This is a genomic window from Streptomyces sp. NPDC005302, from assembly GCF_040607345.1.
Taxonomy (GTDB): Bacteria; Actinomycetota; Actinomycetes; order Streptomycetales; family Streptomycetaceae; genus Streptomyces.
Genome location: NZ_JBEXGN010000013.1, coordinates 1 through 56,716 on the forward strand (window position 1 = coordinate 1; position 56,716 = coordinate 56,716).

Annotated in this window: 55 protein-coding genes and 1 pseudogene (1 of these 56 cut by a window edge); 21 read left to right on the forward strand and 35 right to left on the reverse strand. The window is 69.3% G+C overall.

Annotated features, from left to right (window positions below):
- The 3 genes from ABZT74_RS20365 to ABZT74_RS20375 all read left to right on the forward strand — a co-directional run.
- On the forward strand, positions 1–476 hold a 476-nt coding region (locus ABZT74_RS20365), incomplete at its 5' end, for an IS5 family transposase (RefSeq protein WP_356436657.1).
- 332 nt (positions 477–808) lie between these two features.
- The gene (locus ABZT74_RS20370; RefSeq protein ID WP_356436660.1) at positions 809–1,117 is read left to right on the forward strand and encodes a hypothetical protein; all 309 of its coding nucleotides are present in this window, start codon (positions 809–811) and stop codon (positions 1,115–1,117) included.
- Between the two features lie 279 nt (positions 1,118–1,396).
- Complete coding sequence (locus ABZT74_RS20375) at positions 1,397–1,630, forward strand: hypothetical protein (RefSeq protein WP_356436663.1); 234 nt, start codon at positions 1,397–1,399, stop codon at positions 1,628–1,630.
- Between the two features lie 131 nt (positions 1,631–1,761).
- On the opposite strand, the gene ABZT74_RS20380 is transcribed toward ABZT74_RS20375, so the two are convergent.
- Entirely contained in the window at positions 1,762–2,394 is a 633-nt protein-coding gene (locus tag ABZT74_RS20380) for a hypothetical protein (protein WP_356436666.1), read from the reverse strand.
- 226 nt (positions 2,395–2,620) lie between these two features.
- Here ABZT74_RS20380 and ABZT74_RS20385 point away from each other — a divergent pair, with 226 nt between their 5' ends.
- On the forward strand, positions 2,621–3,877 hold the full coding sequence (locus ABZT74_RS20385) for a beta-propeller fold lactonase family protein (RefSeq protein WP_356436669.1): 1,257 nt from the start codon (positions 2,621–2,623) through the stop codon (positions 3,875–3,877).
- Positions 3,878–4,259: 382 nt separating this feature from the next.
- On the opposite strand, the gene ABZT74_RS20390 is transcribed toward ABZT74_RS20385, so the two are convergent.
- The 5 genes from ABZT74_RS20390 to ABZT74_RS20410 all read right to left on the reverse strand — a co-directional run bounded on the left by ABZT74_RS20390 (position 4,260) and on the right by ABZT74_RS20410 (position 11,749).
- Positions 4,260–4,655 carry an Imm50 family immunity protein gene (locus ABZT74_RS20390; RefSeq protein WP_356436672.1) on the reverse strand — a complete coding sequence of 132 codons (396 nt, stop codon included), beginning with the start codon at positions 4,653–4,655 and terminating at the stop codon, positions 4,260–4,262.
- A complete protein-coding gene (locus ABZT74_RS20395; RefSeq protein ID WP_356436675.1) occupies positions 4,648–5,160 on the reverse strand; it encodes an Imm50 family immunity protein in 513 nt (170 codons plus the stop codon). The genes ABZT74_RS20390 and ABZT74_RS20395 overlap by 8 nt, the downstream gene beginning before the upstream one ends.
- Before the next feature lie 150 nt (positions 5,161–5,310).
- Positions 5,311–7,284 (reverse strand): FHA domain-containing protein, encoded by a 1,974-nt coding sequence (locus ABZT74_RS20400; protein WP_356436678.1) that lies wholly within the window; start codon positions 7,282–7,284, stop codon positions 5,311–5,313.
- Positions 7,285–7,532: 248 nt separating this feature from the next.
- Positions 7,533–9,251 (reverse strand): protein kinase, encoded by a 1,719-nt coding sequence (locus ABZT74_RS20405; protein WP_356436681.1) that lies wholly within the window; start codon positions 9,249–9,251, stop codon positions 7,533–7,535.
- 893 nt (positions 9,252–10,144) lie between these two features.
- A complete protein-coding gene (locus ABZT74_RS20410) occupies positions 10,145–11,749 on the reverse strand; it encodes a serine/threonine-protein kinase (protein WP_356436685.1) in 1,605 nt (534 codons plus the stop codon).
- A 387-nt stretch (positions 11,750–12,136) separates the two neighbouring features.
- Here ABZT74_RS20410 and ABZT74_RS20415 point away from each other — a divergent pair, with 387 nt between their 5' ends.
- The 3 genes from ABZT74_RS20415 (at position 12,137) to ABZT74_RS20425 (ending at position 14,217) form a co-directional block, all read left to right on the forward strand.
- Positions 12,137–13,294 (forward strand): agmatine deiminase family protein, encoded by a 1,158-nt coding sequence (locus ABZT74_RS20415; protein ID WP_356436689.1) that lies wholly within the window; start codon positions 12,137–12,139, stop codon positions 13,292–13,294.
- Positions 13,295–13,457: 163 nt separating this feature from the next.
- Positions 13,458–13,979, forward strand: coding sequence for a DUF4436 family protein (locus ABZT74_RS20420; protein ID WP_356436692.1), 522 nt, complete (start codon positions 13,458–13,460; stop codon positions 13,977–13,979).
- A gap of 34 nt (positions 13,980–14,013) precedes the next feature.
- On the forward strand, positions 14,014–14,217 hold the full coding sequence (locus ABZT74_RS20425) for a hypothetical protein (protein WP_356437078.1): 204 nt from the start codon (positions 14,014–14,016) through the stop codon (positions 14,215–14,217).
- Here ABZT74_RS20425 and ABZT74_RS20430 read toward each other — a convergent pair.
- The 14 genes from ABZT74_RS20430 to ABZT74_RS20495 all read right to left on the reverse strand — a co-directional run bounded on the left by ABZT74_RS20430 (position 14,160) and on the right by ABZT74_RS20495 (position 26,737).
- Entirely contained in the window at positions 14,160–14,348 is a 189-nt protein-coding gene (locus ABZT74_RS20430; RefSeq protein WP_356436695.1) for an agmatine deiminase family protein, read from the reverse strand. The two genes, ABZT74_RS20425 and ABZT74_RS20430, sit on opposite strands and share 58 nt — an antisense overlap.
- Before the next feature lie 183 nt (positions 14,349–14,531).
- Positions 14,532–14,672: an agmatine deiminase family protein gene (locus ABZT74_RS20435; RefSeq protein ID WP_356436698.1), complete on the reverse strand. Its 141-nt coding sequence runs from the start codon at positions 14,670–14,672 to the stop codon at positions 14,532–14,534.
- 32 nt (positions 14,673–14,704) lie between these two features.
- Positions 14,705–15,097, reverse strand: coding sequence for a hypothetical protein (locus tag ABZT74_RS20440; protein WP_356436701.1), 393 nt, complete (start codon positions 15,095–15,097; stop codon positions 14,705–14,707).
- 94 nt (positions 15,098–15,191) lie between these two features.
- The gene (locus ABZT74_RS20445; protein WP_356436704.1) at positions 15,192–16,337 is read right to left on the reverse strand and encodes an agmatine deiminase family protein; all 1,146 of its coding nucleotides are present in this window, start codon (positions 16,335–16,337) and stop codon (positions 15,192–15,194) included.
- A 107-nt stretch (positions 16,338–16,444) separates the two neighbouring features.
- Positions 16,445–17,242, reverse strand: a complete 798-nt coding sequence (locus tag ABZT74_RS20450) for an ABC transporter ATP-binding protein (RefSeq protein WP_356436707.1) — start codon at positions 17,240–17,242, stop codon at positions 16,445–16,447.
- Positions 17,235–18,254, reverse strand: coding sequence for an ABC transporter ATP-binding protein (locus ABZT74_RS20455; protein ID WP_356436710.1), 1,020 nt, complete (start codon positions 18,252–18,254; stop codon positions 17,235–17,237). Before ABZT74_RS20455 ends, ABZT74_RS20450 begins: the two co-directional genes overlap by 8 nt.
- Entirely contained in the window at positions 18,251–19,105 is an 855-nt protein-coding gene (locus ABZT74_RS20460; RefSeq protein ID WP_356436713.1) for an ABC transporter permease, read from the reverse strand. Before ABZT74_RS20460 ends, ABZT74_RS20455 begins: the two co-directional genes overlap by 4 nt.
- Positions 19,102–20,061, reverse strand: a complete 960-nt coding sequence (locus tag ABZT74_RS20465) for an ABC transporter permease (protein WP_356436716.1) — start codon at positions 20,059–20,061, stop codon at positions 19,102–19,104. The genes ABZT74_RS20460 and ABZT74_RS20465 overlap by 4 nt, the downstream gene beginning before the upstream one ends.
- Entirely contained in the window at positions 20,058–21,716 is a 1,659-nt protein-coding gene (locus tag ABZT74_RS20470; protein ID WP_356436719.1) for an ABC transporter substrate-binding protein, read from the reverse strand. Before ABZT74_RS20470 ends, ABZT74_RS20465 begins: the two co-directional genes overlap by 4 nt.
- Positions 21,717–21,792: 76 nt before the next feature.
- Entirely contained in the window at positions 21,793–22,806 is a 1,014-nt protein-coding gene (locus tag ABZT74_RS20475) for an agmatine deiminase family protein (protein ID WP_356436722.1), read from the reverse strand.
- A gap of 163 nt (positions 22,807–22,969) precedes the next feature.
- A complete protein-coding gene (locus ABZT74_RS20480; protein ID WP_356436724.1) occupies positions 22,970–24,721 on the reverse strand; it encodes an urease subunit alpha in 1,752 nt (583 codons plus the stop codon).
- Complete coding sequence (gene ureA / locus ABZT74_RS20485) at positions 24,718–25,431, reverse strand: urease subunit gamma (RefSeq protein WP_356436727.1); 714 nt, start codon at positions 25,429–25,431, stop codon at positions 24,718–24,720. The genes ABZT74_RS20480 and ureA overlap by 4 nt, the downstream gene beginning before the upstream one ends.
- Before the next feature lie 275 nt (positions 25,432–25,706).
- Positions 25,707–26,246, reverse strand: a complete 540-nt coding sequence (locus ABZT74_RS20490; protein WP_356437081.1) for a zinc-binding dehydrogenase — start codon at positions 26,244–26,246, stop codon at positions 25,707–25,709.
- The gene (locus ABZT74_RS20495) at positions 26,159–26,737 is read right to left on the reverse strand and encodes a helix-turn-helix domain-containing protein (protein WP_356436730.1); all 579 of its coding nucleotides are present in this window, start codon (positions 26,735–26,737) and stop codon (positions 26,159–26,161) included. Before ABZT74_RS20495 ends, ABZT74_RS20490 begins: the two co-directional genes overlap by 88 nt.
- Positions 26,738–26,960: 223 nt before the next feature.
- On the opposite strand from ABZT74_RS20495, the gene ABZT74_RS20500 reads away from it, so the two are divergent.
- Together ABZT74_RS20500 and ABZT74_RS20505 are read left to right on the forward strand one after the other, a co-directional pair.
- Positions 26,961–27,572 (forward strand): TetR/AcrR family transcriptional regulator, encoded by a 612-nt coding sequence (locus ABZT74_RS20500; protein ID WP_356436732.1) that lies wholly within the window; start codon positions 26,961–26,963, stop codon positions 27,570–27,572.
- Positions 27,573–27,896: 324 nt separating this feature from the next.
- Positions 27,897–28,236: pseudogene (locus ABZT74_RS20505) on the forward strand (DUF488 domain-containing protein); the annotation flags it as partial.
- A 197-nt stretch (positions 28,237–28,433) separates the two neighbouring features.
- Here the strand turns inward: ABZT74_RS20505 and ABZT74_RS20510 are convergent.
- Together ABZT74_RS20510 and ABZT74_RS20515 are read right to left on the reverse strand one after the other, a co-directional pair.
- Positions 28,434–28,922, reverse strand: coding sequence for a hypothetical protein (locus tag ABZT74_RS20510; protein WP_356437101.1), 489 nt, complete (start codon positions 28,920–28,922; stop codon positions 28,434–28,436).
- 278 nt (positions 28,923–29,200) lie between these two features.
- Positions 29,201–29,563, reverse strand: a complete 363-nt coding sequence (locus ABZT74_RS20515; RefSeq protein ID WP_356437084.1) for a chaplin — start codon at positions 29,561–29,563, stop codon at positions 29,201–29,203.
- A 162-nt stretch (positions 29,564–29,725) separates the two neighbouring features.
- Here ABZT74_RS20515 and ABZT74_RS20520 point away from each other — a divergent pair, with 162 nt between their 5' ends.
- The gene (locus ABZT74_RS20520) at positions 29,726–29,905 is read left to right on the forward strand and encodes a hypothetical protein (RefSeq protein ID WP_356436735.1); all 180 of its coding nucleotides are present in this window, start codon (positions 29,726–29,728) and stop codon (positions 29,903–29,905) included.
- Positions 29,906–29,964: 59 nt separating this feature from the next.
- On the opposite strand, the gene ABZT74_RS20525 is transcribed toward ABZT74_RS20520, so the two are convergent.
- Positions 29,965–31,014 (reverse strand): zinc-binding dehydrogenase, encoded by a 1,050-nt coding sequence (locus ABZT74_RS20525; protein ID WP_356437087.1) that lies wholly within the window; start codon positions 31,012–31,014, stop codon positions 29,965–29,967.
- A 74-nt stretch (positions 31,015–31,088) separates the two neighbouring features.
- Between ABZT74_RS20525 and ABZT74_RS20530 the strand changes: the two genes are divergently transcribed.
- The gene (locus ABZT74_RS20530; RefSeq protein WP_356436738.1) at positions 31,089–31,664 is read left to right on the forward strand and encodes a helix-turn-helix domain-containing protein; all 576 of its coding nucleotides are present in this window, start codon (positions 31,089–31,091) and stop codon (positions 31,662–31,664) included.
- A gap of 586 nt (positions 31,665–32,250) precedes the next feature.
- Here ABZT74_RS20530 and ABZT74_RS20535 read toward each other — a convergent pair.
- Both ABZT74_RS20535 and ABZT74_RS20540 read right to left on the reverse strand, forming a co-directional pair.
- Positions 32,251–32,982: a Sua5/YciO/YrdC/YwlC family protein gene (locus ABZT74_RS20535; protein ID WP_356436741.1), complete on the reverse strand. Its 732-nt coding sequence runs from the start codon at positions 32,980–32,982 to the stop codon at positions 32,251–32,253.
- Positions 32,979–34,214 (reverse strand): 2-isopropylmalate synthase, encoded by a 1,236-nt coding sequence (locus tag ABZT74_RS20540; RefSeq protein WP_356436744.1) that lies wholly within the window; start codon positions 34,212–34,214, stop codon positions 32,979–32,981. Before ABZT74_RS20540 ends, ABZT74_RS20535 begins: the two co-directional genes overlap by 4 nt.
- A 991-nt stretch (positions 34,215–35,205) precedes the next feature.
- Here ABZT74_RS20540 and ABZT74_RS20545 point away from each other — a divergent pair.
- Positions 35,206–36,057 (forward strand): class I SAM-dependent methyltransferase, encoded by an 852-nt coding sequence (locus tag ABZT74_RS20545; protein WP_356436747.1) that lies wholly within the window; start codon positions 35,206–35,208, stop codon positions 36,055–36,057.
- A 212-nt stretch (positions 36,058–36,269) separates the two neighbouring features.
- On the opposite strand, the gene ABZT74_RS20550 is transcribed toward ABZT74_RS20545, so the two are convergent.
- The 3 genes from ABZT74_RS20550 to ABZT74_RS20560 form a co-directional block, all read right to left on the reverse strand.
- The gene (locus tag ABZT74_RS20550; RefSeq protein ID WP_356436749.1) at positions 36,270–36,479 is read right to left on the reverse strand and encodes a DUF6243 family protein; all 210 of its coding nucleotides are present in this window, start codon (positions 36,477–36,479) and stop codon (positions 36,270–36,272) included.
- A 377-nt stretch (positions 36,480–36,856) separates the two neighbouring features.
- Positions 36,857–37,609 (reverse strand): flavodoxin family protein, encoded by a 753-nt coding sequence (locus tag ABZT74_RS20555; protein ID WP_356436752.1) that lies wholly within the window; start codon positions 37,607–37,609, stop codon positions 36,857–36,859.
- A gap of 228 nt (positions 37,610–37,837) precedes the next feature.
- A complete protein-coding gene (locus tag ABZT74_RS20560) occupies positions 37,838–38,362 on the reverse strand; it encodes a MarR family transcriptional regulator (protein WP_356436755.1) in 525 nt (174 codons plus the stop codon).
- Between the two features lie 145 nt (positions 38,363–38,507).
- On the opposite strand from ABZT74_RS20560, the gene ABZT74_RS20565 reads away from it, so the two are divergent.
- From ABZT74_RS20565 to ABZT74_RS20590, 6 genes are all read left to right on the forward strand, one after another.
- On the forward strand, positions 38,508–39,029 hold the full coding sequence (locus ABZT74_RS20565) for a YceI family protein (protein ID WP_356436758.1): 522 nt from the start codon (positions 38,508–38,510) through the stop codon (positions 39,027–39,029).
- A gap of 661 nt (positions 39,030–39,690) precedes the next feature.
- Positions 39,691–41,280: a D-alanyl-D-alanine carboxypeptidase/D-alanyl-D-alanine-endopeptidase gene (dacB, locus tag ABZT74_RS20570; RefSeq protein WP_356436761.1), complete on the forward strand. Its 1,590-nt coding sequence runs from the start codon at positions 39,691–39,693 to the stop codon at positions 41,278–41,280.
- Between the two features lie 310 nt (positions 41,281–41,590).
- Entirely contained in the window at positions 41,591–42,691 is a 1,101-nt protein-coding gene (locus ABZT74_RS20575; RefSeq protein ID WP_356436764.1) for a pentapeptide repeat-containing protein, read from the forward strand.
- Between the two features lie 157 nt (positions 42,692–42,848).
- Positions 42,849–43,496 (forward strand): sigma-70 family RNA polymerase sigma factor, encoded by a 648-nt coding sequence (locus ABZT74_RS20580; RefSeq protein WP_356436767.1) that lies wholly within the window; start codon positions 42,849–42,851, stop codon positions 43,494–43,496.
- A gap of 77 nt (positions 43,497–43,573) precedes the next feature.
- Positions 43,574–44,398, forward strand: a complete 825-nt coding sequence (locus tag ABZT74_RS20585) for a hypothetical protein (protein WP_356436770.1) — start codon at positions 43,574–43,576, stop codon at positions 44,396–44,398.
- A 366-nt stretch (positions 44,399–44,764) separates the two neighbouring features.
- On the forward strand, positions 44,765–45,763 hold the full coding sequence (locus ABZT74_RS20590) for a linear amide C-N hydrolase (RefSeq protein ID WP_356436773.1): 999 nt from the start codon (positions 44,765–44,767) through the stop codon (positions 45,761–45,763).
- Positions 45,764–45,936: 173 nt separating this feature from the next.
- Here the strand turns inward: ABZT74_RS20590 and ABZT74_RS20595 are convergent, their stop codons facing one another.
- From ABZT74_RS20595 to ABZT74_RS20615, 5 genes are all read right to left on the reverse strand, one after another.
- Positions 45,937–46,785, reverse strand: coding sequence for an SDR family NAD(P)-dependent oxidoreductase (locus ABZT74_RS20595; RefSeq protein ID WP_356436776.1), 849 nt, complete (start codon positions 46,783–46,785; stop codon positions 45,937–45,939).
- A 249-nt stretch (positions 46,786–47,034) separates the two neighbouring features.
- Positions 47,035–47,781, reverse strand: coding sequence for a phosphotransferase (locus ABZT74_RS20600; RefSeq protein WP_356436779.1), 747 nt, complete (start codon positions 47,779–47,781; stop codon positions 47,035–47,037).
- A 161-nt stretch (positions 47,782–47,942) separates the two neighbouring features.
- Entirely contained in the window at positions 47,943–48,338 is a 396-nt protein-coding gene (locus ABZT74_RS20605) for a VOC family protein (RefSeq protein WP_356436782.1), read from the reverse strand.
- A 513-nt stretch (positions 48,339–48,851) separates the two neighbouring features.
- A complete protein-coding gene (locus ABZT74_RS20610; protein ID WP_356436785.1) occupies positions 48,852–51,260 on the reverse strand; it encodes an FtsX-like permease family protein in 2,409 nt (802 codons plus the stop codon).
- Positions 51,257–51,949, reverse strand: a complete 693-nt coding sequence (locus ABZT74_RS20615) for an ABC transporter ATP-binding protein (RefSeq protein WP_356436788.1) — start codon at positions 51,947–51,949, stop codon at positions 51,257–51,259. Before ABZT74_RS20615 ends, ABZT74_RS20610 begins: the two co-directional genes overlap by 4 nt.
- Positions 51,950–52,170: 221 nt before the next feature.
- On the opposite strand from ABZT74_RS20615, the gene ABZT74_RS20620 reads away from it, so the two are divergent.
- Positions 52,171–53,547 (forward strand): histidine kinase, encoded by a 1,377-nt coding sequence (locus tag ABZT74_RS20620; RefSeq protein WP_356436790.1) that lies wholly within the window; start codon positions 52,171–52,173, stop codon positions 53,545–53,547.
- Positions 53,544–54,230, forward strand: a complete 687-nt coding sequence (locus tag ABZT74_RS20625; protein WP_356436793.1) for a response regulator transcription factor — start codon at positions 53,544–53,546, stop codon at positions 54,228–54,230. Before ABZT74_RS20620 ends, ABZT74_RS20625 begins: the two co-directional genes overlap by 4 nt.
- A 66-nt stretch (positions 54,231–54,296) precedes the next feature.
- Here ABZT74_RS20625 and ABZT74_RS20630 read toward each other — a convergent pair whose 3' ends face one another.
- Together ABZT74_RS20630 and ABZT74_RS20635 are read right to left on the reverse strand one after the other, a co-directional pair.
- The gene (locus ABZT74_RS20630) at positions 54,297–54,848 is read right to left on the reverse strand and encodes a GNAT family protein (protein WP_356436796.1); all 552 of its coding nucleotides are present in this window, start codon (positions 54,846–54,848) and stop codon (positions 54,297–54,299) included.
- Between the two features lie 98 nt (positions 54,849–54,946).
- Entirely contained in the window at positions 54,947–55,531 is a 585-nt protein-coding gene (locus ABZT74_RS20635; RefSeq protein ID WP_356436799.1) for a TetR family transcriptional regulator, read from the reverse strand.
- A gap of 280 nt (positions 55,532–55,811) precedes the next feature.
- On the opposite strand from ABZT74_RS20635, the gene ABZT74_RS20640 reads away from it, so the two are divergent.
- On the forward strand, positions 55,812–56,716 hold the 5' portion of the coding sequence (locus tag ABZT74_RS20640) for an alkane 1-monooxygenase (RefSeq protein WP_356436802.1). Its footprint extends 247 nt past the window's final position; the window shows 905 of its 1,152 coding nt (coding positions 1–905); its start codon is at positions 55,812–55,814; its stop codon lies off the right edge, out of view.

The window sequence follows — 56,716 nt, forward strand, 5'->3', positions numbered from 1 at the left end:
TCGGACGCTCACGCGGCGGACTGACCACCAAGGTCCACCTCGCGGCCGATGGCCGCTGCCGGCCCCTCGCGTTCGCCCTCACGCCGGGCCAGGCCGGCGACGCGCCAGCGTTCGAGCAGGTCATGGCTCGAATCCGGGTGCCCCGGCCGGTGGGCAGACCACGGTCGACACCGGCCGCGGTCCTGGCGGACAAGGCGTACTCATCCCGTGCCATCCGCCGCCACCTGCATCGACGCGGCATCCGCGCAGTGATCCCGCAGCCCGCCGACCAGGCCGCCAACCGCAAGCGGCTCGGCCGACTCGGCGGCCGCCCACCCGCCTTCGACCGCGAGGCCTACAAACAGCGGAACACCGTCGAGCGCTGCATCAACAAGCTCAAGCAGTGGCCCGGCCTGGCCACCCGTTACGACAAGACCGCCACCATCTACCTCGCCGGACTCCACCTCGCCGCCATCTTCATCTGGTCCGCAAGGTGATCCAAAGGAAACGACCTAGCAGCCTCGTCGCCGTCACCGCCCGCACCAACCGGTCCAAGGCCGACCAGGACCCGGCCGACTGGCTCACTTCGCTGCTGTATGCCCGCAGTACGTACGCCGCGGACTGGGTCGCGACGAAACTACGGTGGAAACTGTCCCTGGACCACCGCGAGCGGACGGCGCCCGCCGACATCGCCGCGGGGTGCAGGCAGAAGACCGTCAGCTACGAGGCGGCTCCATAGCTCACGAGGCATCAGATGCCGTATTCCGTCCTCGCTCCGTCCTTCCGATCTTCGTTCTGATGACCCCGGGCCGGTACTACAGTGCGCGCCGTGGAGATACCCGACTACATACCCCACTGGTGGGTCTGGATCATGCTCGGCCTTGCGGCACTGCAGGCCATCGGCCTTGTTCCCATCACTGGCCGGCTGCGTGCCTCGGACGCCGCCGAGCGCTCTGAGGCGCGTTTGGACCTGCTGGATGCCGTGGGCGCACTGCTGTTCTTCGGTGGCTTCGTGCTGGGCCAGGTAGTGGCGGCGTCCTGGTTCTGGCTCAGTGTGGTCGGCTCCGTACTCGCGACGGCCGGATATGCGGCGAAGGGCGTTCGCATGGTGCGGGCCCGGCGTCGTCCCACCGGCTGACGCTAGCCGGTCCGAGTACTCCAGCCGTCGTTCGTGATCTCGATCGTGAGGGGTGCCTCGGAGGCAGCCGGCAGCGTCGATCATCTCGACGAGACCGACCACCCTGTCGCGGGCATCCGTTCCTTCTGCGCCTTACCCGAGTCCACCGAGACCGAGGGGCGTTCCCTATCTCGCCGAGCTTCACGGAGGTGAGCGGGGGGTGCCGCTATGTGTTTGGTCAAGGTCGGAGACCAGTAGGTTCAGGTGGTCGAGGTTGGGGGCCGAGCCGTAGGGGTGTGTATGGGCAATAGTCCGGTCACGATCGAGCTCACGGCTGATGAGGCGCTGGTGCTTTCGCATTGGCTGGAGAGGCTCCAGATGACGGACCTCAGTCACGTTGTCGACGATCAGGCCGTCTGGGCACCGATCCATCGGATTGCCGGGACGCTGGACAAAGCGCTGCCTGAACTGTTCGCGTCTGACCATGACCAGCAGCTTGAGGCGGCTCGTCGGCGGCTGCGGCCGGAGGACTGACGGATCGGTCTGACCTCCTCATCTGGCTGCGGCGGGTTGAGGTTCGTAGAAGGTTCCGTCGCGGAGCATGGCGGGGGACATCTGACGCCGCCGAAGCCGCGTCAATGACGACCAGCGCACAAGCGCCGCGCTCAGCTTCGTTGGCGGCGTGAAGGCGTACCGCCCGTGCCGGTGGGTCCGCTGTCCGCCGTTCCCCAGGTGAGCAGCGCGAAGCCCAGGGCGAAGCCGAGCATCGTCCAGACACCGCGCGGCCAGAAGATGTGGCTGTCCACGAATGACCAGCCGGCGGCGAGGAGCACGACCGTGCCGGGCAGGATCCGGACGCCGTGCTTGGGGAACAGCGCGAGCGCCGTGGCGGCGATGGCGCCGATGAGGGCGTAGGCGCCGACCTGCCCGAGGACCTCTCCGGTGTCGTACAGCGGGCGCTTGACCGGTCCGAGGATCGCTGTCGGGCCGACGTGCTCGACGGCGGTCCCCGCCGCTATGCCGGCGACCGCGTCGAGACCGGTGTAGAAGGCCGCGTAGGCGAAGGCACCCGCCCAGGCCACCACCGTGGCGAAGCCCACCAGGCTGCGTCGGGGCCGATGCCACAGCGGCACCAGGAGTCCGACCGTGAGCAGCGGGAAGACCGGCAGGAGCGCAATGTGCAGCTGGGTCCAGTCCGAGGCCGTCGCGCGGGACAGCCCGTGCGGATGAGAGATCCCCGCCACGGCCAGTACCAGTGGGGCGGCGGTGACGAGAGCGGTGTTTCGTAGGGTCAACACGCCTGTGATGGTAGGCGTGTTGATGGAGTCGAGCACGGCGCGTAAGGGTTCCGTAAGACATCTGCCGTGGCGCTCGCTGTCACGTCGCTCCGCCCAGGGAACGGTCTTACGAGAGTCTGACGAGACCACAGTTCCCTGTCGTCACACGGCTCCCGCCGTCCACTCTGGTGCGGTCCACAGCCCGTGGACCGCACCGCAGCGACACACCACAGGACGGGAAGCGCCCATGCACAGCACCCCCGAGAACCATGGCCGTACGAGCCGACCCGCCGCCGGCCAGGGCGGTCACCGGGCGAAGTCCAGGACACGCCGCATCGTGATCGGCGGCGGGGCTCTGGCCGCCGCGGCGGCTGCCACGGTGGCCGTGACCGCGGCCTCGGCCAGTCAGAACTCCGGGAGCGGGGCCGCCAGGGCCGACCACGCCGTCTTCGTCCAGGGCAACGAGCTGGGCGGCAACACCGTCCATGTGTTCGCTCGTGGCGACGACGGCACGTTGAGCGCCTCGGGGACCTACGCGACCGGAGGCAAGGGCGGTGACCAGGTCGACGCCCCGACCGACTCGCTCGCCTCCCAGGGATCACTCGTCTACGACGACGCCTCGGGGATGCTGCTGGCCGTCAACGCGGGGAGCGGCACGGTGACATCCTTCCGAGTCGAGGGAAGGCAGCTCAAGGACCGTCGCGTCGTGAGCTCCGGCGGCAAGTTCCCTGCCTCCATAGCCGTGCACGGCAGGGTCGCGTACGTCATGAACGCGGGCGGACAGGGGAGCATCCGGGGGTTCGAGATCACCGGCGAGGGGCTGCGGCCGCTGCCAGGGTCCTACCGCTCCCTGGGCCTGCACAACAAGGACATCCCCCTGTTCTCCAGTTCTCCGGGCCAGGTCTCGTTCACTCCGGACGGACGCAACCTGGTCGTCACCACCAAGTCCGCCAACACCGTCGAGGTCTTCCCCATGAAGGGAAACGGCCTGCCGGCCGTCGACGCACCCGTCGTCAACAAGTCGGCCGGCGGCGTCCCGTTCGCGATCACCTTCGACGCGACCGGGAAGCGAATGCTGGTCGCCGAGGCCGCGAAATCCACGGTCACCACCTACAAGGTGCGAGGTGACGGCACCCTGAAGGTCCTCCAGAAGCCCTTGCCCAACGGCCAGGAGGTCCTGTGCTGGCTCGAACGCGCGGGTGACCACTTCTACGGCGGCAACACCGGCAACTCCACCGTCACCGGGTACCGCATGGACCGGCACGGCCGACTCTCCCTGACCAACGACGTGGGCATCGCTACACCGCCCTCGGCCAAGTCGCAGGGAGTGATCGACCTCGCCGTGACCAAGGACGAGCGGTTCGTCTACGTCCAGAACGCCGCCTCCGGAACCGTCGACGGCTTCCGCGTCAAGGCCGACGGCTCACTCACCAAGGTCACGACAGCCACCGAGGGCCTGTCCGCCTTCGGCGAGTCCGGCATGGAAGGCATCGTCGCCGTCTGATCCACAGCGGCTCCCGCATCAAAAGAGGACCGCACCGGACAGAACGCCGAGGCGAACCCGCGTGGCGAAACCTGCACGCCGCCTGGGCGGGACTGGTGGGCAACGGAGAGCTTGGGCCCTCGCGCGGCGCGGCTTGCCATGTAAAGCGGTCGGATCCCTCGTCACAGGGGGGCGATGCGGCTGTGGGGAGCTTGGTGGGCGCGCCGGTCGGGCAGGGGGCCGCCAAGCAGTACGAGGCGGGTCGCGCGGTGGCGCCATTTTGGTCTTGGTGTCGATGACCTCCAGTGTTGTTCCATGCCGGGGCTCTTGCCGAACATTCGTGGCCTTCACCTCGTGCGTGAAGCTCCCGGCGTACCAATCCGCTCTTGACCGGCGAGTGATGTCACTGCGACCGGCTCCTCAGGCGTCCGACCAGGGAGTCAGCGCGGATCTCCGTGGCCTCGAAGGACACGCGCTTCCCCTGGCCGGCGAGCACGACCGTGTTCCCTGCGAGGGTGGCGGTGGTCGTGAGCCAGCCGGACCAGCCGTCCACCTCGAGGTTCTTCACGCCGATGCAGACCAGGACGAACTCGACCGCGTTGTGCCCGCGCGCCTGCCACAAATCCGCGGCGGCGTCCGGGACGGCGAAGGCGGAGAACCTCAAGGTTACCGAAACTGCGCGTTCGTCGATGAGAACGGAGCTCAGATCGTAGGTACTCAGCGGTGGCGGGGGTGAGCCGAGAACGTCGCGGACCGTCTCGGGATTGGTCACCTCGGCAGACCAGTCGTGGTCACTCATAGAACGTCTTCGCGGTCGTGGGAGGCAGTACCTGGTGTAGACGCTGGTCAACGCGGCTCTCGAACCAGCGCTGAGCGGTATCGGGGTCCGCGTCGATGGAGCGATAGGCATTGAGATGGCCAGCCTTGAGCGCGGCCAAGGCGGTGAAGTCCAACGAGAATCCCGCTCCGTGCACCGTGACCCTGATCCGGCGTTCGTGGACCTGGACGAGAGGGCTGAGTCCGACGTCGACCACGGTGCGGTCGGGAACGCCCCGCATCCTCAGGTCCTCGCCCACGGCCAAGAATTCAATCTGGGCCTCGAACCGGTCGCAGGCCGCCTCGGTCCACGTCAGTGGGGCGCGGTCCGGAAAGCGCGCCAGCTCCACCCGCAACTTCACGCCGGGGCCGTAGGGGCTCAGGTGGACCGACCTGAGGACCAAGTGCTCCAAGGGCGGCAGTTCGGCATAGAGCGCGGTCAGCCGCTCGGAGTGGACCAAGAGTTGCGACCATGTGACGGCCGGCATTGATGGGCTCCCCTACTCTGGGCATCTCGCGCCCGGCGAGGCTGACCCGATCATCGTCTGAGGGGCGGCCGGAGAACTGGAGGTACGGGGGTTCGCCGCTCGAGCGGCGGCCCGCCCAGGGGATGGCTGGCGCCCATGACAGTTGCCGGTTCACGAGGATGCGACCGCCGGACCCGCGTTGTGCGGCTTGAGAAACCTGGCCTCCTGAGGCACGTGCGCCAGCGGATCGGTGCGAGGGTCCGTGCGGGGGTCGGCGGGGCGGGGAACGAAGACGGGGACCTCCGACTGGTAGAAGATGTCGATGTCGGCCTCCTCACCGCTGACGATCAGGGTGTCCCATGCCCCGCTCTCCTGGAGCGTGCGCAGCGTCTCCGGGGCGAGCGTGGCGAGGTGAGCGCGCAGCACGTCGTCGGTCGGCATGCCCGGCAGGCGGGAGGCCAGCCGTTCGCGGATGGCGACCATACGGTCGAACAGCGGGTCGAGGTCGGAGCGTTGCGCCTCGGAGCCGTCGTCCGGCTCCATGCTGGCGGCGACGATGTCCTTGATGGCGCGGGTGGCCCCCTCGTCGTCGGTGGCCACCATCGCGTTCCACGCACGAGACTTGTGTCGGTACTGAAGCATCGACATGGCCGCCTCGTGCCGGATGAAGTCGGCGTCGCGCAGCGGTCGGTCCTGCCAGACCCGGCTGAGGGAGCGAGCGAGTGAAGTGGCTGACGCCAGACCGCTGTTGAGGCCGCGGCCGGGCCAGAAGTGGATGGCATTCGCCGCGTCGCCCAACAGGAAGCCGAAGGTTCCGGGGGTCTTCGCGGTGGGCCGGCTGAGTTGAGCGGTGAAGCGCGGGCGCTGCACCATGTCGAGCCGGAACGAGGTGACCGCCGACAGGTCGTCCTCGGGTACGCCGAACATCTTCAGACCCTCAAGGATCCGCTTCCACAGCGGCGAACCTTGGAGCAGGGCGGGCAGGAACAGGGTGCCGTGCGTGGGGCAGACGAACTCGTTGTGCTCGCCCCTGGCCATGACGCAGGGGCGGGCGGCGATGCACTCCTCGAAGACCTTGCGGACCGGATCGATACCGATCACGTCCTCGGCCTCCTCGCGAGTGAGCCGCATGTTCAGGAATCCCTCGCCGCGCAGCGAGTTGAGCAGGAAACGGTTCTGAGACACGGTGAGCAGGACGCTCATGGGGTCCGGCAGCGTAGACTTGACGCGCAGCCCCAGAACGACGTCCCGCAGGTGCTCACCGTCGAGGGAGTAGATCGAGGCGTCGGCCGCCCCGAAGCGGTCGGCGAAGTGTTCGCGAGTGCGGGAACGGCCGCCTTCGGCGATGACGAGGACGTGGTGCTGGGCGAGCCGATGCTGCTGCTCCTCCGCATCGAAGCGTTTGGGGACCAGCTTGATGGCCTCGCGCTTATTGGCCAGTTCCAGCAACTGGTCCTCGATGTAGGCGATGCGGATGTTGCGCGGTGGACGGCCGTCCACCGAGTCCGGTCCGACGGGCCACATCTCCGAGTAGCCGCCTGTATCGTCGAACAGCGCCGAGCGGACCTCCTCGGACAGGGCCAGGTACTGGCGGCTCTGCACCGTCACCACCTGCTGGCGCCGGACGTTGCCGTGCCGCTCGTCCTTCCAGACGACGGTGGAGCCCTCCCTGCGCCACCGCGCCTCGTACACGGTGATCTGCACACGTCCTGAGAGTTGCTCTTCCAGCGCCAAGGCGAAGGCCAGGCCGACCGGTCCCCCACCAGTGACCGTGACGCGCAGGGTGCCGGAGGCAGCGCTCGGCTCAATGTGCGGGGAGTTGAGCAGGGAGAGGTCGATGACCGTCTCCATCGCTTCTTGCGCCTCGTAGAGAAAGGTCTCGTCGCCTATTCGTATGCAGTCGTTGGGGCGTAGCACGTGCCGTGTGACGCGTTCGTCGTTGACGTACGTGCCGTTGCGGCTGTCCCGGTCGTACAGGACGAACCCGGCATCCTCCTTGAGGATCTCGGCGTGCAGGCGCGAGGCGTTGGCGCTCACGAGCACGATGCCGTTGTCGCCCTTGCGGCCGAGGGTCAGGGGTGCGCCGTCCAGAACCACACTCTGCCCGGTGAAGGGACCCGTACGTCCCACGATGATCGACGACACCTGCGAACTCCTTGATGAACGGCATTCGGGAACAACGGCTGTTGCGAGGACGGGCCGCATGTCGCGGCGGGTCAGGTGAAAGGGTGAACCATCCCGGGACATACACGCGGTTGTGCCCTCCCGCGGTTCAACCGGTGCCTGAACGCCTAGCTGGAGCGGTCGAATCCGGCCGCTCTGTCCTTGGTGTCGATTTGGCGCGGGCCCACCGGGACGGCGGAAGTCGCGTGTCCCGGCGTGCGGTTCGCTGTCTACTCGCACGTCACCGAGAAGGGGACCGTGTTCGAGGTGGCCCCCGGTGGGCCCTTGACCTCCACGCCGATCTCGCTGGTGAAGGTACCGGCCCTGGAGTACGCGGTCAGCCGTACAACGTCCTGCCCTGTGCGGTCGCCGCCGCTCGGGAAGGTGAGGGTGCGCCACTCGCGGTCGATGACCGAATCGTCCTTGGACACCCACCGGTAGGTGATTTTGGCCGGTACCTTGTCCACGGCGAATGTCGCCGTGAAGGTGGGCGCCTGGTCGGCCGGCGGTGAGCACGCCCCCCTGTACGTCGTGTTCACGCCCGTCACCGTTGCGCGGACCTGCTGCGAGGTCGCGGTGTCCTGCTCGGCCTGACTCGGCGAGGAACCGGTGCCGGCCGTCGCGCTCGCGCCCGTGGCCTTGTCGTCGCCTCCGTTGTCGTGGCCGTGATGGACCAGTGCGTAGCTCAGTCCGGCGATGAGCACGGCACACGCGACGGCGCCGGCGGTCACGGTCGCGGTGCGTCGCCGGCGGGGCGGGACATCGGAGCGCGGCGGCTCGAATGGGACGGGCGGGCCGAACGTACCCGACGGTGCGGTGACGGCGGGTGCTGGGACTCCCGCAGGTCGGGGTGCCGCCGCCGCAGAGACTGTCGGCAAGGGCGGAGCCGGCTGGTACGACTCAGTGGGCTGAGCAGGCACTGCGCCGGTCGTGGCATGTGCCGCGCCCGCGTCACCCACCGTCGAGCCGTCACCAACGGTGGTGCTGTCAGCTGTTGTTGGGCCATCCAGGTCGTTCGCCGTCGGAGCGTCCAGGTCGGCCCGCGTGGGTGCTTCCGCTACGACCGCCGTACCCGGTGACGGCGCCGGAGTCGCCTGGGGCGTTTCGCCTGCAGCGATCGACCGCAGGTCTCGCTCGGCCTGCTCGGCGGTCATGCGCTCGGTGGGCTCCTTGCGCAGAAGCCCCTCGATGACCGGGGTGAGCGGCCCGGCCCGGTGCGGTGTCGGGAGTTCGTCGTCGACGATCGCGCGCAGAGTGCTGAGCGGCGTGTCCTGACGGAAGGGGGAGAGCCCCTCCACGGCCGCGTAGAGCAGAACGCCGAGCGACCACAGGTCCGACCCGGGGCCCGGAGCGCGACCCAGGGCGCGCTCGGGCGGAAGGTATTCGGGGGAGCCCACGACCTCACCGGTCAGAGTCAGCGAGGACTCGCCCTCGACCATGGCGATGCCGAAGTCGGTGAGCACGACGCTGCCGTCGTCGCCGAGCAACACGTTGGCGGGCTTCACGTCGCGGTGCAGCACACCTTCGCCGTGCGCGGCGCGCAGTGCTGACAGGACCTCCGCCGCGATGTGGGCCGCCCGCTTGGGGGTCAGAGGGCCACCGGCGCGCAGCAGATCTCCCAGCGAGCGTCCCCTCACGAGTTCCATGACGATCCAGGGGCGGCCGTCGTCGGTGGCGACGTCGAACACGGTCACCACGTTGCGGCTGGGGATGCCGGCGGCGGCCCAGGCCTCGCGTTCCAGCCGGGTGTACATCCTCTCGATGCGCGCGGCGGACAGCCCGGCAGGGGCACGCACCTCTTTGACGGCGACGTCCCGGTGCAGCCTCTCGTCGCGCGCACGCCACACCGTCCCCATACCGCCCTCGCCGAGGCGCGACAGCAGCAGATAGCGGCCCGCGATCCTCCGCTCCTGCTCCGGGGACTTCTGTACGGCCTCCACGTCACGCATTTGGATGGCTCTCCCTCTCCTCATGCGGCGGCCGGAATGATCGCCGATGTCAGCCTCGCGGCGCAGTCGCGTCGCGCCGTTCGCCGCGCTCGACAGCGAGCACGCTGCGGCTGGCGGCGTCCCCCTGAGCCGAACCGCGACCACCGACCAGGTGCGGATACATGATGTCGTACTTCCGTGATCCGTCGTCGTGGCCCCCGCCCGTTCACCGTCAACGTGCCGCTCCTCTGGCAGAGTTCCGATTGAGGCGACCTGCTCGGGGTGCGTCCGGACGGCGTCAGTAAACTCTTTGCCCTGGCCGAGGAGTGCGGGAGTCCACCGCGTGATGGGTGACCTGTCGCGAGGGTGGGGACGACGCGAACTGGTCCGGGCCCGAGCCCAAGACCGTGGCCGACCTGGACGACGACGTGCAGCCGCTCCGACTCACGCACCACAACTGGGGCGGCAAGTTCTCGCCCTACAACTGTCGATCATCCGCATGGATGGGGCTCCCAAGAGCCGCGTCCTGTGGTGGTGTTCGCCCTATGGCCGGGACGCAAGTTTCCGCCCCTGGTTGTCATCTGCGCCCCGCCGGTGCGCGGATGGTCCCTGCGCGAAGACGGGCATCATCTACTCCCCGCGCGTGCGGGGATGGGATGGCCCCTACCTCGAACGTCGGGCTAACCGGAGCCAGGAATGCGGCGCTCAGCTCGTCCACCCACCGGATCATTTCCCCCGCACCGGCCACGGTGTGGAGCGCTACCTGCTGCAGTTCTGGCCTGCCTCATCATGAACCGACTGCGGTGGGAGCAGCCCCGGTACCGGGGCTGCTCCCACCGCAGCGCAGATCGGTGGATGCGATCACCGCATCACGCATGCGCCCGACGTAGAGTGACGGCGCCCCGCTACCTGCGTCAGCCCCTCTTGTCGTGGCGGCTGACGACCACGGTGACGGGCCCTTCGTCCGGATCGGCCTCGATCAGCCGCACGATGACGATGCTCTTCTCATCCGGGCTCCGCACACAGAAGGGACGCTCGTCAACCAGGTCATCGAGCGGGAGCGTGGTCACCGGTTCCGTCTCGATGCCTCGTATGCAGTCGGCGGGGCTCAGCACGTATCCGGCAGCGACAAAGGCATCGCTGTCTTTCGGAAAGACGAATTCGCCGTCGGCCACCGCCAGATACCAAGCGGCGGTTTCGGCCGGGGCGACCTTGCCGGCCGTTAGATCGAATTCGTAGTCGGAGTCTGGGGCGGTGAGTTCGGCATCAGAGTAGTCCGGCACGTACATGGGCCGATTCGGAGGCGCTGAGGGGGACGGGCGCGGCGAGGTCGACGGCGGCCGGGACGAGGGGATCTGTGGTCGTCCGGAGGCGTCCAAGGAGTCTCCTGCCGCGGCCTTACGGTGGTCCAGAAAGTAGTAGGCCGTGCCTGCGGAGGCCACGAGCAACGCGGCCGTGAGCGCTGTCAGGACCCGTCGTCGCGGACGTCGGCGGGCACGTCGCGGGGTGGGGTCGGCCTGGTCGCCGCTGTCGACAGCTTGTGGAACACCGGCCGGGACCGTCGGAGTCGGCATGGCGCGCGTCGGCTCGGCGTGGACCTGTTGCGGTGCCTGATACGCCGCGACCTCGCGGCTGACACCGCGAGGAAGCCAGCCGTCGGTGAATTCCAGATGCCCTCCAAGGGCGGGATGGGCACGCACGGCGTGGATCAGTTCATGCGGCGCGGGTCGGCCCCCAGGATGTTTCGCCAGGCAGCACCGCAGCGTCTGAACCAGGTCCGGGGGGACCCGGGACAGGTCGGGCTCCTCGTGGACCACCCGGTACAGCGCGGCGGACTCGGGACCGCCCCCGAAGGGGAGCACCCCACTGGCCACGTACGCGGCCAGTACGCCGAGCGCGAAGACGTCCGTCGCCGGGGTCGCCGGCTGGCCCGTCACCTGTTCCGGTGCCATGTAGGCGGCGGTTCCTATACGCAGTCCCGTGCCGGTCAGGCCGGTGGCGTCGGCCGCGCGGGCGATGCCGAAGTCGATGACGCGCGGGCCGTCCCCGGCGATCAGCACATTGGCCGGCTTGAGGTCCCGGTGCACGACTCCCGCCCCATGGATGGCCTGCAACGCCTCCGCGATGCCTGCCACGAGCAGCAGCGTTGTGCGCACCGGCAGCGGACCGTGGCGCTCCACCACCTGTTGCAGGGAAAGGCCAGGCACGTAGGTGGTGGCCAGCCACGGCGTCGGCGCGTCCGCCCCGGAGTCCACCACTTGCGCGGTGAACAGGCCGTGGATGCTCCCTGCACTGGCGACTTCGTCGGCGAAGCGCCTTCGGAACTCCGGATCTGCCGCGAATTCGTCCCGCACCACCTTCAGGGCGATGGGCCGCCCGCCCGGCGTATGAGCCAAGTACACGACCCCCATTCCGCCGGCGCCGAGCCTGGCGTGAAGGCGGTAGCCGCCGATCTCACGGGGGTCGCCGGCCAGGAGCGGGGCACGGGCGGACTGTACCCCGGGAGGCTGAGTGGACATGCGGGGACTTCTTTCGGCGAGAGGGGGCGCGGAGCCGGACAGGCCGCCTGCCGACGCCATGCGATGTGGCGCGGCGACCGCAGGCCGCCTCGGGGACGATCGTGCCGTCTACTGAAGTTTCAGTCAATGTGCCAGGGAGATCCAGGATCAAACGCAGCGCGGATCGGCGCGAGCGTGACACGACCTGCAGCTCTACCCCCTGGAATACATCGCCCACCGTCATGCGCGCGGGGTGCACCCTGCTACACCCCTCTTTCTCTTTGACTGAATTTTCAGTTTGTGCCACAGTCGAGGAAACGATCGGATCCGTCGTCACCGTCATGCTCGCCATGCGGCCCGCTCTGCCGACGGATAACTTGACCCCCACCACGATCATCGGAGCTCGCTGTGTCTCCTCTGTCTCCCACCCGCCGTACAGCCCTCCGCACGCTCACCGGAATCGGTGCCGTCATCTTCGGCGCCTCGGCCTGCGGCCCCGGCGACGAAGCGGAGGGGGCCGCGAGCAACCTCGGCGACCGGGACACAGCGACGAAGGGGCTTCGTATGGGTGCCGAGTGGGAGAGCCACGCACGTACCTTCATGTCGTGGCCCGCGCTGCAGTCGGTGTGGGGCGAGGACCTCCCCTATGTGCGCGAGGACATCGCCCGCGTCGCCCGTGCCATCGGGCAGTACGAGTACGTCGTGATGATGGCCAGGCCCGACCAGCAGAAGGCCGCCCAGAAGGCGTGCGGGCGCGATGTCGAGGTCATCCCGCTGGAGGTCGACGACCTGTGGGCCCGCGACACCGTGCCGGTCTTCGTGGAGGACGACGGCAAGGTCACCGGCGTCGACCTCAACTTCAGCGGCTGGGGCAACAAACAGGTGCACACCAACGACGCCCGCGTCGGCACCACTCTCCTGGCGAAGTACGGCACCCCGCGCCGGAAGGCCCCCTTCGTCGCCGAGGGCGGCTCATTCGAAACCGACGGCGAGGGCACCCTCCTCATCACCGAGAGCTCGATCGTCAACGACAACCGCAACCCCGGAAAGAGCCGGGACCAGATCGAAGCCGAGATCAAGCACACCCTGGGCATCGAGAAGGTGATCTGGCTGGCCGGCGTGCGCGGCGAGGACATCACGGACGCGCACGTGGACAGCCTCGTACGCTTCACGGCACCCGGCGTCGTCCTCCTCGACGCGGCTCACCCCGACACTCCCCCGGACTCCTGGTCGCGCTCGTCCGACCAGGCGAGGGCCGTGCTCAGTAAGGCCACCGACGCCAAGGGCCGGCCGTTCGAGATCATCGATCTCCCGCAGCCCGACCTGTACGAGATCACAGGCGAGGGCGACGACTTCGTGTCGACGTACGCCAACTTCTACGTCGCCAACGACTCCGTGTTCATGCCCAAGTTCGGGGACCGCAAGGCCGACAAGCGCGCCAAGAGCATCCTGCAGGAGCACTTCCCCAAGCGCGACATCGTTCAGGTCCAGATCGACACCATCGCCTCCGGTGGCGGCGGCATCCACTGCTCCACGCACGACGAACCCGGCAAGCCGGTCGACTGACCCCGGCGCACCCCCAGGGAACGGCTGTGGTCACGCTGCGAGGATTACCACTTTCCCGGGCAGACTTCTGACCGTCGGGCTGGTGCTGCTCGCTCTCGCGGGCGCCGACTCGTCGGGATCTGACTCCAGGTCGGTGAGCGGCAGGCCCTGGACACCCGCTACCGTGCGGGCGCTTCGGCGCCTGACCCACGTGGACATCGCGGCGTCGGTCCAGCGCGTCGACGCCGCGGGCCGGGAACTGGTCCTGCGCGTCCTGGTCACCCCGCGCGGGAACCTGTCGGAGGCGGGCGGTATCTCCCCTACGGAGACCCTCACGCTGCAGACCTCCGCCTCGGTCCGTGGCGATCTCAAGTTCCACGCCCACAGCCGGATCGCGACCGTGGACGTGCCGGTCGCCCTCACAGCGGGGTCCATCACGGGCTACCCCTTCAACGCCTACGACGCGGCACTGGAGTTCGGTCCCGTGGAGGGCGGCGAGGCCGTACCCGTCCGCATGACCCTGACCAACAACGACGCGCTGTTCGCGGCCACCGTCGACGCCTACGAGAACGGCGGTGCCGCGGTGTTCGACGTCGACCTCGACCGTTCCACCAGCGTCCTGACCTTCGCCCTGTTCATGATGGCCGCCATGTGGGCGCTCGCCCTCGCCGTCCTCGCCGTCCTCGCCGTCCTCGTCAGCGCGTGAGTTATTGCTCAGCCGCCGCAAGGGCCTGACCTGGTTGGCTCTCGGCTGGATGGCCGCCACGCTGTTCGCGCTCGCGGCCTTCCGCAACCGTCCGAAACGACCCCGGGATCACCATGAATGCCATGGAGACAGCCAGGACCGCCCGGGTCTCGAAGGCGAGATCCGGGCGGGTTGCGTTGCTCAGGGGTTGGGCTCCTGCATCGTGACGCAGTGGGCGCTACCGCCGCCAGTGCCGTAGAGCTTGTCGAGGTTGAGCTGGACGACGGGTCTGCCGTAGGCGGCTGCGATCGCCGTCTTGGCCGCCGCGCCCTTGGCGGTGTCACCGAACGTGGTGGTGATCACCGCCTGGTTGGTCACCGTCCAGTTCATGCAGGAGCTGAGGAAGTGGCTTCTGCCGGCCCGCGGGGATCCTGGGCAGCGTGTCCGGTCCTTCGATGGTGAGGACGTGCGGTCGACGTCCGCTGGCATCGGTCGCGTTCACCAGTACGTCGTGGATGGCCTGGGCGTTGCGGGTCGAGGCGTCCGGCCGCACGTTGCCGGCCAGTTGCACCATCACGACGCCGGGCTTGATGTAGCGGCGGTTCCGTCGATGTGGCCGTCGGTGACGTCGTCCCCGGTGACGCCGGGCAGCCAGATCATCTTCGAGGCGCCGAACCGGGAGAGCAGCACCGCCTCGATCTGATCGCGGGTCATGCCGGGATTGCGCCTGTCGTTCACCCAGCAGCTCACGTCGCCATCAGGGTGCCGTCGCCGTCGTACCATACGCCGCCGCCTTCGCCGACCACCGTCGCCACCGGGGCGGCCAGCAGGTAGCAAAGCTCGTTGGGGATGCCCGTGAGCGTGTTCATTGCCTGTCCGGACAGCAGGGCCTCGGAGGCGTGTAGGCCCCGTAGTTGACCAGAGCGAACACCCACCCGATTAGCGCGGCGCCCCGGTATCCGAACTGCGTCCACGACTGGTCCAGTTGTGCCGAAGAGCGAGCCGAGGACGGTGGCGGTCACCGTCCAGACGAGCGAGGCCCCCATGGAGAAGGTCACGTCGCCGGTCGCCAGGCCGGTGAGGTTGAGGCTGCCGACGAACCAGATGGCGCCGACGTTCGAGGGTTTGCCGTGTCGCACCTCGGGTGCGCTCACCTTGGGGAACTGACCGAAATTCCAGTCAATGCACAGGCCGTGGGCATTGACTGGAATTTCAGATGGCCTGGTCCGACGGTCAGGCGACCGGCTGCTGCTGGGTGACGCAGTGGATACCGCCGCCTCCGGTGCCGAGGCTGTCGATGTTGAGCTGCTCGATCGTGCGGCCGGGGTAGAGGCGGGCCAGGGTCGCCTTCGCGGCCTGGTCCGCTGCCGTGTCACCGAACTGGCCGGAGATGACGGCGCCGTTGCAGACGTAGTAGTTGGCGTAGGAGGCGAGGAAGTTCTGGTTGGTGGAGCGGATCTTGTTGTAGTCGGGACCCTGGAGCTTTGCCACCGTCATCGCGGTGCCGGCGGCGGTCTTCGACGTGGACAGGACCTGGTACTGCTGGCGTGCGTCCTTCGAGAACGCGTCGGTGTCGGACGCCAGAGGCATCTGGACGAGCGCCTTGCCGGGGGCGAGGAAGCGGGACGTGGCGTCGACGTGGTCGTCGGTGATGTCCTTGCCCCTGACGCCGTCGAACCAGATGACCTTCGTGGCGCCGTACGCGTCGCACAACGCGGTTTCCAGCGTGCTCTGTGAATCCCCGGGGTTGCGGTTGCTGTTGACCAGACTGCTGCGGGTGGCCATCAGGGTCCCTGCGCCGTCCTGTTCGATGGCGCCGCCCTCGCCGACCAGGTCGGCGGAGGTGAACGGCGCGCCCGCGTAGGCGGCGATCCGTCCGGCGACGAGGGCGTCCCTGGCGTGGGTCTGCTTGTTGCCCCAGCCGTTGAAGTTGAGTCCCACGGCGTCCAGGCCGCCGGAGCCATCGGTGCGGAAGACGGGGCCTGTGTCGCGCATCCAGCAGTCGTCGACCGCGATGGAGTCGATCACGGTGACCGTGGAGCCGCACATCGAGCGGGCCTTGGCGGCGCCGGCGGAGTTGGCGCACATCACAACCGGTTCGTATTTCGCGATCGTGCGGGCGATCAGGGCGATGTTGGCCTGGACGCCGCGCAGGTCGCTGCCCCAGATCGCGGTGCGGTCCGGCCAGGCCATCCACGTACGGGTGTGCTCGGCGTCTTCGGCCGGGACCGTGAAGGTGCCCGTGGCCTCGGCGGGGCCGGCCAGTGCCCGGGCGGTCGTGGCGACGGCGGCGCCGACGGCGGTCAGTCCGGCCGCGGCGAGGAATCCGCGCCGGTTCAGGCCCGGGCGCGTGTGGCGGCCGGTGGTGTGGTCGTTCATGGTGGACCTCCTGTTTCAACTGGGTTGCGCAGTGGGTTCGTTGGCGGGCACACGCAGGCAAGCGCCCGCCCCCGGAGGGGAGAGGGTGAGGCCGTCGTCAGGGAGCGTCAGAGTGCCCGGCGGGCGGCGGCGATCGCCTCGGGGTCCCAGCCTGGGCGGGGCACGGAGTCCAAGAGGAGCCGTGTGTAGGGGTGTTGTGGTGCGGAGAGCACCTCGGCTGTGGGCCCTGCCTCGACGACGCGGCCGTGGCGCATGACGATGACCTCGTCGGTGACGCACCGGACCACGCCGAGGTCGTGGGTGATGAACAGGTAGCCGATCCGGGTCTCCTCCCGGATGTCGGCGAGCAGGTTGAGGATCTGCGCCTGGACGGAGACGTCGAGCGCGGCGACCGCCTCGTCGAGGACGAGGACGGCCGGTTCGACGGCGAGGGCGCGGGCGATGGCGACGCGCTGGCGCTGGCCGCCGGAGAGCTGCCGCGGTCGTGCGTCGGCGGCGCGGGTGCCCAGGCCGACATGGTCGAGGAGTTCGCGGATGCGCCGGTCGTGGCCGGTGCCCGGGAAGTGCAGGCGCAGAGTCTCGCGCAGGACGTCTTCGACGCTGGTCCGGGGATCGAGGGAGAGGTACGGGTCCTGGAAGACCATCTGGACCTCGCGGGCCCGTGCCAGACGCTGGACCCGGCCGCGGCTTCGCGTGTCGCGTTCCCTGCCGCGTACGAGGACTTGGCCGGCGTCGGCGCGCTCCAGTCCGACGATGATCCGGGCGGTGGTGGTCTTGCCGGACCCGGATTCCCCGACGATGCCGAGGGAACCGCCCTCGGGGAGGGCGAACGATACGTCGTCGACGGCGCGGACGTCGCCGAAGGCGCGGTGGAGATCGACGGCCTCCAGTACGGGCTCAGGCATCGACGGGGCTCCCTTCGAGCCGATCGGAGTGGTGGCAGGCGGCCTGGTGGTGGGGCCGGCCCGGTGCCTGCAGCGCCTCGGGAGCCTGCTGGTCGCAGATCTCCGTGGCCAGCGAGCACCGGGCGGCGAACGCGCAGCCCTGCAACTCCTGCCTCAGGTCGGGAGGTTGGCCGTCGATAGCGGCAAGCCGTCCTACGGGGGCTTCCAAGCGCGGGGTGGAGGCGAGCAACAATGCGGTGTAGGGGTGTCGGGGCTGCGCGAAGAGGACCTGCGCGGGGCCGCTCTCCGCGATCCGCCCGGCGTACATGACGTAGACGCGGTCGCTGATGGCGGCGGCGAGGTCGAGGTCGTGGGTGACGAAGAGCAGGCCTGTGTCGAAGCGTTCGCGCAGTTCGGCCAGCAGGGAGATGACCTCTGCCTGCGTGGTGACATCGAGCGCCGTGGTCGGCTCGTCGGCGAGCAGGAGCGCCGGGTCACCCATCAGCGCGGCCGCGATCATGACACGTTGCAGCATGCCGCCGGAGACCTGACCGGGGTACTTGCGCAGCGCGGAGGCGTCCAGGCCGACAGCCTGGAGGAGTTCGGTGGCTCGGGCGGTGGCCTCCGTCCGGCTCATGCTCCGAGTCAGGGTCACGCTCTCGATGAGGAAGTCACCGATGCGGCGTAGGGGGTTGAGGGCGGCGCGGGGGTCCTGGAAGATCATGGCCACGGACTTGGTGCGCAGCCCGCGCAGCTGGTCGGCGTTCATGGTGAGGACGTCCTGGCCTCCCACGAGCACGGCGCCCTCGACGGTGGCGCCGGGCGGCAGCAGGTTCAGGGCGCTGCGCGAGGTGAGCGTCTTCCCGGACCCGGACTCGCCTACGAGGGCGACGGTCTCGCCGGCGCCGACGTGCAGGTCGACGCCGTCGAGGACCGGGCGGGCGGTGCCGGGCAGGCTGATCCGCAGCCCTTGGATGTCGAGTGTGTACGTGGACGTGGTCGCGTCCACCGCATTCATGGGGTCCTCGTTCATGGGGTCCTCCTGGCGACGCGGTCGGCCCAGCGTTCGCCCACCACGTTGAAGGCGACGACGGTCAGCACGATGAACACGCAGGGCCAGATCGCCGACAGCGGGTAGCCGTGCTGGATGGCGGTCTGGCCGTCGAAGACCATGCGGCCCCAGTCCGGGGTGAGTGCGGGGATGCCGAGGCCGAGGAAGGACAGGCCGGCGAGGTCCATGAGGGCGTATCCGAAGTTGATGGTGGACTGGGCGAGGACGACGGGGGCGATGTTGGGCAGGATGTGGCGCAGACAGATCTGGAGCGCCGAATGGCCTTGGACCTGGTAGGCGTCCACGTAGGGGCGTTTGCGTTCGGCCAGGACGAGGGAGCGGGTGAGCCGGCTGACGTAGGGCAGGTAGGCGATGGAGAGGGCGACGACGGGAGCCATCAGCCCTTCTCCGTAGACCGCGGTGATCAGGACCGCCAGGAGCAGTCCAGGGAACGCGAAGACCAGCTCGGTGCTGCGCGACAGGACCGAGTCGAGCCAGCCGCCGCGCCAGCCCGCCGACATACCGACCGCGACACCGGCGAGCGTGGAGAAGACCACGACCCCGAGCGGTCCGAGCAGCGAGGTGCGGGCGCCGAGCAGGAGCCGGGAGAGGGTGTCGCGCCCGGCGGCGTCGACGCCGAACCAGTGCTCCGCGCCGGGAGCGGCCATCGCGTTGCCGAGGTCGACCGCATTGGGGTCGTAGGGCGCAATCCATGGGGCGAGGAGCGCGGCGGTGGTGACCAGGGCGACGAAGACGAGGCAGGCCAGATACAGCGGGGACCCGGCAGTGCGGATCCTGGAGAGGCCGGGGCGGCGGGTCAGGACGGCGGTCATACGGAGGTACTCCTCGTTCCGAGGGCGATCCGCGGGTCGACCAGGGGCAGCAGTAGGTCGACGATCAGGTTCACGGCCATGAAGAGAGCGACGACGATCAGGGAGATGGCCTGAACGGTCGGGAAGTCCTTGGTGGTGGTGGACAGCTCCAGGAGCTGGCCGATGCCGCCGATGCTGAAGGCGGTCTCCACGAGGATGGTGCAGATCAGGAGGGTGGAGACGATCAGCCCGCCGGTGGTGAGGATGGTGCCCAGGGAGTTGCGGAAGACGTGGCGGCTGATGACCTGGCGTTCGGGGACACCGCGGCTGCGGGCGACGGTGACATGCTCGCTGCCGAGGGCTTCGAGCATGGTGGAGCGGGTCACCCGGCCCAGCATGCCGATCAGATAGAGCGCGAGAGCGATCGCGGGGAGCGTCAGGTGCCAGAGTTTGTCGGCGAAGCCGTCACCGGCACCGCTGCTGGGGAACCAGCCCAGCTTCACGGCGAACAGGCCCTGCAGCAGCACGGCGGCGACGAAGGACGGCGTCCCGACGGCGAGCGTGGTGCCGATCAGGATGGTGGAATCCGTGCCACCGCCGCGCACGGCGGCGATCCAGCCCAGTGCCAGACCGATCACGACGACCACGACCAGCGCCATCACGACGAGCAGCAGTGTGGTGGGGAGGCGGTCGGCCAACAACCGTGAGACGTCGGTGCGGTAGGTGATGGACCGCCCGAAGTCTCCCTGCACGATGTCCCCGAGCCAGCGGAAGTACCGGACGAAGAACGGGTCGTCCAGGTGGTACTGGGCTCTGACCGCGGCGAGGGCCTGTGGTGAGGCCGAGCGGCCCGAGAGGAGGAAGCTGGCCGGGTCGCCCGGCGCCAGGTACAGGGCACCGAACACCACGAACGAGGCACCGAGCAGGGTGGTCGCCATCTCCGCCAGGCGACGTACGGCGAACCTCAGGAAGTTCACTTCGCGGCCCCCACATCGGCGGCCCACGGGTAGTACATGTACGAGATGGAGGTGGGGGCGCCGGTGATCCTCTTGTTGAGGAAGATCGACGTGGGCCACTCGGCGACCGGTATCCACAGCACCTTGTCGGCGGCCTGCTTCTGCAGTTCGGCCTCGATCCTCATCCGCGGTTCCCGCGGGTAGACGGCGGTGGCCCGGGCGACTAGCTCGTCGTAGCCCTTTTCGCTGTAGCCGGCGAAGTTCAGGTAGGCGCCGGTCCTGAAGTTCGCCAGGAGGTCGAGCGGGTCGCTGATGTTGTAGTACGAGGTGTACGGGAACAGGTCGATGCCCTCGCGTGCCTTGGGATCGGTGAACAGGGCCGTGAAGGCGTTCGGGGCGATGGTCTTGAGTCGGATGTTCAGGCCGATCTGGGTGCCGGCCGCCTGGAGCGCGGTGGCGAGGAGGGAGACGTCCTGGCCGATGGGGCTGGTGGCCACGGTCAGGGTCTTGCCGGTGGCACCGGCCTCCCTGATCAACGCCTTGGCCCTGCCGATGTCCGGCTTCGCGGGCGGCAGCCCACCGAGGGCGGCCTTGCGGGTCGGCTCCGAGGCCGCGTCCCAGACGGCTCGGGGGGTGATCGAACCGGTGCTGGTGCCCGCACCGCCGAGCCCGGCCTTGACGAACCCGGAGCGGTCCAGGGCCAGGGACAGCGCGCGGCGTACGCGGACGTCGCCGAGCGGGCCCTGCATGTTGGTGACGTTGACGTTGACCGTGGTCAGACCCTCACCGAAGTACAGGGAGCCCACGCCGCTGTCACGCAGGTGGCCATAGCTCTCGGTGGGGATCAGGTAGCCGCCGTCGGCCTCCCCGCTGAGCATGGCATTGGTGCGTGCGGAGGGATCGGTCAGGAATCGGAACACGGCCTTCTCGGACTTGGCCTTCCTCCCCCAGTAGCCGTCGAAGCGGTCGAGCTCGATCGACTGCCCCTTGTTCCAGGCGCCGAGCTTGAACGGCCCGGTGCAGGCGAGGCCCCCGGAGGTTCCGTAGTCCTTGCCCGCCTCCTCGACGCCGGCCTTGGAGGCGACCACGCCCGCGGCGGTCGCCATGTACTGCGGGAACTGGGAGTCGGGCCTCTTGAGCTCGACGGTGACCTGGAGCGGTCCGGTCTTCCGTATGGAGGCGACGTTCTGGAAGACCTCGGCCCAGGCCGCCGCGTTCTTGGGGTCCATCTGGCGGCCGAGGCTGTAGACCACGTCGTCGGCCGTCATCTCCTTGCCGTTGTGGAACCGCACCCCGGCGCGCAGATCGTAGACCCAGGTCCTGGGGTCGGGGTTGGACGCCTTCTTCGCCAGGCCGGGCTCCATGGTGAGCCCCGGTGTCCAGCGCATCAGGCTCTCGCACACGTTGGACAGGATGGTGTTCTGCGGGTAGTCGAACGCCGCCGTGTAGTCGAGGGTGGGCGGTTCCGCGTAGACGGCCCAGGTGAACGAGGTGATCTCGCCGCGGGCCTTGGGCGTGGAGGCCGACAGCTTGAACTCGCTGGCGGTGCCGGAGTCCTTGGGCGGTCCCGAGCAGGCCGCGAGGGTGGCGAGGCAGGTGAGGGCGGCCGCCGTCACGGCCATCCGTCCACGTCTGCCGGGCGGACCTGTCCTGCCGAGGAGTTGGGGTGGGGTCATCGTCGCGCTCTCATTCCGGGGGGCGAGGGCCGGCGGACCGCCGAGAGCAGTCCGCCGAGAGCAGTCCGTACTCGATTCAGGCGGTGGTGACCACGGCGGGGACCTGCTGGGTGATGCAGTGGACACCGCCGCCACCGAAAGCGATCACGGGCGCCCGCACCCCGACGACCTTGCGCCCGGGATACGCGTCGGCGATGACCGCGAGGGCAGCGTCGTCCTGGGGGACGCCGGCCACGGGGGCGACGACGCCGCCGTTGGCCACGTAGTAGTTCAGGTAGGACACCTCGATCTCGCCCTCGGCCATGTCGACGAACGCGGTCTGCGGGAGGTCGACGATCTCGAACGACCGGCCCCGGGCGTCGGTGGTTGCCTCCAGTACCGCTCGGTTGGCACGCATCCGCGCGTAGTCGGGGTGGTCCGGGTCGTCGGGCAGCGAGACGACGACCTTGCCGGGAGCCGCGAAGGCGCAGACGCCGTCCACGTGCCCGTCGGTCTCCGTGTCCAGCAGACCGCCGTACGGGAGCCAGACAACCTTGTCGACGCCGAGCTGGGACTTCAGCTCGGTCTCGATCTCGTTCCGCTTGAGCCCCGGGTTCCTGTTGGGGTGCATCAGGCACTGCTCGGTGGTGATCAGCGTGCCCTCGCCGTCGACGGTGATCGCCCCGCCCTCCAAGATCATGTCGGAGGCGATGCGCTCGACGCCGAGGTGGTCGAGCAGCAGGGCGCTCACCCGGTCGTCGGCGTCGTACGGGTGGTGCTTGCGGCCCCAGGCGTTGAAGCGGAAGTCCACTCCGGCGCGGTTGCCGTCACCGTCGAGCACGAAGAGCGGGGCGGAGTCACGGAACCACGAGTCGTCCTGCGCCAGCTCCACGACGGTGACCTCGTCGCCGCACCTGGTCCGGGCGTCGTCTCCGTGGCCGGGCGGCGCGACCATGGTCACCGGCTCGAACTCGGCGATCGCGCGGGCGACGTTCGCGTACTCCTCCTTGACGTCGTCAAGGACGCTGCTCCACAGGTCCTCACGGACGGGCCAGGCCATCAGGCACCCCTCGTGTTCGGACCATTCGGCAGGCATACGGAATGCAGTCATCACGGATCTCTCTTCGTTTCGCCAGAAGTACCGGTCGGCGGGCGCTGACTCAGCCGGGCCGAGGCGCAGGACGGGTACGCGGTGTGAACAGCATCTTGCTCCCGACTGAAATTTCAGTCAAGAAGAGCGGCAGCTTTTGAAAAATTGGTTGGCGCGGGCAGTGTCAGAGGAAGTACAGGCGGCTCAGCGAGACCGCCTGCGCCGGCTCGGAACGCATCGGCTCGCCATCGAGGGTCACGAGGCCGTCGCGAGGGTCGACATCCACCTGCCCAAGACGGGCGTTGTGGACCATGTCGGCCGGGCCGATACCGCGGGTACCCCGGACGGCAACGCGTCTGCGCCGCGTGATCAGCGTGTCGTGCGGCAAGCCCAAGGAGCCCGCCTCCGCGGCGGCACGGCTGACGAAGGCGACGGAGAGGTCGGCCGGAGCGGCTCCATGGGCGCCGAACAGCGGGCCCAGGACCAGCGGCTCGCAGGCGTCGGTGGCAGCGTTCGGATCGCCGGTGACCCCGTAGGCGGGGAAGCCGTTCTTGATGACCATCTGCGGCTTCGCACCGAAGAACGGCGGCCGCCAGAGCACGATGTCGGCCATCTTGCCGACCTCGATGGAGCCGACATCGTGGGCGAGACCATGGGCGATGGCGGGGTTGATGGTGAGCTTGGCGATATAGCGCCGGACGCGGGCGTTGTCGTCGTACGCGCCGTCGCCGTTCAAGGGGCCCAGCTCGGCCTTCATCTTCCCGGCCATCGCGAAAGTGCGCCGGATGGTCTCCCCCGCCCGGCCCATGCCCTGCGCGTCGGAGGACGTGATGCCGATCACGCCGAGGTCGTGCAGGACGTCCTCCGCGCCCATCGTTCCGGCCCGGATCCGATCGCGGGCCATGGCGGCGTCGCCCGGCAGGTCGGTCTTGAGCGCGTGGACGGAGACGATCATCCCGTAGTGCTCGGCGATGGCGTCCCGCCCGAACGGCAGGGTGGGATTGGTCGACGACCCGATGACGTTCGCAACGCCCGCCATCTTCAACACATTTGGTACGTGACCGCCGCCGCAGCCCTCGATGTGGAAGGCGTGGATCGTCCGGCCGTCGAGAACGCTCAGGGTGTCCTCCACCGACAGGCACTCGTTCAACCCGTCACTGTGCAGGGCGACTTGCACGTCGTGCTCCTCGGCGACGCGCAGCGCGGTGTCCAGGGCGCGGGTATGCGCGCCCATGTCCTCGTGCACCTTGAAACCGCAGGCACCGCCTTCGGCGAGCGCCTCGACCAGGGGCGCCTCGTGGGAGGCGGACCCCCGGGCCAGGAAGCCGATGTTGACCGGCCAGGCGTCGAAGGCGTTGAAGCCGAGTCTGAGTGCCCAGGGGGAGTTGACGCCGACGCCCCAGGTCGGCCCGATCTCCTGGCCGATGATCGTGGTGACGCCGGAGGCCAGGGACGCCTCCATGATCCGTGGAGAGAGGAGATGGACATGCGTGTCGATCGCACCGGCGGTGGCGATCAGGCCCTCGCCGGGGATCATCGTGGTGCCGGTGCCCACCACCACGTCGACGCCGTCGAGGGTGTCGGGGTTTCCGGCCCGCCCGATCGCAAGGATCCGGCCCTCGCGGATGCCGATGGAGACCTTGCGGATGCCGAGTACGGCATCGATCACCAGGACATTCGTGATCACGACGTCACAGGTGTCACGGACGGCCGCCGCCTTCAGATGCATTCCGTCCCGAGCGGTCTTGCCGAATCCGGCCAGGAACTCGTCGCCGTACGCCTGCGCGTCCGACTCCACGCGGACGACGAGTCCGGAGTCGCCGAGCCGGACTCGGTCGCCCGCACGTGGCCCGTGCACGGTGGCGTACTCGTGCGGGTCGATGTGCCGGCTGCTGCCGGGCGCGCAGTGGTCGCTGTGCCTGGTTGGCCTGCTCATCGTTCTGTACCTTCCGGTCCTTCCGTCGCAACGGCGCCCAGGTAACCGGATACGGCAGCGCGACGCAGGGCTTCCGCCTTCGCGCCGGGCGCGTCCAGCCGACCGTCGACCAGGCCCGCGAATCCGATCGCGATCCGCTCTCCGCCCATCGGTACGAGCCCGACCTCGACGACGGCGTCGGGGTCGAAGCGGGTGGAGGACCCGGCCGGGGCTGCGAGCCGCATGCCGTACGCGGCCGCACGGTCGAAGTCCAGGCGGGGGTTCACCTCGAAGAAGTGGAAGTGGGAGGTCACGCTCACTGGGACCGCGGCTGCGTTGCGGACCTTCAGGACGACGACCGGTTCCGGCTGAGGAAGGGCGTCCGCGTGAGGCAGGACGGCGCCAGGTGAACCCTCGCGGTGCTCCACATCCCCGAACGGGGCACTGATCACGGCGAGGCGGGTGCCGTCGTCGAACACCGCCTCGACCTGGATCTCCGTCACGATGTCGGTGACGCCGGGGAGTACGTCGTTCGGGCCAAGTACGCTTCGTCCGCGCTGGAGGGCATCAGCCAGACGCAGGCCGTCACGCGCCGCCTCGCACACCGTGTCGGCGATCAGTGCGGTCGCCTCCGGCACATTGAGGCGCAGCCCGCGCCCCAGGCGCGTCCGCGCGAGCTCGGCGGCCGTGAAGAGCAGCAGCCGGTCCCGCTCGGTGGGGGTCAGAGGCATGGCGCCTCCTGGCCAGCGGACCTGGTCACACGCATGGGTCCCGTCCCTTCAGGAGTGTCGAACGTGGGGCACGCGGCCCAACAGTGACACTGACTGAAATTCCAGTCAATACGTTCGGGTCACAGCTACGTCCTTCTCTTCCGGGACGGTCCGGCAATGTGTCGCCAGGGGCGACAGATGCGGAGGGCCAGGCTCTTGCCCATCCTTGAGGTCAAGAGCCCGCCTCTCCGTCAGGCCCAGGGGGCGAGGGCCGCCTTGCAGGCGGTGCGACGGCTTTACATGTCGGCGAGGCTGGCTGACCCCTTGGCCAGGCGTGCATTTCGGAGGTCCTGGGCAGGTAGACGCCCGCCGCGATCAGATCCTTCAGCTCCGCCAGAGTCTTCAGGCAGACGACGGGGGGCTTCGGCGCCCATGGAGCCGGCGTGCAGGCCCTTGGCAGTGACCCGGTGACGGAAGACCAAGTCGCGAACCGTCAGGGCGACGTCTGCGGAGGCGCCGCCGAAGACGATGATGCGGCCGGCACAGGGGCGGGTGACGCCGAGGCCGACGACGAAGGTGTCCTGTCCGACTGATTCCAGGACCAGGTCGACGCCGTCGGTCGACTCACCGGCTTCTCCGGCGAGATCGGTGGCCCGGCCGCCCAGGACGTGCTCGGCGCCGAGGGCTTTGACGGTGTCGTGCCGTGCGGGGAGGCGATGACGCGGGCGCCGGGTACCGATGCACGCGATTAGCGGCCCAGTCGGTCGACCTCGGCTTCGATGGCCTCGCTCATCAGGGTCCGCGCGTGGGCGATCGGGAGCATGCCGCTGAGCCAGCGCATGCTCAGACCCTCCAGGAGAGCGGTGAGCCGCTCGGCGGACGCCGCGAGGGCCGCCGCCGAGGCCATGGGCCTGACCTGGCCCAGCAGGGCCGCGACGTCCTGAACCCATACCAGGGTGGCTCTCGCGAGGTCTTCACGCAGGACTTCATCGAAGACGGCGCTGGCCCGCAGCTCGCCCCAGGCGCTGCTGTTCTCCCTGACCACGGCCGTGTCCTGGAGCTCCAGCAGAAGCGTCTGGTCCAGCTCCTGCCGCGGGCTGAGCGGTTCAGCATCCGGATCAGCGTGGGTCGTGTAGCGCTCAGCCCGGTCGCTGATGAACTCCAGCGTCTTGAGCAGGACTCCGGTGCGGTCCTTGAAGTGGTAGTAGATCAGCGCGGTGGACACGCCAGCCTCTTCGGCCAGCTCCTCCACGCGCAGACCACGGACCCCGCGCCGGGCGATCACCCGGGCTGCGGCTTCAAGGATCTGAGTGCTGCGAGATGCCATGGCCTGAACCTTATCCGGCACCTTCCGCCGGTCGGATCACGCCCTGCACGCCGGGCGCGCTCAGTATCGGTAAGTCGCTGGAGCGCTCATGCGCAGTGGCGAACAGGGCGGGCCGCGATTCCGGCTGGTGCATACCGACGGAGCCGACAGCAGCGGAGCAAACTAACTAAGAATTCAGTCAGTATGCAACACTGCTGTTTCAAACCACTCATGAGGGGATCACGTGGCGACGGACCGCCGTAAGGCCATCCTGGAAGGTGCCGCCCGACTCATAGCCCGACGGGGGGTTCGCGGATTGCGGATGGATGAGCTGGCGGCCGAAGCCGGGGTCTCCACCGCACTGATCTACTACCACTTCAAGGACCGGGCCGGCGCCCTGCGCAAGACGCTGGAGTTCATCAGCGACCGGGCCGAACGGTACACAGCCGATGGGGACTTCACCACTGAACCGCACGACGCCCGCCGCGAACTCGAGCAGTCCCTCCTGCTGGAGTTCCAGGACACCCCTGAAGTCCGCGAGAACAGCACGGCGTGGGGTGAGCTGCGCGCCAGCGCGATCTTCGAGCCCGAATTGCGCGGCGACTTGGCCGGCGCCACCCTCGCCTGGATTCACGAGATCGCGGCCCTCCTGGGCCGCATCCAGCCGACGGCCGCCGCGCCCACTCTCACAACAGCCGCGGAGCGACTCACCGGACTTCTGGAAGGACTCAGCACGCGCTGGTTGAGCGGCGCGCTTCCGCTGTCTCACGCCCGCCGACTGGTGCGGGAGGCGGTGTCCATCGAGATCCAACATCTGAATCTCAAACAGCACCAAGGGCCCGAAGGAGAACCATAGTTCCGCAAGGCTCTCGACAGCTCAGCCGGCCTCCCTCGCCATCCCACGGCACCAAGGCGTGCTCCGGGCGAGCACGGAGGACTGGCTGTGTGATTCCGACGGAAGCTAGGCTGCCGGTCGCCGAACGCCCCTTAACGCCCCCATCGCACTCCCCCGCCCGGACGCTTGCCGCTCGTGTCCGGGCCCTGCGTGAGGAGCGCGCATGGACCCCGGAACGCCTCGCAAAGGAGGCCGGCATCCAGCTCACCTGCTGAAGCGGCTGGAGAGCGGGGCCCGATTCAGCCAGGTTTCTTCACCGTCGGCGCGCTCGCCGACGCACTCGACGTGTCCCTAGACGACCTGTTCCGCCTGGCCCAAACGGCAGTCCAGGGTCCGTCGTCCGCCGGATACAGGGGCCGCGACATCGACTCCTTCGTCGAGTCCCTGCTCTCTGCCCAGGTCAGCCTGGTCGACGACGTTCGCCTGACACCCATCAGCCATAAGCCGGGCTTCAGCAAGACCAGCCTCTCGCACGCTCTCGACGAGACCGGCATCGCTGGGGAACCCGAAGGACAACCGGGCTCCGTTCTGGGAGGGGCGGATCAGCGAGGGCCGTGCGTGTTTCCGCGGCCTGCTACGCACCGACGCAGCCCAGGCCGACCTCGACCAGCTCGCCGAACATGCAGCTCGGGCCCGGGTCGCGGTGCTGTGCATCGAGAAGGACGAGGAGCACTGTCGCGTGGTCTGGAGACAGAGAGCATGCCGGGTCGGTGCGGGTGCCCGCTACCTGGGCCAGAGGTCCCCGCCCCGCGTCGAAGCGGGATATCTCCACCGATCGTGCCAGCCTCGGCGCGGCGAATGGGGTGCCGCAGGTGAACCTCATCAGAGGTCCGAAGCCGCCGCCTGGATTCCCGTGAAGTACAGGCCCGGCACCGATGACGCGAACCCCGCGTCCAGACGCGGATATCCGGCGTTGCGTGCCGGCCTCGCCCGTAGACCGGGAGCCAGGAAGTCGACCGAGTCGAGGCTGACCCGGTAGCCGGTGGCGGCCAGGACGTGACCGGTCCGCAGGACCTCGGTATGCCCGCGGGTGTCCCACGTCGTCAGTTCGATCCGATCCGCGTCCTGCCGGGCCCCGACGATGTGCCGGCCGAGCAGGGTGGGCACCACGCCGTCCAGGCGCCGTTTGAGCCACCACGGACCGAACGGACCGAGCACCCGTCGCACCAGCTTGAGCCGCACGTCCTGCGGCAGATGCCGCAGGACCTGCGGGTAGCGGACCACCCCGTACAGGCCCCACGACCGGCCCAGTGGCGTGCCGGGCTGCCAGTGCGGCAGCGATGTCGGCCCGTTCCTCCCACGCTGACGCATGTACGTGCTGGTCGGTTGTCCGCGGGGCGAGGTTCCGGGCGGTCGCCGCGACTGTGGGACGACCGCCCGGTTCTGCCGGCGCTGACCACAGCGGCAGAGAGTCGCCTTCGCCGGAGCGAGAGGCAGACGTAACCCTGGGATCAACACCCCGCGGCCGAAGCGGGCCGCGCGACCTGCCGAGGCGTGATCGAACCTGGTCTCGGTTCTCACTCGAGGTAATGCACGACCGTGGTTCAACCGAAGCCTTCAGTGCGGCAGGTTCCGACGTCGGTCAGGGCCTACATGCCCCTGTTGTGGTCGCCGTAGCCGTGGTCTGTGCGCTTGTCGTCGCTGTGGCCACGGCCGTATTTGTCCTCGTGTCCGCCCTTGCCATTGTCGTAGCCACCCTTGTGGCCCCGGTGGCCGCCGTTGATGCAGGTGTTCCCGAAGCTCGGGTTCAGGGCACCGAGGAGGTTCAGCGAGTTCCCGCACACGTTGATGGGCACGCTGATCGGGATCTGGACGACGTTGCCGGACAGGACGCCCGGAGACCCGTAGGCGAATCCTTCCGCACCGGCGTCAGCACTGGCCGCGCCCGCGCCGACGCACACCACAGCGCTTGCCGCCGCGATCAAAACTGCAATCCTGCTGAGCTTGGACATGCTGAGAGCTCCCGCCGTCTCGGTGCCGCTGCCCTGATAGGACAGCTGCGCCCAACCGTGCAGGCATTGATCGCCCGGCTCTCTCAACGCGCTCATTGATCACACCATCACCGCCCGTTCGGCCCATCACACTCGCCCGAGCGGCGAGGCAGCACCTTCGTGATGCGCTCTGCTCGCGTTCTCCTCGCCACGGCCACCGCGACGGCGGCTCTCGCCATCGCCTCCCCCGGCGCCCACGCCGGCGACTGGGAGCAGGAGGACTCCTCCTACGGCAGCGAGCACCACTTGGTGGGCGCCATGGCGTGCGCTGGATCGTGGCCATGCGGGCTCCCTCACGCATAGGTCCGGGCCCGTCCTTCGACGGGCTATGACCGAACCTATTAAGAGGTGCCGACCGGATCTCAGGGGTGCATGACGATCTTTCCCACGTGCTCCCTGCGGGAGAGCTCCTCCTGTGCCTCAACGGCCCGGTCCAGCGGGAAGACCGCGGCGACGACGGGCTGTACCTCCGCTCGCCGCGCGAGGTCCATGAGGAGGCCGAAGTGCGCGGGCGTGTGCATCGAGGACCCGATGACCTGGGCGTTGTGCAGATACAGGCGGCGCACGTCGAAGGCCACCTCGTAGCCGCCCAGCGCGCCCGCGATCACCCACCGGCCCCCTTCGCGCAGCAGCGGCAGCCCCTCGCCCACGAGTTCGCCGGCCACGACGTCGAGGACGACGTCGACGCCCTCCGGGGCGGAGGCGCGGACCTGCGCGGGGATGTAACCCGCGCGGTCGACGACGTCGTGCGCGCCCGCCGCACGTACCGCCTCAATCTTGGATCCACTGCTGACGGCGAGCACGCGTGCGCCGCGCGCGCGGGCGATCTGCACCAGCGCGAGGCCGACGCCACCGGACGCTCCCGAGACCAGGGCGGTCTCCCCCGCGCGCAGCCGGCCTCGCTCGATCATGCCCAGCGCCGTGCCGTAGGCGGTCGGCAGCGTCGCGAGCTGGTCGTCCGTGAGCGGGGATTCCGTCACGTCGTGCACCCGCTCCGCCGGCGCCGTCACGTACGCGGCGTATCCGCCGTCGCGTTCGCTCCCCATCAGGCCCACCGGGTGGGCGTCGAGCCCCGCGGTCTCGTAGATTGCGGGATCGACGACCACGCGCCGTCCCACGAGGTCCCCCCTCACGCCGGTCCCGACGGCCGCGACCCGTCCGGCCACGTCGGCGCCCTGGATGCGGGGGAAGTCGATCGGGCCCCGCCAGCCCGACAGCGCGTCGGGGTCGTCGGGACTTCCGTAGGCGCCCTCCCGGGTCCACAGGTCGGTGTTGTTCAGCGCCACCGCGCTGACCTGGACCAGAACCTCGCCTGCCTGAGGAGCGGGGACGGCGACCTCCGCCAGTTCCAGGACCTCCGGTCCTCCGTGCCGGGTGACGCACACCGCTCGCATGACGTCGGGGACTCCCATCGACTGAACCTTCTCGCGGGTATACTGATCGGTGAACATCTCTCACCGTACACCGATCTGTGAAGGGGGTCCTCGTGGAGGAGACGCGGCCGGTGACGCCTGCCGGCCGGCGCATCGTGGCGGCCGCCGAGGAGCTGTTCTACGACCGCGGCATCACGGCGGTCGGTGTGGACCTGATCGCCGAGCACTCGGGCGTGACCAAACGGACCCTGTACAACCAGTTCGGCTCCAAGGACCACCTCGTGGCGGCCTATCTCACGGAACGTGACCAGCGCTGGCGGACCCTCGTTCTCGCCACCGTCGACGCCAGCGCGACTCCGGCCGACGCCGTCACGGCCCCGTTCGAGGCCCTGCGGACCTGGAGCGGGACCACCACGCGCGGATGCGCCTTCATCAACGCGCTAGCGGAACTCCCGGACTCAACGCACCCTGCGCACCGCGTCGCCGCCAACCAGAAGCTCTGGCTGAGGGACCTCTTCGAAGGACTCGCCGTGGCGGCGGGCTGCTCGCACCCGGGCACCCTCGCCACCCGACTGCTTCTGCTGCACGAGGGCGCCCTCGCCACACAGCCCCTCGACCTCGACACCCTTCCGGACTGCGTCGGTCTGGCGCTCGACCTGGTGGGAGCCGCCCTGCCGTCCGACCGGTAGCGCGACTGAGGCGCGGTGCCCAGGCCGGTGGAACCCGATCGGCGTGAGCACGGCGCCTCGGGCAGCCTTCAGCGCCAGCGACACGGGCACAGCCCTGTGGATAGCCGTCACGTCACAGCGAGGGGCTCAGCTCATGTACGGCTCGCCGCGCTGGGTGTCCCCCAGACGACGTTCAGGACTCAACCTCGCAAGCGACGGCGTCTGTTCGCCCGCCGGTCACGACGCCCGATCGGGTAGCCACAAGATGAGCGAGCACAGTTCATGGCTCCTGGAAACGGGTGGCAAGCAGTTCCTTCTCCTGTCAGATAGCAGGCTGATGCGGTCGACCGTGCAGGTAGACGTCGAGGATCATCACGTTCCCTCTCTTGCAACAGTTGGGGCGTCCGAGCTGGCCCGCGCAACTGCCGTGCCTCAGCCCCAGGCCCTCAGCGCTTCGGTGACCTGCTCAGGTCGCAGCGTCCCGGCAGGACGTTGTCGGCGGGGAGCGTGGCTGTAATGCCCAAGATCGCCGAGCGCAAGCCCCCACAGGGCAACTCATTCTGAAACGATCAGTCAGTGGCGGGCCACAAGGGCGGCGAGCGGCATGTCAGGGCCGGTACGTCTGCCCTTTCGAGATATCGGTGGCGCCGGCCGAAGTGCACGCATATTCGGCCCGGAGATGGTGGAGGTAGTCGTCCAAGTGGTCGTAGGGCCGGTCTTGTGCGCCGTGGCGGTGCAGGGTCAGGCGGCGGTCGGGGTGCAGGGTCACCGTGGTCGTCGCTTGCCTTGTCGCCTTGGCGGCCTCGGGTTCAAGTGGGTGGGGCAGTTGGAGGACCGGGACTGTTGCGGGGAACATGGCGAGCGCGTCCGCTGCCGTGGCGGCAGGTTGTCGGCCGGTGCGGTTGGCGCTGCTGACGTAGAGCACCGGATGCTCGTCAAGGAGCGGTCGCAGGGGCTGCCAGCGGGCACCGAAGAGCAGCGCCCAGCCGGCCTTGCACGCGGGTGCGAGCCAGGAGGGCTGAGGGCTGGGGCGCAGGGGCACGAGGAGAGTCAGGTACTCCTCGGCCAGCAGTCGTACGGCCAGGGCACTGCCGGCCGCGTCGAGTTCCGTGACTGCCGCGACGGCGTGCAGGGTGTCGGCGTGATGAGCCCACAGAGCCACCGGCTGATCCAGGGGCCTGCCCTTGGCCTCGTTCACCGCCTGCGGAGTGGTGGCGGTCACGACGTGGGTGAGGGGCGCCGGGTTCGGCAGTACCACAGCCGCACCCTCGCGCAGCGCCCGCATCGCTTGGCTGAGGTCCACCCCCGTCCGGGGCGCGCGGGACGCTTCGGCGCTCATCGTGTGCTCCCGCTCCCGCTCTCGTGATGGGTGAGGCCGTCGAGGTAGTCGGCGAACGCCGCGTCGTCGACAATGGCGTGGCCTGTACGGTACGCCCGGTTCTTTACCCACCTCAACGATGCCCGGGTCTGATCAGGGTCGAGAGTGTGACCGAGGCGGGTGGCGACCGCAGTGATGACCCTGGCGCTGGCCAGTTGGGTCAGAACTACGTGGGGATTGATGCCCAGCACCTGTTGAGGGTCGAAGGGCTGGAAGAGCTGTGGGTGGACGAAGGGCGTGCCGGTGGAGATGGTGCCCACCCCGGTTCCGACGATGGGTGTGGTGACGCCCAGCCGGACACCGGTCTCATCGGCGACCATCTGCGCGATTATCGGGAGCAGGGTCAGGTCCGGTGCGGTCCACCACGGTGCGGCGTCCGCTCCGAGTAGCTCATCGGCGTGGCGGGCGAGGAGGAACAGCAGTTGCTCGGTGGCGACCATGCCTGCCCGCTCGGCGATGCCCAGCCAGGACGCGGAGACCACCCGGACACCGGAGGCCAGTGCCTGGAGGGTGTTGGCCAGGCCCAGACCCAGATCGTTGTGCAGGTGAGAGGCGAGCAGCACCTCGCCGCCCGCGTTCGCACGTACGTGAGTGAACATCTCCCCACATGCTGACGGCAGTTGGGCGCCGACAGTGTCGGCCAGTACTACCAGCCCAGCCCCGGCTCCCGTCATGGCCTGTGTGTAATGCCCCATCAGGGCATGGTCGGCGCGGGAGGCGTCGGCCAGACACACGTCCACTTCCACCGCGTCATCCAAGCCGCGGGCTTCTTTCACGAGATCGACTCCGGCCTGGAGTGCCTCGGCAGCCGTGCGGTGGACCATCACCTGCGCCATCGCCTCTGAGGCAGGTACGACGATCATCACTCGGGCGTGCCGGCTGCCACGCACGGACGCGACGGCCTGCTCCACGTCCCGGCGCGCACCGCGGCACACCGCGGCGACGCTCACCGCGCCCTCGGCCTCCATAGCGACCCGGCGGACGGCTTCGAACTCCTGCCCGCACACAGCCGGGAATCCGGCAGCGAACACGACGTGCCGTGGACCGTCCGAGCCGAAGATCCGTCCCGTCGCGCGAGCCAGCCGCACCCGGAACTCCGGTGACATCAGCGTCTTCGCCTGCGCACCGTCACGGGCCGACTCCTCGAACAGAACCACCCGGCCCGCCGACGCCGACTCCCGCACCACGTCCATGAGCACCCTCCCAGAATCTCGGGCGCCGACCGTGTGCCGACAAGCTGCGCCACGTGCGGGTGCCCCGGCCCAGCTCAACGATCTGCCGTCACAAAGCGCACCCTCGAACTAGCGGTCGTCCGTGGCGGACAGCACTTGCTGGAGCAGTCCCGCGCCCGCGACATCCCGTCCGGACCTGGCAGACGTCCCTGGGCCACCGCCCACCACCCGGCGCTCCAGCTCGAGACCCAGGCCGAGTTGGTACCCACCCGCGCACCTCTCTCCAGACCTGTGTCCCCAGCGCCGCCGGCAACCCGTGTACGGACATCCACACGGAGCTGGACCGGCGGCTCACCCCGTACGGCCGCCCGAGCGGTCCGCCAGTCGAAGCCAGTCGGGCTGGCCGCTGGAGCAGCCACCCGGCCGGGGAGTCGGGATCGTGGGTCCCCTCCGGCTGCTGGAACACAACAGCGGGAAAACTCGGACTAGCGCCGCTGCCCCTGCCCTCCCCTGGGAGGTCTTCTCGTATCAGTCCCCGCGGGCGAAGAGCGCGACCCAGACAACGCCGTTCTCCCGTCTCCAATTCCGTCCCGCCGACAGCGCCGTTCGCCCCTCCGAACGCATTCCTTCTGCCAACGCCTCCGCCGCGTGCCCGAACGCCGTTCCCTCCGCCTGCGAGGCGCCATAAAGCGCAGCTCGCCGGACAGAGGCGCACAGCACCTCCGCCGCGTCGTCGACGTCCTGGAACTCGGACGCGGCCTGGGCGATGCCCTCTGCCCCCCACGACATGACAAACACCCATCCAGCCTGCACCCGCGCAGCCCAGAGCGCCATTCGCGGCCGAGGAGAAGGGCCCCCAGCTGCTCCCTGGTGCGGACAGCGATCAACGGACACCAAATCAACGCAGACAGCGCGCGCCTGCCCCGCACGCCTCGCACGACCCTGGGTCCCTCATCAGGTGCGCATCAGGCCCTCATCAGGCCTCTTCGAATCGACGATCTAGGCTGACGCGGTGACTGATGAGCAGGAGTCGATGCAGCCGTCCGGAGTGTGGGCCACGGCGGTGGGCGTGGCCAGGGTGCGGGCGCTGGAGACCGAGCGGGAGAACGCGCTGTTCCGCGACCCACTGGCACAGGCCTTCGCCACCGCCGGCGGCCTGTGGCCCTCCTCGCCGCCGCTGCCCGATGACGAGGCCGCGCGACGCCGCCGACTTGCTGTGTCGTACTCCATCGTCATCAGGACGAAGTTCCTCGACGACCTGTTGGAGCAGGCCTCCGCGTCGGGGGTCCGGCAGGTCGTCCTGCTCGGTGCCGGCATGGACAGCCGGGCCTTTCGGATCGACTGGCCCGAGGGCACCCGACTGTTCGAGGTCGACACTCCCGCGCCACTGGAGTTCAAGGCTTCGGTGCTGCGCCAGAAGCAGGCCGTCGCACGCTGCGAACGGGTCACCGTAGCGGTGGATCTGCGTGAGGACTGGCCGGCCGCGCTGGCCGCCGCAGGGCACGACCCGAGCGTACCGACCGCGTGGATCGCCGAAGGACTGCTGATCTATCTGCCCGAGGACGCGGTGGAGCTACTGCTGGCCCGGATCAGCGCGCAGTCGGCGGCAGGCAGCCTGATGGGGCTGACATTGGGCTCGCGCGGCGTGATCGAGCGCTTCGGCGCGGACGCCGTGCCGGGGTCGGCGGCGTCGATGTGGGTCTCGGAGATGCCCGACGACCCGGTGGACTGGCTGGCCGGGCACGGCTGGGAGGCGGACTGTCACACCCTGCGCGAATGCGCTGCCTCCTACGGCCGTCCGCTCAGCACGTCGCCGCAGCGCGAGGAGCGGCCAGGCGGACTGATCTCCGCGGTTCGCCGGTAGAGCGCCTTGCGGGCCCCTGGACGATCGACTTCGAGGGAGCTTGACGAGTGGAACCGGGGCCAGGCACGGTCGGCGGGCCCCGACGGCGCTGCCGCACTGATCGCCTACGACCCTCGGATTGCGATGCCTCGCCCGTCAACGCATCAGGGCCCGGTCCGCGCGTTGCGGCCCGGGCCCTGCTTCGTGCGGTGCCGCGCCGCGGCGGCGGTGCGTCAGCTCTTGGCCTTGTCGTCGCCCGCCTGCCCGGCTTCCTCGGATCCGCCCACCTTCTCGCGCATCTTGCGCACCAGCTCCGCTTTCTGGTCGGCGGCGCTCTGGCGGTCGAGGTTGCGGTGCGGCCCGTTGTTCTGCCGTTCGGCGCGGGACAGCTTCTTGCGCTTGCCGCCACCCATGCCCACGGGGTTGTTGATGTTCTTGCTCACGGGGTCTCCCGGAATGATGTGAAGTGATCTACGGATTCAGCGGTGGGAGACGGGCGCGGGCGACGTCGAAGGACGCCGGCAGGGGCCCATCACGCGCTCACTCGTGAATCGGAGTCTGGAAGAACATGACAAGGACGTTACCCGGTTCCGTCGGCCCCGCGCACCACGCCTTTCCCCGCCCGGACGTCGGCCGGGCCTGGGCCGGGCGTGGGCAAGGCTTCTGCCGGGCTTCGGCGAGCGCCTGGGGTCAGCCCGTTTCCTTCCGGGAATCCGCGCACCGCCGGCGCCAACCGCTTGGCGCAGCACCGCAGCCGACGCTTCCTGCTTCCGGCCTGCCTACGCCGCCCCCGGTCAATGACTTGCATCCGTGGGACGAGTCACCGGTAGTCGGGGTTCGCCGCGTCGAGGTGGCAGCCGGCGTCCCACTCGGAGCGCCGGTTGCCGTGGGCCGGGAAGCCGCCGGCGCGCTTGAGCATCGCCGCCATGTGCATCAGGTTCCAGGCCATGAAGGCGGTGTTGCGGTTGGTGAAGTCGTTCTCCGGGCCGCCCGAGCCGGGGTCCAGGTACGAGGGTCCGGGACCTGCCGGGCCGATCCAGCCCGCGTCGGCCTGTGGCGGGATCACGTATCCGAGGTGTTGCAGGCTGTAGAGGATGTTCATGGCGCAGTGCTTGACGCCATCCTCGTTGCCGGTGATCAGACAGCCGCCGACGCGTCCGTAGTAGGCGTACTGGCCTTGGGAGTTGAGCAGACTGGAGCAGCTGTAGAGCCGCTCGATGACCTGCTTGGTGACCGAGCTGTTGTCCCCCAGCCAGATCGGTCCGGCGACCACGAGGATGTCGGCGGCAAGGACCTGTTCGTACAGTTCCGGCCACTCGTCCGTCGTAAAGCCGTGTTGGGTCATGTCCGGGTAGACACCTGGTGCGAGGTCGTGGTCGACGGCGCGGATGACCTCGGTGGCGACCCCCTGGGCGTCCATGATCGCGCGGCTCTTGTCGATCAGGCCCTGCGTGTGACTCTGCTGAGGTGAGGGCTTCAGAGTGCAATTGATGAACAGGGCGCGCAGATCGTCGAAGCGGTAGGTGTCGTCGGTCGAAGGGGCGGGGGAAGAGGCCGCCTGGGAGTCGTTCATCAGGGCTCCTTGCTCCTTGGCACGGGATCGCCGGATGTATCCACACCCGTCCGACCGGTGGGTCAGCAGCACCTTCTCGCGTCGGTCCCTGTTTGTCCCTCCCGACGCGCGAGCGTGTGTCGCCGGCGCGCTCTCATCGGAGGCGACGGCATGCAGGGCATGCATTGCGGTCGGTGAACGGCATGCCCACTCCTCCAGTGACCGACTGATCCGCCTGAACCCGCTCGGTCATCCCGGCGGATCCTGGGACTGCGCGTCTTGCCGATCCGTGTCCGGCATCCCCGGAAGAATGTCGCGCAACGGTGAGTTGCCCAGGGAGCTGGCTGTCCGCGCTATGGCCTCGGAGACGGCATCGGCCAGGGGGCGCGACGACTCGCCGAGCAGGTGGCGTGCCTTCTCCGTGAGAGTCACCTCGATGCCGCGCCGGTCGCCGCACGCGGACATCTTGGTGATGAGCCCCGCGCGTTGCAGGCAGGCGACCTGGTACGTCAACCGTGTCTTGGGCCGGCCCAGCAACTCCGCGATCCGGGTCATCCGCAGACGGGAACCCGGCTGGTCCGCCAGCAGGCACAGCACCAGGAACTCGTCGTGCGAAATCCCCATCGCGTCCTTCACCCGCGAGCGCAACTGCTGCTCGACAGCTCCGGCAGCGGACAAAAGCCGCATCCAGGAACGCAGCTCCGCGGGCAGCAGGTCCGCGTCACTCGACGACTCGCGTTCGGGCTGCTCGGCACGGGTGTTGGGGTCAACCATGATGTCGCATTCTACCGGTTGTTCATTTTTGGATGAACGACTAGCGTGCAGTAATCCAAATTTGGACGACAGGGCGGGCACCCTCTGACTCATCTCGGGTGCGCTTCCACTCCACGTTTACCGTCTGTAACCACCAGGAGAAGACATGACCGCCGCCATTGAGACCGGCTCGTGGGAGCTCGACCCGGCCCTCTCCACCGTAGCCATCGCGCACCGGACGATCTGGGGCCTGGTCACGGTCAAGGGCACTTTCACGGGTGTCACCGGACAGGGTGAGGTGAAGGCCGACGGCACGGCCCACGGCACCGTCACCCTGGACGCGGCCTCCCTGGACACCAACAACGCCAAGCGCGACAAGCACCTGCACGGCAGCGACTTCTTCGACGCCGAGAACCACCCGACCCTCGTCTTCGCCGTGCAGAACGCCACGGCCGGCCAGGACGACACCGTCGACGTCACCGGCCAGCTGACCGCCCGGGGCATCACGCGGCCGCAGACCGCCACCGCCCACATCACGGCCGCGGACTCCGACGCGATCACCATCACCACGGAGTTCACCGTGGACAGGAACCAGTTCGGGATGGAGTGGAACCAACTGGGCATGATCCGCGGCCTGACCACGGTCACAGCGAAGCTCGCCTTCACCCGTACTCCCGCCCAGGCATGACACAGGGCACCCTCCGGCGGCCTGCTCCGCGACGCGCCTGTCCCCGCCCGGCCAAGCCGCTCGCCCGGGTGCACCCCTGGTCCATGAGGCGAATGCGATAGCCGCCACCCTTCATGCAGGTGTCCGGATCCCGACAGAGAGGCAGGCCCTCCTGGCGGGATCCGGGCTGCACCATCGAGGGACCGGACACGTCGACAGACAGCGGACGTCCGCGCCGTCCCCATAGGGCCGAGATCGGCGCCGGCGCAGAGCGCGCGGTACGACGGTGCGGGTCGATGGCGCGTCGACGCCGGAGCCTCCTGGGCTGTCGCCAACCTGAAGCCCCCAGCCGACGAGGCACTCTGCCTGCGCCGCGCCGTCACCACCCATGCAGGCCGGATTGCCCTGTCACCGGATTGCCCTGCCACCACCGGATACGCGAGAGACCGAACGTCCTGCAGTCCTTCCCCAGGCATCCGCGCCATCAGTGATCCACCGACTGGATGAAGTTCCCCCCACGCACCGTCGGCGCGACGCAGAGCAACGGAACGTGCACGGTTCGTGTCCCTACGATTCCGCCTGGAGCGCCCCGGTGAGTTGGGCCCGTGCGAGTCGGGCCCGTGAATACGGGCTTCTCGACTCGGCTCCTTCGACTCCAGAAATGGCGGAACGCATGAGACCGATGATCTCTGGCAGGCTGCGGACCTGGTCCGCTGCCGGTGCGACATTCGTGGTTCTGGCGGGAGCGTCCGCCGCCGGTTCCCCGGCGTCGGCGCACGGCGACGACCTCGGGCCCGCCATCGAGGCGATCATGCACAAGCCCGGCTACGAGCACGCGCAGTGGGGTGTACTGGAGACGGACCCGGCGAACGGCCGAGTGATCCACTCCCGGTTCGCGAACCAGTTCTTCGTGCCCGGCTCGACGGTCAAGCTCGTCACCATCTCGACCGCCTGGCACACGCTCGGCCCGGACCACCGCTTCACCACCCCGGTCATGGCGACCGGCTCCCGCTCCGGCTCGACGCTGCACGGGAACCTGGCACTGGTCGCCCAGGGCGACCTGACCATGGGCGGGCGCACCAAGCCCGACGGCTCGGTGGACTACACCGACATCGACCACACCGAGGCCGAGCTTCCCGGTGCCACTCTCACCCCCGAGAACCCGCTCGCCGGCATCAACCAGATCGCCCGGCAGATCCGCAAGGCGGGCATCACCAAGGTCGACGGCAACGTCATCATCGACCCCCGGCTGTTCAAGCTCCCGGCGCTGAGCCCGCAGCCCACCCCGCTGATCCTCAACGACAACCTGATCGACCTGCTCACCACGCCGACCAAGCCCGGACAGCCTGCCAAGCTGTCCTGGCGCCCGCAGGTCGCTCCGTACCAGGTCACCTCCAGTGTCCGGACGGTCGCCAAGGGCGGGACCACGTCCGTCAACGTGACCGCCTCACCCGACGGCACCCGTATCCGGCTGTCGGGCACCATCGCCGCCGGTGCGCAGCCGCTGCTGCGGGTCTCCAACATCCAGGACCCGAACGCCTTCGGCCGCACCGCGCTGATCGAGGCCCTGGCCCGCGTCGGCGTCCACGTCACCGCGCGGTCCACCGGTCCCAACCCGCAGAAGCAGCTGCCCGCCTCGTACCGCAACGACCCCCGTGTCGCCGCGTACGTCTCGCCGCCGTACAGCCAGTACGCCAAGCTGATCCTCAAGGTCAGTCACAACCTCGGTGCCAACCTGGCCCTGTGCAACATGGCCGTCGCTCGCGGCAGCAAGAACTGCTTCGACGCGTTCCCGATCGAGCACGACTTCCTCACCGACGTCGCGCACGTGGACCCGACCCAGTTCCAGCTCAACGACGGGCGCGGCGGCACGCCGCCCGAGCGGGTCACCCCCAAGGGCCTCGTCGAGCTCCTCACCTACTGGCTGCACACGCGCGACGGCAAGGCCTTCCGGAAGCTGCTCCCGATCCTCGGCGTCGACGGCTCGAACGGGATCTCCTGCATCACGAACTGCCCCGCCAAGGGCAAGGTCTTCGCCAAACCGGGCACGATTCTCGGTGACGACAAGCTGAACCAGCAGCTCGCGGTCGCCGCCCAGAACGAGGCCGGCTACCTGCAGACCGACGACGGCCATCTGCTGACCTTCTTCGTCGGCGTCAACGGCGCCAGCAGCCCCGACCTCCAGAGCTTCCTCAGCATCTTCAACGACGTCAACCAGATCACCGCCCTCCTCCAGGAGCAGGCCTCGGCCGGCGAACGCCCCACCGTCTGACCCGCCGCACAACCGCTCGGGGGCACCGTCCGGTACGAGCCCGGGAGCGAAAATCCCCTGAAGAGCCGGATTGGCCGGGACGCTGTCATTGCCTCCGAGCAGTGACTCCGTCCCGGCCATCCCTCTGACGGATCCTGCAGATCCCCGCCACCACCGACCCCGCGCACGGGAGTCCGGCCTGCCGGCGTTCGGAGTCGCCCACAGCCCCCTTGATCGTCTTCTCAGAGGCGCCTAGGCTCTCGTGCCCATGGAGACGGGGGAACGGTTCCACGGGTGGCGGGGGCGGCTCCGCCGACTGGTCAGGCATCGCGTGAGCGCGGCGCTGCTGATCGGGCTGACGGGGCTCGCCACTCTGGCCACGGTGTTCGTCGTACTGCCGGCTGCGCTGGTCGACCATGATCTTGCCGGATCGAGCATCTCCGCCCAGGACCGGCTGTCGGCGGTCAACGACGTCCGTACGACCCTTCTGCAAGCCGTCGGGGGCCTCGTCGTACTGTTCGGCGCCTATGCCACGTGGCGCCAACTGCGGGTAAGTCAGGACGGTTTGCGTGCCACTCAGGAGGGCTACGTCACCGACCGGTTCAGCCGAGCGGTCGACCAGCTCGGCAGCGACAAACTGGATGTGCGCATCGGGGGGCTGCACGCGCTGTGGCGGATCGCGGAGCAGTCAGCCCGCGACCGTGAAGCCATCATCTCCATCCAGGCGGCGTATCTGCGCACACACGTCCCCTGGCCACCCGCGAGGCCGGAGGCGCCCGCCACGGACGTACCCATCAACGACGTCGCACCCCTGGAGACCCGCGCCGCCGACGCCCAGGTGGCCCTGACCGCACTCGGCGTGCTCTGTCAGCACCGGGAGCAGTCGTGGGTCAACCTCAGCATCACGGACCTGCGCCGAGCCGATTGCGACGGGCTGTGGTTCCCCGAGGTCAACTTCGACCGTGCCTGCATGGAGGCGGCGGGCCTCTACCACGCCAACTTGACCCAGGCTTCCCTGGTCTCGGTCAACCTACGGCACGCCGACCTCACGACCGCCATCCTTCACCGGGCCCGCTGCGTCCTCGCCGACCTGCGGGGCGCGAAGCTGGTCGCGACCGACCTCCGTGACGCGGACTTCACCGAGACCGACCTGCGCGAGGCGAACCTGCGCAAGGCCGACGCCCGCGGCGCGGTCTTCCACCACACCGACCTCCGCATGGCGGACCTGCGCGGCGCCGACCTGAGAAACACCGACCTTGGCGAAGCACGCCTGAGCGGCGCTCTGAGCAGCGGACACACCCGCTGGCCCGCCGACTTCGACCACACGGCGGCCGGAGTCGTCGACGCCGACGAACCCGGGCCCGAGCCATCACCCATACTCCAGCCGCCGGGGATGACGTGGCAGGTACCGCCGCTGCGGTCCGCGCCGTGAACACGACGCGGGGCGGCCCCGGGGTGGCCTCACTCCGTGACCTTGGACAACCGGTCCGCCCACGCGGGCGCCGGCATCCGGGCCTGCGCTCGACCCGTCCGTCAAAGGGAAACCAGTTCAGCGGGAACCTTCGGCCGGTGCCGGACACGTATAGAACATGGAACTGAACGACGCTGGTCCCGCCGTGCCGGTCGGAGGGATAACCGACCGGGAGCTGTGGGCGAGGGCCGTCGACGGCGACCGGGAGGCATTCGGCCGGATCTTCGACCGTCATGGGAAGACCGTCTACAACCACATCTTCCGGCGGACGGCCGACTGGTCCGAGGCCGAAGACCTCACATCGACGGTGTTCTTGCACGCCTGGCGCCGGCGATCGGAGACGGTGCTGGACCGCGACTCGGCCTTGCCGTGGCTGCTGGGCATCGCCGACCGCCTCCTGTCGAACACCCGGCGGCGGCTGAGGCGGGCCGAGGCGCTGCTGCACCGGCTCATCTCGCATGACGAACCGGTGGGCGACCACGCGGACCGCGTGGCCGTCCGGGTCGACGACGAGCGTCGTATGTCGGAGATCCATCGGGCGCTGGCTCGGCTGCCACGCCACGAACGCGAGGTCGTCGAACTCTGCGTGTGGTCGGGCCTGGATCAGCAGGCGGCCGCGGCAGCGCTCAAGGTGGCGGTCGGAACCGTGAAGTCCAGGCTGCACCGGGCACGGCGCAGGCTGAGCACCGACCTCCTCGGCGGGGCGACGGCTCCCGCGCCGTTCAGTTCCAGGAATCCCGTCAACGCGGAGGAGATCGCACGATGAATGACACACAGGGCATTCCTGCGGCTCCTTCCGATCGCGATCTGCCGGACCACCGGCGGACCCGAGAGGAACTACTGATGAAGATCGGCCCAGAGGACAACCGGGCTTCGCTGGCGCGTCGTTGGGGAGTGCCCCTGGGCATCGCCGCCGGCGTTGCGGGCGTGAGCGTCGCGGCCGTTTCCGTGCTGGGCGGGATAGGCGGTGACAAGCCGGTTCTCGCCGAACCTGCCGGAAACCCGACGGGCGCTGTCACGTCGCCGACTCCGAGCACCACGCCCGGTTCCACGTCCGGCGGAGCCGGCTCGGCGCCGTCCTCAACTCACGCCGGCCCCACCGCGGATACGTTCACCATCACCCGCGCGAAGACGACCCCGATCGACGCCGGGACCGTCACCAAGATCCTGGCCTCCTGCCTGGGCTCGGACGCATCCCGGTACCACGCGGTGATCTCGGTACGCACTCCCGTCGCCTCGCAGGACTCGGACGGGGTGGTCGTCGCCGTCGACTCGGCCGACCAGTACGTGCAATGCCAGTCGAAGGGTGACAAGGGCACCAGCCAGGACTCCCCGCCGACGTTCATCAACGATCGTCTGTGGGGCACCGGCCACAAGATCGAGTATTTCGACTCCACCCGCGAACCTGCCGGGAAGGGGCAATACCTCATGATGGGCGCCGGGCACTACACATCCGACATCGCCAAGATCACCATCAGCTACGGCGACGCCCCGAAGGAGTATCCGGCGGTCATGGCAGGCGGCGCGTTCGCCTACGCGGCCGCTCTCGCCACGTCCCACGCCGGCCCGCACTACGCGGGCCCGAGCCCGTACGTCCATGCCTACGACGCGTCCGGCAAGGAGATCTACAACCAGGCGAAGGACCCGCAGTTCACCGACCAGCAGTAGGCACTCTCGCGAACCGGCCCGCCCTCCGGATCAGGTGACACCTCGGGGAGATGTGATCGGAGAGGCGGGGCGGGCCGCTGTCGGGCGACTGAGGGAGAGCCGTCCGGTGCCCCGTACGCCTGGTTCTGCGGCCCTCGGTCGTCGCGGGCATGGGCTCCGGAGTCCCTGCGTGAGCGGCGCGGCGCTCGGGAATGAGGGCCGATCAGGTTCTTTCGGTCCCCTCCGGGTGCTGGGCCCGCTTCGTAGTGGCAGTCCTGGTGCATAGGCGTCGACAGCACCGGGCCGTACTCGCCGTGAGGGGCCGGAAGGGGTATCCGCCTCGGCCGCGACCCGATAGGGGCACCTCGGCCAGAGAGGGAATCACCGATGTGCACGCGGATTCTGTGGAACTCCAACAACCACGCCGTCCTCACCGGCCGGACGATGGACTGGCCGGAATCGACCGAACCGGTCCTGACCTTCTTCCCCCGAGGCCTCGAACGCGACGGCGGCACACTGGCGGGCACCACTGTCGTGGGCGACAATCCTCTGCGCTGGACGAGCAGGTTCTGCAGCCTCGTGACGACCGTCTACGGCGCGGGCACGGCCGACGGTCTCAACGAAGTCGGGCTCGGGGCGCACATGCTGTACCTGGACAGAACCGACCTCGGCCCTCGTGACTCCGACCGGCCGGGTCTCCAGATCGCCCTGTGGATCCAGTACCTGCTGGACACCGCGGGGACCGTCGGTGAGGCTCTCGAGCTGCTCGACACCTTCCAGTTGGTGCCCGTCGAGATGCACGGCTTCGCCGCCACGGTGCACGTGGCCCTGGAGGACGCGTCGGGAGACTCCGCGATCGTCGAGTACATCGGCGGCCGACGACAGGTGCACCACGACCGCAGCTACACGATCATGACGAACGAGCCCGCCTACGACGACCAGTTGCGCCTCCTGAAGGAGCAGGTGCACAAGGTGCGGTCCCTCGGACACGACGAGCCCGGCAGTGAAGTACCGCTGCCCGGGAACGTGAACGCGGTCGACCGTTTCCAGCGGGCCGCCTACTTCAGTGCCCTGCTGCCCGAACCGTCCGATGAGCAGCAGGCGATCGCCGGCATCCTGGCCGTCACCCGCAACGCCTCGGTTCCCTTCGGCGCGCCGTACCGCAAGGGAAGGTTCCAGACCTACAACACCGAGTACCGCACGGTCTGCGACCTCACCCACAAGCGGTACTTCTTCGAGCTGACGACCAGTCCGAATCTCCTGTGGGCCGAGATCGGCCAGTTCGATCCTTCACCCGGTGCTCCCGTGATGACTCTGGTTCCCGAAGGTCTCGACCTCGTCGGAGACGTCTCCGGCAGGTTCACGCCGTCACCCTCGCCGTTCTGAGGGCCGATGAGGGGGAAGCCCGTAGGCGGGCCGTCGACCTCGTACAGAGGTGAGCGGCCCGACCGTGCTCCGGCTGACGGGTCGCGCTTGAATCGGTCTCATCTGTATCCAGGGGACAGCCCAAGAAGCGGCTCGCCAGGCCCGTACGGCAGCGGGCGGCGAGCAGGGCGCTGTCAGGCGACCCAGGTGCCGGTCATGCTCAGCACCTTCGATCCGTCCAGGTCCGCGAGCTTGGGTGCGATGAACGAACGGGCCCCTTCCGAGGTCTGCACACGCAGTACCGGGCGTTCGGCGGTCAGGGCCTCGACAACGGTGCCGGCAGCGTCGTAGGCGCTCTGGGCCGCTGCGAAGGCGTCGGCGGTGCGGGCCAGATAGGCGTCCAAGGCAGGTGTGTAGGGCCCAAAGCGCTCCGCCATCGCACCGCGGTCGTCGGGAACTCCCACATTGGCCACGAACTCGCTGGCCACAGCGCCTGGCTCGACGAGGGTGACTCCCACCCCGACCGTGGCCGCGACGGGGGCGAGCGCCTCCAGGTATCCCTCGACCGCGAACTTCGCGGCGCAGTAGGCCTCGTTGAAGGGCTGGCCGACGACGCCGCCCACGCTGGAGACAGCGATCAGCCGGCCCGCTGCGGCGCGCAGATACGGGAGGGCGGCGGCGGTCGTGTTCAGGACGCCGAAGAAGTTGACCTCCATGACGCGCCGGGCGGCTTCGACGCCGTCGACCTCGAGTGTGCCGACGTGGCCGGCCCCGGCGTTGTTGATCAGCGCGTGGAGAGAGCCGTGCTCGGCGATGACTGCCGACACACACTCCTGTGCCGAGTCGGGCTCCGTCACGTCGAGGCGACGGACCTCGATCAGCTCGGCCAACCCCGCAGCCCCCGCCGCGTCGTTGAGCGTGCCCGCTTTGCCGGTGTCTCGCATGGTGGCGACCACGCGCCATCCGGCCTCCGCGGCGCGGAGGGCCGTCGCCAGGCCGATGCCGGTGGAGGTGCCAGTGATCAGTACGGTCTTGGCGGCCATGGGGACTCGCATTCTTCGCAGGAGAAAGGGGCAGGCACGTCGGGGAGTTCCAGGAGGACGGTTCGCACTGTCCTGTTGTCCTGCCGTGGCGATCATGTCTATTGGAGTGCACTCCACCACAAGCCAGGACTCCCCAGGGGCTCCCCCACCCTGGCTTGCTCCCTTCGAGTCATGGAGTCCTCTACGACATCCGCCAGGCGCGTCATCCTCGGCTGCGCCGGCGTCTGCCGGCGACGGCTTCGCGCAGGCTCACATCCGGGATCTCAGCACGTCGACCTCACAGCCCGGCTCGAACGGGTCGAAGCCGTGCTCGATCAACCAGCGAACCGCCAGCAGGCTTCGCAACGACGACCAGGCGTGAATCACATCGAGGTCGACGTCCTTGCCGTAGCCGGCGATGACGTCGTCGAGGTGCTCCTCGTGTCCGAGTGTGAACGTGGCAAGGTCGTACAGGGCGTCGCCCTGGCCCGCCTCGGACCAGTCGATGATGCCGGCGACCTCTCCGTCGTCGACGAAGACGTGCGCGATCTGCAGGTCCCCGTGCGTGAACGCCGGGGTCCAGGGCCGTAGCGCGGCCTCGGCGACCTGGCGGTTGCGGACGACCAGGTCGGCGGGCAGGACGCCGTTCGTCACGAGCACCTCACACTCGTCGTCGAGTTCCGCAGCCAGCTCGACGATGCTCCGGCCGGCCCGGCCGACCCGAGCCGGCAGTGGCGCGTCGTGCAGCTTCCGGATGGCGGCGCCCGCCGCGGCCCACGCCGCTGGCGACCCGGTCGACGGCCCGCCGAGGCGCCCAAGGGTTTCCCCCGGGAGCGCGACGAGCGCGAGCACGGGCGGCTTGTGCCACATGACCTCGGGAGTGGGGACCGGCGCGAGGGACATCGCCTCGATCTCGATGTCGATGCGCGCCCGATCGGCGTCCACCTTCAGGAACACGCCGCCGACGCGCAGGGTCGCACGCTCGGAATGGGCGACTACGACTTCGACCTCGTCCATGGCCGACCAGTATCCCGGGGATGACCGCCGACGTCTCCGGGATTGTCACGTGCGGCGACGCGGCTCACGGCGTCCCGCTACCCGGCGGCCTCGTGCACGGCACCGCCTTCAGACCAGATGAACCCCGCCGCTTGTCCCGGCCACCGTGTCTCGCCGCGGGGTCAGTTATCCAGGATCTGGGCGATCTCCCACACGTTGCCCGCCGGGTCGGCGAACGCCGCCGTGCGCCGACCCCACGGACGGTCCACCGGACCGTTGAGGATCCGCACACCATGCTGTTCGAGCTCGGCAGCGACGGCGTCGGCGTCGGTCACCTCGATGGTGAACAGGGCGCGCGGGTCGTTGCTCGCACCGCCGACGGCCGAGGGGGTGAGGAGTTCAGGGGCCTTGGCCGCGTCCAGCAGGTTGATCATGAGGTTGTCGAACTTCACGACGGCGGAATCCTGGTTCTCGTAGACCACCTCCAAGCCGAACACGTCTGTGTAGAAGGCTTTGGTCGCGGCCAGGTCCTCGGCGAACAGGGTGATGACGTCAAGCTTGCGCAGACCTTTGATCATGTTTCTCTTCCTCTCGCTGTGCGGCTCGGGGTGGCATCGGAACGTCTGTCGGCGTCGTGGCCCGGCAGCGCAGGATTGGCGGCAGCGCAGGACCGGGCCGGGTGCCGGCGCCGCGCGTGACCTACCGAGGGCAGTCTCCGGTGGGTCATGCGAAGACCTTACGGTCCACCACTGACAACCGCGCCGCCGGCAATCGTCCGCGCGCCTCCTGCACGTGCCGGTACAACAGAAGGCGCTGCCGCAGGCCGAACAACACCTGAACTGACCGGCTTTGCAGGGTGGGTGAGGGAATCCCCTTGCCCCCTTCGTGCGACATCCGGCCCCTCACCTCCGCGGGTATCCCCCCGTGCCCCAACTTGCCGCAAAAGGACCCGACTTCAGGCTCTCAACTATTCGGCGGCGCACGGGGCCTGCCGGCGTCGTGCGGTTGAAGCGCGAACATGACCGCTGCCGCGCCCCAGAGAGATGCGGCCCGGTCCGTCCGAGCGCGCGCCGGCGTCGGCCGGCCACCGCTCACTCGGTGCGCAGCGCCGTGGCCGTGCGGATCTTGGACGCCCAGCCCGCCGGGGCCAGCGCGCCCAGCAGGGCCACGAGCGCTCCGGCCAGGCCCAGCAGCGGTAGCTGCGCGGTGCCGTACACATCGAGGACGGACGGCGGCAGACCCGTGCCCGCGGCCTCACCCATGACCGGCAACACGTAACCGTGCAGGGCGAACCCGGCCGGTACTCCGATCAGTCCGCCGACTACGCCGACCACGGTCACCGAGGCGAGGACGAGGCCCACGGTCTGGCGCGGGGACATGCCGAGTGCCTTGCACACGCCCAGGTCGTGGGCGCGTTCGCGGGTGTCGAGGACGACGGAGTTGAGTACTCCGAGCCCCGCCACGGAGACGAGCATCAAGGTGAGCAGCGCGGCCATGGCCTCCAGTACGAGGATCATGTTCTCCCCCTGCGGGGTGGAGTTGGCGAGGACGTGGCCGCCGAACGGCTCGACCACCTCGTCGAGTTCGCGGGCATAGGTGCTCGGGGAGACTCCCGGATCGACCTCGATGTGGAAGACCTCGGGCCTGGCCGTGGTGAAGCTGTCCAGGTCGGCGTGGATCCGCATACCGTCGTCGGAGGTGTCGAAGGCTTCGCCGACGATCCGCAGGCGCTCTGTCTCCTTCCCGAAGGTCACGCTCACGCTGTCGCCGATCCTGGTGTCGGTCGTCTCCAGGAAGTGCGTGGGCACCACGACCTGACCTCGGCCGGTGATCCAGTGGCCGGCGATCATCTCGTAGCTGCCGGGGCGTGAATCGCCCTGGTAGAGGCTGGCCCGTACGGTGCCGGAGACGCCGGACACGGTGGCGTCCCCCTGTGCCATGCCGTAGTACGAGGCGGTGCCCGGCTGCGCCGCGATGGCGGTACGCAGGCGCTTCGGGTCCGCCGACGGCTGCTTCTGGCCCGGTCCCGCTGCCGCGGGTTTTCCCTCGGGGCCGGCGGAGGAATGCTCCTGGCCCGGTCCGCCGCCCGAGGAGGTCACGCCGCTGATGGCGCTGACGTCGGCGCGTTCCTCGGGATCCTGCGCGCCGGCCACCGCGTCGAGGGACTGCGTCAGCCCCACCGCGAAGGTCGCGGCCGCCGTTCCGAAGGTCACCGCGAGGACCATCGCGATCGAGCGCACGGGGTGGGCGAAGGGGCTCGCCAGGCCGTAGGTCACCGGTCGCGGAAGCGGCAGCCGGCCTGCGGCCCGGTGCGCCCACTGCCCGCGTGCGGTGCGCGGCGCCCTGCCGACGGCGATGGCTTCGACGGTACGCAGCTTCCCGGCCCGCAGTGCGGGCACCAGAGCGGCGACGGCGACCACGAGGAGCGCGGCGGCCGGTACGGCGACGTCCACCCACCAGGCCACCGAGAGGGACACGGTGCCGTACACGGACTCGGTGTCCTCCAGCAGCGGCACGGCCAGCAGGTTGCCCAGGACGACTCCCAGCGCGATGCCCGCTCCGGCCGGGATCAACGCCTGGGCCACGTAGGCCCGTACGACCTCCCGCAGGGTGAAGCCGATGGCCTTGAGGATGCCGATGCGGCGCAGGCCGGTGCCGACGGCGCCGCTGATCACACTGCCCACGATGATCACCGACATCACGATGCCGAGGACGCCGAACGCGATCAGGAACGGGATGGTGGCCGCCGCGCCCTGATCGGCGGCGCGTTTGGTGTCCAGCCAGGACCGGGTGCCGACCAGCGCCTCGGAGGGCACGGCCGCGGCGAGCTTCTTACGGTCGCCGGTGATCTGCGACTTCGTGGCTGCGGAGTCGAAGCGGTACAGCATCTGCGTCGTGAGGCGGCTCTCTCCGGTCGCCAGCGATGTCACCTGGGACGGGGTCGCCCACAGGTCGGCGCTCCCGCCGACCGACAGGGCGAAGCCGACGACGGTCAGGGTCTGGCCCTTGGCGCCATCCGAACTGATCAGCGTGGAGCCGGGTTTGAGGAATTCGCCGGCGAACGAGGCGGACAGCACGATCTCTCCGGGCTTTCGCGCCCAGCGGCCCGACTTGAGTTCCAGTGCGTCGACGTCGCTCGTGGGGCCGGGCCGTCCGACCAGGGTCAGCGAGGGCAGGTGCCCTCCGTGGCCGTCCACCGGGCTGATCGAGGTGGCCGGGAAGGGTCCGGCGCTCGCCGTGACCCCGTCGACCCGGCCGGTGGCCCGCAGTTGTGCGGCGTTCACCCGGGCCGGGTCGAAGTCCGCGGTGAGGTGTGCGCCGTGCTGCTGAGCGAAGGCACGGTCGAAGGGGGCGTTCGTTGCGACGATGAGGGAACCGGCGACCACGGCCGACGCGACCGCCATCATCGTGGCCACGGCGATGACCAGTGTCTGCACGCGTCGTCTGCCGACCCCGGAGCGCACGACCCGTCCCAGGGGGCCGCTGCCGAGCCGGATCATCGGACGGCCTGCGCGCGCGTGTCGGCGGCGATGAGGCCGTCCACGAGATGGATGGTGCGCTGTGCGCAGGCCCGTGCCAGTTCCAGGTCGTGCGTGACCAGGACGACGGTCTGCCCGCCGCGGTGCAGATCCACGAGCAGTTCCCGTACTTCCTGTCCGGACGCGGTGTCCAGTGCGCCGGTCGGCTCGTCGGCGAGCAGCAGAGCGGGGTTGTTCACCAAGGCCCGTGCCACCGCGACGCGTTGGCGTTCACCGCCGGAGAGCCGGCCCGGGTAGGCGCGGGCGTGCTTGTGGATGCCCAGCACCTCCATCAGTTCCCCGGCGCGGGTTGCCACGGTCCGGCGGGCGGTGCCGGCCAGCTGGGCGGGGAGCTGGATGTTGTCGGCGACGGTGAGGTCGTCGAGGAGGTTGAAGAACTGGAAGACCATGCCGATCCGTTCGCGGCGGAACCGTGCCAGTGCGTGCTCGCTGAGCCGGTCGATGCGTTGCCCGGCGACGGTCACGGTGCCTTCGCTCGGCCGGTCGAGTCCGGCGACGAGGTTGAGCAGGGTGGACTTGCCGCTGCCGGAGGGGCCCGTCACGGCCAGGGCCTCGCCCTGGGCCACGGCGAGGTCGAGCGGTCCGAGCGCCGCTGCGCCGGCGCCGCCGTACCGCTTGGCGACGCCCTGCAGTTCGATCACCTGAGTCATGTGTGTGTCCGTCCTTCGTGGTCGGGAAGCCGCTGTGCTGTGCGGGCCCGGTGAACGTACGGGCGGCCGTCGGCCTGGCGCGTCGACCGCGGCACCGACTTCGGGCCCTCCCCGCGGAGGACCCTGCGGGGAGGTCATCCCGGAGGAGTACTCCTGGCGGACAGGGGAGTTGGCCGTGCGGGTGGACGCGGATACGTGTCCTCGGGCCACACAATGTGCGCATGATGACGGAGGACCCCCGCGGACGGCCGCGTGCGGCACGGTGGGCGGGCGCATGGCGGGAGCGCGTCGGCGATGTGCTGCGACCGTCGGCGTGGTGGGCGCATGTCCGCGACGCGATGCGGCCGGAGGGCGTGCCGGTACCGCTGTCGCGGCGGGCGATGTGGGTGGACGCGACCTTGGCGGTCGTGCTGACCGTCGTCGCGCTGATCGTGGCGGCACGCTATCCCGGTGACGGGCCTGTCCGGATCAGTTCCAAGGTCGTCTCTGCGGGCCCGGGCGCCGCGCCGTACCCGCCCGCCGTTCTCGGCCCGGAGGTCCTGTACGAACCGGAGCCGTCCGTGCCCTGGGTGCTGGTCGCGCTGTCGGCGCTGCCGCTCGTGGCCCGGCGCAGATATCCGCTGCTCGCGTTCACGGTGGTGGCCTTCGCCACCCTGGCGATAGGTGACAGCGTCTCCTGGATCAATGTGCTGACGTGCAGTATCGGCGTGTACGGGGCCGTCGCGTTCAGCCGGTACCGGGTGCGGGCGATGGCCGTCCTGGTCGTCACCGCGGTGCTGGCGGGTGTCGCCTTCCGGGAGTCGGACCCCGTGCTCCCCGGCTGGTCGAGTCCCGCGGTCGTGCTCCTGGTCGTCGGGGTGCTGGCCAGCTTCGTCCGTCTGGGGCGCCTGCGGCTCGAGGCCAGCCGGAAACGCTTCACGGACCTGGAACAGGCTCAGGAGACGTCCATGCGCCGGGCCGTCGAGGAGGAGCGCGCCCGCATAGCCGCCGAACTGCACGACGTCGTCACCCACAATGTGAGCGTGATGGTCATTCAGGCGGGGGCGGCGCGCAAGGTGATGGACGCGGCTCCCGAGCGGTCCAAGACGGCACTGCTGGCGGTGGAGGCCGGTGGCCGCGCCGCCATGGCCGAACTCCGCCATGTGATGGGCCTGTTGGCGGGCCCGGACACCGGCACGGCCGGCAGCCCCGCCGACGGTCTGGAGCCGCAGCCCGGCCTCGGACAGCTCGACGCCCTCGCCGAACGCGTGCGGGCCGCCGGGACACCCGTGGCCCTGACGGTGTCGCTGCCTCCCGGGCCGCTGCCGCCGGGGGTGGAACTGACGGCCTACCGCGTCGTCCAGGAGGCGCTCACCAACACGATCAAGCACGCTGCGGGCGCCAGTGCGACGGTGGCGGTCGGCTTCGCCGGCTCGTGGCTGGAGATCGAGGTGAGCGATACCGGAGCGGTCCGGAACTCGCCCGCGGTGGACGGCAACGGCCGCGGCCTGATCGGGCTGCGTGAGCGGCTCGCGCTCTATGGCGGCGAGCTCGCCGCGGGGCCCACTCTCACCGGCGGGTACCGGGTCACGGCCCGGATCCCGTGGGAGGCGGTGTGAAGTCGCCCGCGCTGCGTGCCGTCATCGCGGACGACCAGGCCCTGGTGCGTACGGGATTCGGGATGATCCTCGCGGCCGACGGCATCGAGGTGACGGCCGAGGCTGCGGACGGGGCCGAGGCGGTCGACGCCGTCAGGCGCACCCGGCCCGACGTCGTCCTGATGGACATCCGGATGCCGCGGATGGACGGCATCGAGGCCACCCGGCGCATCCTCGCCGGCACACCCGACGGCACGTACGGAACCCGGGTCATCATCCTCACCACGTACGACCTCGACCACTACGTCTACGCGGCGCTCACCGCCGGAGCGAGCGGCTTCCTGCTCAAGGACGTCACTCCCGAGCATCTCGTCGCCGCCGTGCGGCTGGTGCGCTCCGGCGACGCGCTGCTCGCACCGACGATCACCCGCCGGCTGATCGAACGGTTCGCGCACCGCCAGGAGTCCCCGCAGACCGGCCTGCGCCTCGACCTGTCCGGACTGACCCCGCGGGAAATGGAGGTGCTGCGCCTGCTGGCGACCGGCCTCAGCAACGCCGAACTCGCGGACCGCCTGTTCCTGAGCCCGACCACGGTCAAGACCCACGTAGGCCGGATCCTGTCCAAGCTCGATCTGAGAGACCGCGTGCAAGCCGTCGTCCTCGCTTACGAGAGCGGTCTGATCTCCCCGCAGGACCCACGCTGACAGCGGCCGGCCCGGTGCCCCTCGCCGGAGCGGAGCGCACCCACCTGGGTGGGAGGGCGGCCGGGACTATCCTGCCGGCGTCCCCTGGTCCGCGGCCGCTGCGTTCAACCTGCGTTCCCAGAACACTTCGTCGCGCCAGGCGCCGTCGGCGTAGAAGTGCTCGTGGGCGATGCCCCAGGAACGGAAGCCGTGCTTGCGGAGGATCGCCTGGGAGGCGAGGTTGTCGAGTTGGGTGTGCGCTTCCAGGCGGTGCAGATTCAGCTCGTCCTCGGCGACCCGCAAAGCCAGGCCCACGGCCCGACTTGTGTGTCCGAGCCCTTGGTGACGGGAGGAGATCCAGTAGCCGAGGAAGCCCTTCTGGAACGGGCCGCGCAGGATGGAGCTGATGGTGACCTGCCCGATGACCGCCCCGTCCGACACCACGGCACCTGGCCAGGTGAGTCCCTTGCCGTGGGACTCCAGAAGTGACGCGATGACTGTGGCCTGCCCGTCGGGCGTGTAGAACTCCTCGGGCCTCGCGGGCATCCAGCGCGCGTACGCCTGCCTGTCCCGTCGGTGCGCCTCGGCCAGGGCGGGGCCGTCGGAGGGGCCGATCAAACGGACGCATGTCGATGTCACGATGCTCTGCTGCCTTGTCAGTTGCGTGGTCGGTCGGTTGCGGGGAGGTCGTGCACGGGTCGCGCTCGATGATCGGGCCGATGATCCGGCCGATCCGCTCAGTGTGGGCCCGCGACTGTTCCGAGCAGCGCGGATCCTGCCCTCGCCACCTGCTTCGCGGCTTCGCGCGGGTCGTGTGACGGCAGGAGCATGTGGCTGAGGGTGAGTCGCACGACGATGTCCGCGGCGTCGTCGCGCCGCTGCTCGACGGTCCGGGGCAGGACGTCGGCCAGCCAGGCGGCGACCAGTTGCCGGCCTCCGGAGAAGACCGGTTCGGGACGGCTCGTCAAGAAGGGCAGCAGGGCGTCGGTGCCGCCTCGCGCGGCGGTGATCACAGCGCGTATGAAGGGATTGCGCGCCGCTTCGGCCAGAGCGTGTCCGACTCCCGCTTCCAGAGCCGCGCCGACATCGTCCCGGTGGGCGGTGAGAACGATCGCGACCTCCGTCAGGAAGCGATCCGCCTCGCGATGCACCAGGGCTTGGCCTATGCCCGCGCGATTTCCGAATTCGGCGTAGATCGAGGGCCTCGACACACCTGCCCGCTGGGCGAGGTCGGCGACCCGGACACGGTCCCATCCGTGGTGGGAGGCGAGCGTCCAGGCTTCCTCGAGTACCTGCTCGCGCATCTGTCTGCGCCAGGCCACCCGAGGAGGGTCCGGCCTCTCCTCCGGTGAGACCGACCGCTTTTCGAGGAGGCGACGGTTGAGGGACATGTGGTCAGTGTGCGGCACGCGCACCCCTCGACGGCCGGTCTCGTGAAGAAGTCTCCCACCCCGACAACACCTGACGGTTCGTCAGAACATTGACACAGCGCCGCCTTTGTCAGCGAGAAGAGACGCTGGCACGCTCGAGGTCCCCCCAAGCGCGCTTTCGCCGGATCCCGGGCGGGGCCGGCGAAAGCGCGCACTCGACGGAGGAGCTGACGTGTCGTACCAGGACGCCGGAGATCTCCACTGGCGCGACCCCAAACGCCACCTGTGGCTGCTGGCACTCGCTGTCCCCACCCTTCCCCTGCAGGCGGGCGCCCTCGTCCAGGCGACGGGACTGCGCCTGTTCTGGTGGTGGGGCCCGGTCTTCGCCTTCGCCGTCATCCCGCTGGCCGAACGGCTCACGGGGTCGGACGGCGCGAACCCTCCGGAGGCCGCCACAAAGCGACTGGAGGAGGACCGCTACTACCGCTGGTGCACCTACCTGTATCTGCCCCTGCAGTTCGGCGCGCTGGTCTGGGCCTGCGGGCAGTGGACGGCCGCCGGGATGTCGGTGACCGACGGACTCGGCCTGGCGGCCACCACCGGAGTGGTCGCGGGCGTGGCCATCAACACCGCGCACGAACTGGGCCATAAGCGGGTGCAGTTGGAGCGTCGGCTCAGTCGCATGGCACTGGCCCAGAGCTGCTACGGACACTTCTACGTCGAGCACAACCACGGACACCACATCCGGGTGGCGACTCCGGAGGACCCGGCGAGCTCCCGCTTCGGAGAGAGCTTCTGGCACTTCCTGCCCCGAAGCGTGCTGGGCGGCCTACGGTCCGCGTGGACGCTGGAGGCGAGCCGTCTGCAGCGGCGTGGCCGCCGTACGTGGAGTCCGCACAACGACATACTCACCGCCTGGGCCCTGTCCGTCGCGCTCTTCGGCACGCTGGCCCTCACGTTCGGCTGGACGGTGCTCCCCTACCTCCTGCTGCAAGCAGTCCTTGGCTTCTCTCTGCTGGAGACCGTCAACTACCTGGAGCACTACGGTCTGCTGCGCCGACGACGCCCGGACGGACGCTACGAACGGGTCGCGCCACGGCACAGCTGGAACAGCAACACCACCATCAGCAACCTGCT

Coding starts and splice junctions, on each gene's coding strand:
- ABZT74_RS20375 (WP_356436663.1), top strand. CDS start 1,397: ATGGGCAATAGTCCGGTCACGATCGAGCTCACGGCTGATGAGGCGCTG.
- ABZT74_RS20385 (WP_356436669.1), top strand. CDS start 2,621: ATGCACAGCACCCCCGAGAACCATGGCCGTACGAGCCGACCCGCCGCC.
- ABZT74_RS20390 (WP_356436672.1), bottom strand. CDS start 4,655: ATGAGTGACCACGACTGGTCTGCCGAGGTGACCAATCCCGAGACGGTC.
- ABZT74_RS20395 (WP_356436675.1), bottom strand. CDS start 5,160: ATGCCGGCCGTCACATGGTCGCAACTCTTGGTCCACTCCGAGCGGCTG.
- ABZT74_RS20405 (WP_356436681.1), bottom strand. CDS start 9,251: ATGCGTGACGTGGAGGCCGTACAGAAGTCCCCGGAGCAGGAGCGGAGG.
- ABZT74_RS20410 (WP_356436685.1), bottom strand. CDS start 11,749: ATGTCCACTCAGCCTCCCGGGGTACAGTCCGCCCGTGCCCCGCTCCTG.
- ABZT74_RS20430 (WP_356436695.1), bottom strand. CDS start 14,348: ATGAACTGGACGGTGACCAACCAGGCGGTGATCACCACCACGTTCGGT.
- ABZT74_RS20435 (WP_356436698.1), bottom strand. CDS start 14,672: ATGACCCGCGATCAGATCGAGGCGGTGCTGCTCTCCCGGTTCGGCGCC.
- ABZT74_RS20445 (WP_356436704.1), bottom strand. CDS start 16,337: ATGAACGACCACACCACCGGCCGCCACACGCGCCCGGGCCTGAACCGG.
- ABZT74_RS20450 (WP_356436707.1), bottom strand. CDS start 17,242: ATGCCTGAGCCCGTACTGGAGGCCGTCGATCTCCACCGCGCCTTCGGC.
- ABZT74_RS20455 (WP_356436710.1), bottom strand. CDS start 18,254: ATGAACGAGGACCCCATGAATGCGGTGGACGCGACCACGTCCACGTAC.
- ABZT74_RS20460 (WP_356436713.1), bottom strand. CDS start 19,105: ATGACCGCCGTCCTGACCCGCCGCCCCGGCCTCTCCAGGATCCGCACT.
- ABZT74_RS20470 (WP_356436719.1), bottom strand. CDS start 21,716: ATGACCCCACCCCAACTCCTCGGCAGGACAGGTCCGCCCGGCAGACGT.
- ABZT74_RS20475 (WP_356436722.1), bottom strand. CDS start 22,806: ATGACTGCATTCCGTATGCCTGCCGAATGGTCCGAACACGAGGGGTGC.
- ABZT74_RS20480 (WP_356436724.1), bottom strand. CDS start 24,721: ATGAGCAGGCCAACCAGGCACAGCGACCACTGCGCGCCCGGCAGCAGC.
- ureA (WP_356436727.1), bottom strand. CDS start 25,431: ATGCCTCTGACCCCCACCGAGCGGGACCGGCTGCTGCTCTTCACGGCC.
- ABZT74_RS20495 (WP_356436730.1), bottom strand. CDS start 26,737: ATGGCATCTCGCAGCACTCAGATCCTTGAAGCCGCAGCCCGGGTGATC.
- ABZT74_RS20510 (WP_356437101.1), bottom strand. CDS start 28,922: ATGCGTCAGCGTGGGAGGAACGGGCCGACATCGCTGCCGCACTGGCAG.
- ABZT74_RS20515 (WP_356437084.1), bottom strand. CDS start 29,563: ATGTCCAAGCTCAGCAGGATTGCAGTTTTGATCGCGGCGGCAAGCGCT.
- ABZT74_RS20520 (WP_356436735.1), top strand. CDS start 29,726: ATGCGCTCTGCTCGCGTTCTCCTCGCCACGGCCACCGCGACGGCGGCT.
- ABZT74_RS20525 (WP_356437087.1), bottom strand. CDS start 31,014: ATGGGAGTCCCCGACGTCATGCGAGCGGTGTGCGTCACCCGGCACGGA.
- ABZT74_RS20535 (WP_356436741.1), bottom strand. CDS start 32,982: ATGAGCGCCGAAGCGTCCCGCGCGCCCCGGACGGGGGTGGACCTCAGC.
- ABZT74_RS20540 (WP_356436744.1), bottom strand. CDS start 34,214: ATGGACGTGGTGCGGGAGTCGGCGTCGGCGGGCCGGGTGGTTCTGTTC.
- ABZT74_RS20555 (WP_356436752.1), bottom strand. CDS start 37,609: ATGAACGACTCCCAGGCGGCCTCTTCCCCCGCCCCTTCGACCGACGAC.
- ABZT74_RS20560 (WP_356436755.1), bottom strand. CDS start 38,362: ATGGTTGACCCCAACACCCGTGCCGAGCAGCCCGAACGCGAGTCGTCG.
- ABZT74_RS20565 (WP_356436758.1), top strand. CDS start 38,508: ATGACCGCCGCCATTGAGACCGGCTCGTGGGAGCTCGACCCGGCCCTC.
- dacB (WP_356436761.1), top strand. CDS start 39,691: ATGATCTCTGGCAGGCTGCGGACCTGGTCCGCTGCCGGTGCGACATTC.
- ABZT74_RS20580 (WP_356436767.1), top strand. CDS start 42,849: ATGGAACTGAACGACGCTGGTCCCGCCGTGCCGGTCGGAGGGATAACC.
- ABZT74_RS20585 (WP_356436770.1), top strand. CDS start 43,574: ATGAAGATCGGCCCAGAGGACAACCGGGCTTCGCTGGCGCGTCGTTGG.
- ABZT74_RS20590 (WP_356436773.1), top strand. CDS start 44,765: ATGTGCACGCGGATTCTGTGGAACTCCAACAACCACGCCGTCCTCACC.
- ABZT74_RS20595 (WP_356436776.1), bottom strand. CDS start 46,785: ATGGCCGCCAAGACCGTACTGATCACTGGCACCTCCACCGGCATCGGC.
- ABZT74_RS20600 (WP_356436779.1), bottom strand. CDS start 47,781: ATGGACGAGGTCGAAGTCGTAGTCGCCCATTCCGAGCGTGCGACCCTG.
- ABZT74_RS20605 (WP_356436782.1), bottom strand. CDS start 48,338: ATGATCAAAGGTCTGCGCAAGCTTGACGTCATCACCCTGTTCGCCGAG.
- ABZT74_RS20610 (WP_356436785.1), bottom strand. CDS start 51,260: ATGATCCGGCTCGGCAGCGGCCCCCTGGGACGGGTCGTGCGCTCCGGG.
- ABZT74_RS20615 (WP_356436788.1), bottom strand. CDS start 51,949: ATGACTCAGGTGATCGAACTGCAGGGCGTCGCCAAGCGGTACGGCGGC.
- ABZT74_RS20620 (WP_356436790.1), top strand. CDS start 52,171: ATGATGACGGAGGACCCCCGCGGACGGCCGCGTGCGGCACGGTGGGCG.